The organism is Gemmatimonadota bacterium, from assembly GCA_016720805.1.
Lineage (GTDB): Bacteria > Gemmatimonadota > Gemmatimonadetes > Gemmatimonadales > GWC2-71-9 > Palsa-1233.
In genome coordinates, this window is sequence record JADKJZ010000014.1 from 1,038,090 (window position 1) to 1,095,760 (window position 57,671).

Below are 57,671 nucleotides of genomic sequence, written 5' to 3' on the forward strand. Positions count from 1 at the left end.
TATGACCACTCCGCAACGCCCGAACCAGACTTCGACCGATGCCCTCTGGCAGCGGTGGCGCAAAGACAACTGCGCTGATGCCCGGCGAGAGCTGCTGGGGCGCTACCTCGGCCTGGTCCATCATGCCGCGCGTGAGATGGCCCCGCGCGTCCGCGACGCCGTCTCCCTCGAAGAGCTGGTTTCGGCCGGTTCGGTCGGGCTGCTGCAGGCGATGGCCGGCTTCGAGCCGGAGCGCGGCCTCGCCTTCTCGACCTTTGCCATGCGTCGGATTCGCGGAGCCATTCTCGATGAGCTCCGTGCCCGCGATCCGCTCTCGCGCGTCGACCGCGCCCACGCCCGCCGGCTCGACAGCGCAGTGGCGGAATGTGAACAGCGACTTGGCCGTGCCCCGAGCACCGGCGAGATCGCCAGCCATCTGGGTGTCGACCACGAGACCATCCACCGGTGGCGCGAGCGGACGCTGACGATCGGTCCGGTGTCGCTCGAAGGGGAGCCGGGCGGCCACAGCCTCGCGGACCGCCTGGGCGACGCCGAGGGCGACCCGGTCCAGGACGCCATGGAGGAGTCGGACCGGAAGCGCGTGCTCCACGAGGCATTGGCCGAATTGCCGCAGCGGGAGCGACTGGTGCTGGCGCGCTCCTTCCTGGAGGAGAAGCCGCTCCGCGAGATCGCCACCGAGCTCGGCGTCACCGAGTCCCGGGTCTGCCAGTTGCGAGCCCAGGGGATCGCCCGACTCCGCCGGATTCCTCGACTCGCGTACGCCCGCGACTGAGCGCGTAAAGCGGTTCCGCGCTTCGCGTTGAACCTCGGTTGATCGTTCCGCTTACATTTGCGCATCGAAGTTCCGTCCCCCCGGAGGGATCGATGCGCGCTGCCTTCGCGTCACTCGTGGATTATGCCGGTCTCTTTCCTCCCGCCGCCCTCGGCATGGCCGACGCGGTGCGGGAGTATGACCGCGAGCGGCGCGGCCCCGATCGCTGGATGCTCGGGCGCTTCATCGTGGCCGCCAGTCGCCTCGAGGAGCTCGGCACCGCGATCGAGAGCGAGGGGCTCTTTACCCCACGGCACGATCCCTGGCGCGTCTCCGCGGTCATGGGCGTCCACCTTCCCGACGAACTCTCACGTGTCAACGCGTTTCGCGCCGCCTGGGAAGGTCGCGGGGTGACCGTCGACGCCCTCGAGTACAAGGTGAGTTCGGTCGGACAACTGCTCACGGTCGCCGAACAGATCCCGCCCGCCTATCAGCGCTTCTTCGAAGTGCCGCACGAAGGACCGTACGGTGCACTCGTCGCCGCGATCGGGCGCGCGGGTGCCTTTGCCAAGGTGCGCACCGGTGGCACCACCGCCGATCTCTTTCCCGCCCCCGACCAGCTGACCGCTTTCCTCATTGCGGCGACGGGGCAGGGCGTGCGCTTCAAGGCCACGGCAGGGCTGCATCATCCCTACCGCGGGGAGTATCGCCTGACGTATGCGGTCGAGGCAGAGCGCGGCTGGATGTATGGCTTCGTCAATCTGCTGCTCGCGACCGCGCTGCTGCTGCGAAGCGGCGACGGTGAGACGGCGCAGGCCATCCTCGAAGCCGTCGGTCCCGAGGCGTTCGCGCGCGACGACGACGGCATCCGTGCGCTCGGCCACCACTTCCCGTGGGATGAACTCGCCCGGGCGCGTGAGCGTGCCTTTACCTCGTTCGGCTCCTGTTCCTTCCGTGAGCCGGTCGACGAACTCGGACTTCCGGAGCAGGTGGCATGACCGATCTCGATCGCAGTCACGATCCGGCCCTCACCTCGTGGGTCACTTCCGCCAATGGGCACTCTGACTTTCCGATTCAGAACCTTCCCTTCGGCCTGATCGATGGCCAGGGGGAAGATCCGGAGATTGTCGTCGCGATCGGCGATCAGGTGCTGCACCTGCGCACGGCCGTGGAGGCAGGGTGGGGGAGTGAGCTCTCGATCGATGCCATCACGCGGATCATCTTCGGTCCGCTCAATCACTTCGCGGCTGCAGGTCCGAACGAGTGGACCGCGGTGCGCCTCGCGTTGAGTGATGCCCTCTCCGACCCGTCCTGGCAGGAGCGACTCTCGCCCGCGCTGCTGCCGCAGGATGCGGTCGAGATGTTGTTGCCGGTGCATATCGGCGATTACACCGACTTCTACGCCTCCGTGCACCACGCAACCAACGTCGGCTCGATGTTTCGGCCCGACAATCCGCTGCTGCCCAACTACAAGTGGGTCCCGATCGGCTACCATGGGCGCGCGTCGTCGATCGTGCTCGATGGTACGCCGATTCGCCGCCCGCAGGGTCAGACCAAGGCCGCAGACGCCGACACGCCGACCTTCGGCCCGTCGCGTTCGCTCGACTACGAGCTCGAGGTCGCCCTGGTGATCGGCGGGGAGAACGACCTCGGCACGCCGGTGACCAGCGCAACGGCCACCGACCGGATCTTCGGCGTGGTGTTGCTCAACGATTGGTCCGCGCGTGATCTGCAGGCGTGGGAGTACCAGCCCCTCGGTCCGTTCCTCGCCAAGAACTTTGCCAGCACCATTTCGCCGTGGGTCGTGACGACCGACGCGTTGCGGCCTTTCCGTGCCGCGATGCCGGCACGCGCCGCTGGCGACCCGGCTCCGCTGCCGTACCTGCAGGTGCCGGGGGACCGCACCTGGCACATCGGGCTCGAGGTGGCGCTCCGCACCGAAGCGATGGAGTCGCGCGGCGACTCGCCATTCGTGGTGTCGCGGGTCGACTTCGCCGACGCGATGTACTGGAGTCCGGCGCAGCTGGTGACGCACCACGGCAGCAACGGCTGCAATCTGACTCCCGGCGATCTGCTGGGCAGCGGGACCATCTCTGGTCCCGCGGCGGAGAGTCGTGGCTGCCTGCTGGAGCGGACGTGGCGGGGCGCGGAACCGCTCACGCTTCCGGACGGGACGTCGCGCAAGTTCCTCGAGGACGGCGACGAAGTGCTGATCACCGGGCGCTGCGAGTCGCCGGGGGCCGTGCCGATTGGCTTCGGCGCCTGTCGTGGGGTGGTGGCGCCGGCATGACGCGGTTGGTGCCCGTGGTCGTGACCTACCTCGAGATGCGCACACCGCCGGCGGCCCCGCCCCATGGAGACCCTCCTGGTGTCACGCTGGTGCGTGTCACCCCACCCGACGCGGCGGAGGCCGCGGCCCGACTCTATCGCGCCGTGGGCGGTGCGTGGCAGTGGCGGGATCGCCTGGCCTGGGCGCCGTCAGATTGGGCCGCAGCGATGGATGCACCCGCCGTCCAACTCTGGATTGCGCGCCGTGGTCCCGTCGAGCTCGGCTACGCGGAGTTGGCGCCATCCGGCTCGGCCATGGAGATTCGGTACTTCGGGCTGGTGCCCGAGGCGATCGGTCAGGGGCTGGGGCGCTGGTTGCTGCAGCGCACCATCGAGCTGGCCTGGGCGACGGCGCCGAGCCGCGTCATCCTGAACACCTGTACCCTCGACGGCCCGGCGGCATTGCCGAACTACCTGGCCCGAGGCTTCACGATCGTCCGCGAAGAGCATCAACTGCGGGAATTGCCCACATGAATCTCGCCGACCTGCGCCGTGACTACGCGCGCGCCGACCTGGACATCGTCGATACCGATCCCGATCCCTACGCCCAGTTTCGGCGCTGGTTCACCGAGGCCGAAGCGGCGAAGTTGCTCGAACCGAACGCCATGACGCTCGCCACGGCGAGTGCCGACGGTCGGCCGAGTGCGCGGATCGTGCTGCTCAAGGGAATCTCGGAGCAGGGCTTTGTCTTCTTCACCGACTATCGCTCGCGGAAGGCGCGCGAGCTCGATGCCAATCCGCATGCCGCCCTCGCCTTTCACTGGGGCGAGTTGGAGCGACAGGTGCGCGTGGTGGGCCGCGTCGAGCGCATCCCGGCGTCCGAGTCGATGGCCTATTTCCTCAGTCGACCGGTCGGCTCGCAGGTCGGCGCCTGGGCGTCGCTGCAGAGCGCCCTGCTCGAGGATCGTGCGCTCCTGATGGAAAAGGTCAGTGAACTGGTCAAGCATTTCCAGACGACCCCGATCACCTGGCCGACCCACTGGGGCGGCTATCGTGTGGTGCCGTCCGAGATCGAGTTCTGGCAGGGGCGCCCCAATCGCCTTCATGATCGCATCCTCTACACCTCGTCTCCGGAGTCTGGATGGCAGCGCGTCCGTCTTTCGCCCTGATCGCCCTCGTGGTGTCCGCTGCGCCGCTCTCGGCCCAGCAGTTCCAGCTCGACATCCCGTCGATCATGCGCGGGCCCGAGACGGTGGGGCGTGAGCCTGCCGGCATCCAGTGGACGCCGGATTCGCGATGGATCCACTTCTCCTGGTTGCCGCCCGGGAGCGACTGGCGGGCCACGAACGACAGCTACCGTATCCGCGCCGAAGCGGGGGCCATCCCCGAAAAGCTCACGCGGGCGCAGGTGGATTCATTCGCGCCGTTGTTCGCGACGGGTCCGCTCTCGCGTGACGGGAAGCGCCGCCTCCTCGCCATCCGCGGCGACCTCTGGATCGCGACGCTTGCCACCGGCGCGCGCCGTCAGCTGACCAGTACGACGCAGGCGGAGCAGGCCCTCGGTTGGTCCACCGATGATGCGCGGATCTTCTACCGCGTGGGCGACAACGCCTATGCGTTCCGACTCGCCGACGGCTACATCGAACAACTCACCGACATCCGCCTTGCCCCCGCGCCTACGTCCGGGGACAGCGCCGGGCGGCCGGCACCGCCCTCGGCGCAGCGCACGCAGCTCGAGCGCGATCAGCGCGACCTCTTTCAAGTCATCCGCGACCGCACCTTCGGCGACTCGACCAGTGGCCGTGGCGGCGCAGGGCGCGGTGGGGCGGGACGCGGCGGCGCAGGGCAAGCCGGGGCGACCGGCCTCCGACCCATCACCTTGGCGCGTGGTGAATCGTTGCGCGGCCTGTGGCTCTCGCCGCGGGGCAGCCACGCCCTGATCACCGTCGGGACCAGCGCCACGACTCAGGCGACAACGATGCCGGTGTGGATCACGCCGTCGGGCTATGTCGAGCAGCGCCCGGGCCGCAGCAAGGTCGGCGATGCCATCGGTCGGTCGCGGATGGCGATGCTCGACCTGGCGACGGGGCGTGCCACCTGGCTCCGGCCGATCGCCAGCGACAGCAGCGGGATGTACTCCACCCTGACGTCGTGGGGCTGGAACGACGCCGGCACATCGGCGCTGATCGTGGCCGGCACCGCCGACTACAACACGCGCATCATCTCACGGGTCGACGCCGATTCCGCGCGACTGACTCCGATCGAGACGCTGCGCGATTCCGCGTGGGTCGGTGGACCGTGCAGCGGCTGCGGCGGGTGGCTTCCCGGCACACTCGGCTTCTGGTGGGTCAGTGAGGCCGATGGCTGGGCGCACGTCTACACCCAGAAGGCCGACGGCACCGGCCGCACGCAGCTGACGCAGGGGCAGTGGGAAGTCTTCGACGTGGCCATCTCGCCCGACCGGTCGCGCTTCCAGATGCACACCTCCGAAGGCTCGCGCTATGAGCGGCACTTCTGGACCATGGCGCTGGACGGCTCGGCGCGGACGCGCTACACGGCTGCGAAGGGCGGGCATCAGGTGGTGGTCTCGCCGGACGGGAAGTGGTTGGCCGATGTCGCCTCGAGCAGTAACACGCCCCCCGAGCTCTTCCTGCAGCCCGCCAAGCCGATGGCGAATGCCGCGCGGCTGACCACGTCGCCGACGGCGGCGTGGCGCGCGGCGAAGTGGATCGCGCCGGAGATCATCGAGATCCCGGCGAGCGACGGCGCCAAGGTGCCGGCCCGCATCTACCGCCCGGAGCAGATGGGGGCAACGTCGAATGGCGCGGCGGTGATCTTCGTCCACGGCGCCGGCTATCTGCAGAATGTGCACGAGTACTGGTCCACGTATTCGCGCGAATACCAGTTCCACCACCTGCTCGCGTCGAAGGGGTACATCGTCCTCGACCTCGACTATCGCGGATCGGCGGGACAGGGTCGGGACTGGCGCACGGCGATCTACCGGCACATGGGCGGCCGCGATCTCGAGGATCAGGTCGACGCCTCGCGCTGGTTGCAGACGCAGGGGATCGAACCGGAGCGCGTTGGTCTCTACGGCGGCTCCTACGGCGGCTTCATCACGTTGATGGCGCTCTTCACGCGGGCCGACCACTTCGGCGCCGGTGCGGCGCTGCGGTCGGTCACCGATTGGGCGCACTACAACCACGGCTATACCGCGCAGATCCTCAACGAGCCGCAGGACGACACCACGGCCTATCGGCGTTCATCGCCGATCTACTTCGCCGATGGCCTCAAGGACCCGCTCCTGATGGCGCACGGCATGGTCGACGCCAACGTGCAGTTCCAGGACATCGTCCGCCTCTCGCAGCGGCTCATCGAACTCGGCAAGACGCGCTGGGAGCTGGCGGTCTATCCGGTGGAGGATCACGGCTTCGTGCGCCCCGATTCCTGGACCGACGAATATCGGCGCATTCTCGACCTCTTCGATCGCTGGCTGCCGAAGGGCAGCGCAGGCCAGCGTGACTGACGCCCGTCCGCCGCAGCGCGAGGGGATCGGGACCGCGCGGCTCGGCGTGCTCGTCAACCTGATGCTGGCGATCTTCAAGGGACTCGCCGGCATCCTCGGCAACTCCTACGCGCTCATCGCGGATGCGGTGGAGTCGGTGGCCGATATTGCCGGCGGCCTGGTGGTGTGGGGGAGTCTCTCGGTCGCGGCGCGCGACGCCGACCACGACCATCCCTATGGACATGGCAAGGCCGAACCGCTCGCCACCGCCGTCGTCGGCCTCATGCTCCTCGGCGCAGCACTCGGCATCATGCTCGAAGCAGTCCGCGAGATGATGGTACCGCATCAGCCGCCCGCACCGTTCACGCTCGCGGTGCTGGTCGGGGTCGTCCTGGTCAAGGAAACCCTCTTCCGCCGTGTGCTGCGCGCGGCGGCGGTCGACAACAGCGGCACGGTGCACGCCGATGCCTGGCATCACCGGAGCGACGCGATCACCTCGGGGGCGGCGTTCGTTGGCATCTCCGCCGCCCTGCTCGGCGGCTCGGGGTGGGAGTGGTGCGACGAGGCGGCCGCGATCGTCGCGGCCTTCGTGATTCTCGCGAATGGCATCCGGATCATTCGCCCCGCCATTCACGAGTTGATGGATGGCGCCCCGGAGGAGGAATTCCTCGACTCGGTGTCGAAGGCGGCGATGAGTACGCCCGGGGTGCGGCACATCGAAAAGTTGCGGGCGCGCCGGGTCGGGACGCAGTTCGATGTCGATCTCCACGTGCAGGGCGATCCCGCACTCACGCTGCACGAGGCCCACATCCTCAGCGGGATCGTGAAGGGCCGCATCCGGAGTTCGGTGCCGGCGGTGTGTCATGTGCTGGTTCACATGGAGCCCTACGAACCGCAATGAACCTCGTGGCGGAGGTCGCCGACCGCCTCATGGCGTTGACTGAGGATGGCGACCGCTGCCTCGTCGCTGTCTCCGGCGGTCCCGATTCGATGGCGCTGCTGGACCTGCTGCATCGCGGCACGGCACTCCATCGGCGCATCCTGCTGGTGGGCCACGTCGACCATGGCATCGCCGACGAGAGCACCGCGGTCGCCCAGATGGTGGCACGCGCGGCCAACGCGCTTGGGCTCCCCTGCCTCACGACGACGCTCCATCTCGGTGCCGGAACAACCGAGACGAAGGCGCGGCTGGCTCGACGGACGGCGCTTCGCGCGCTGGCAACCGACGCCGGCGCCACCGTGATCGTGTTGGCGCACCATGCCGACGACCAGGCGGAGACCGTCCTCCTCCGGCTCCTCCGCGGGAGTGGCCCCGCCGGGCTGGCAGGGATGGCGCCCCGGAATGGTCCATGGGTCAGGCCGCTGCTGGATCTTCCCCGGGAGCGGCTGGCCGCGCACGTGGTGGCGGAAGGGATCGTGGCGTGGCAGGACCCTGCCAATCGCGACATCCGCCATCTCCGCTCCTGGCTCCGGCAGGCGGTCATGCCGGGCGTGGCCGCGCGGCTCCCGGACCTGCGTGAGCGACTGCTCACGGCGGCAGGGCAGGCACGAGAGGCCCGGACGGGGTGGGACCAGCTGCTGGACCAGCTGCCGGAGTTGGCGTTGACCGCCGAGCCGGCGGGCTTTTCCGTTGCCGCCCCCCTCCTCCGGGGGTATCGTTCGGCGTTGCGACATGCGGTGGTGGCAGCCCTCGGCCGACGGTGCGGGGTGCCCCTCGGGGCCCGGCGCTTGGCGGCCGTGGATCGGCTGTTGGCGGGCCGTGACGCTCGGATTCAACTGGCGGCTGGCCTCGAGGCGGAACTCGCCTTTGGTCGGCTGGCGTTTCGTCACCCGGCGGGCCCTGCACCTGAGCCCGTAACACTGGGAGGCGGGGCGGGTATCACCTTCGGACCGCTCACCCTGCGGGCCGTGCTGGCACCGGCACCGGCGCTGGATCGGGAGGGGTGGTCGACCGCGATGGTCCCCGGCCAGTACCAGGTCCGGGCGTGGCAATCGGGGGACCGGATTCGTCCCCTCGGGGGACGGGGTCATCGACAGGTGTCGGTGCTGCTCCGAGAGGCACGGATCGCCCCCGGTCGCCGCAGTCATTGGCCGGTCGTCGTCGATGCGGACGCGACCATTGTCTGGGTGCCGGGCATCTGCCGATCGGATGCCCGCATCCCCACGGAAGGAACCGAGGCGCTCTGTGCCCACGCAGCTTTCGCCTGAGATGCAGCGCCGCGCTGGCGGTCACGCTCTCCGCGTCGTCTTCGACGAGGCGACGATCGCCGACCGGGTGCGCGAGCTCGGGCACGAGATCACGGCCGCCTATCCCGATGGCGAGCTGCTGGTGCTGGGCCTGCTCAAGGGAAGCTTCATCTTCCTGAGCGACCTCGTCCGGCAGATCGATCGGCCGCTGCATCTCGATTTCCTGGTGGCCTCGTCCTATGGCACGGGGACGGTCTCGAGCGGCAATGTCCGCCTGCTCTACGATCCGGAGACGCCGCTCGAAGGGAAGCACATCGTCATTGTCGAGGACATCATCGACAGCGGTCGCACGATGCTGAAGCTGCTCGGCCTGTTGCAGGCACGGAATCCGGCCTCCGTCGCGGTCTGTTCGTTGCTGGACAAGAAGCTGCTCCCGACCCCGATCCCCGAATTGCGGTGGGTCGGATTCACGGCACCCCCGGCGTTCCTCGTGGGCTACGGCCTCGACCACGCCGAAGATTTTCGCCACCTCCCGTTCATCGGTGACCTGACTGATGGCTGATCGCAACGTTCCCCGTCCCCCGTCCACTGGCTGGGGCAACCTGAGCAAGACCCTCGCGTTCTGGGCGCTCATCGCGGTGCTCTTCATCGCGCTCTTCCAGTACATGGGGAAGCAGCGCTCGCCGAGCGAGTTCACCTACAGCGAGTTCACGCGGCAGCTGGCCGGCGGGAACATCGCGAAGGCGGACGTCGTCGAGGGTGAGATGATCAAGGGCGAGTTCCGCACCGCGGTGACCCAGGACGGTCGCCCGGTGAAGGAATTCACGGTCCTCCTCCCGGTGAAGGACTCCGAGGCGCTGATCACGCGCCTCGAGGACGCCGGCGTCGCGGTCACCGCCTCGAAGACCAAGAATGGTCTCTCGGTGCTCCTCATCACGGCGCTGCCGTGGGTCGTCATCATCGGCCTCTGGTGGTTCCTCTTCCGGCAGATGCAGGCCGGCGGCAACAAGGCGTTCGCGTTCGGCAAGTCGAAGGCGAAGCTGCTCACCGGCGACACGCCGAAGCTGACGTTCGCCGACGTGGCCGGCGCCGACGAGGCGAAGGTCGAGCTGCAGGAAGTGATCGAGTTCCTCAAGGACCCGCAGAAGTTCACGCGGCTCGGCGGCAGGCTCCCCAAGGGCGCGCTGCTGGTCGGTCCGCCGGGCACCGGCAAGACGCTGCTCGCCAAGGCCGTGGCCGGCGAGGCGGGCCGTCCCTTCTTCTCGATGTCGGGATCCGACTTCGTCGAGATGTTCGTCGGCGTCGGCGCGAGCCGCGTCCGCGACCTCTTCGAGCAGGGGAAAGGCGCACGCGCCGTGCATCATCTTCATCGACGAGATCGACGCGGTCGGCCGTCATCGTGGTGCCGGCCTGGGTGGCGGGCACGATGAGCGCGAGCAGACGCTGAACCAGTTGCTGGTCGAGATGGACGGCTTCGAGTCGAACGACGGCGTGATCCTCATCGCCGCGACCAACCGTCCCGACGTCCTCGACCCAGCGCTGCTGCGCCCGGGCCGCTTCGACCGTCAGATCGTCGTCGATGCGCCGGACGTCAAGGGCCGCGAAGGGATCCTGATGGTGCACACGCGGAAGATCCCGCTCGCTCCGGGCGTGAACCTCGCGACGATCGCGAAGGGGACGCCGGGGATGGCGGGCGCCGACCTGGCGAACCTCGTCAACGAGGCCGCCCTGCTCGCCGCGCGCAACAACAAGCAGTCGGTCGAGATGTCGGACTTCGAGGACGCCAAGGACAAGGTGATGCTCGGCGTCGAGCGGCGCTCGCTGGTGCTCACCGAGAACGAGAAGAAGCTCACGGCCTATCACGAGGCCGGCCACGCCGTCGTCGCGATGAAGACGCCGGGCTCCGATCCGGTGCACAAGGTCACCATCATCCCGCGTGGCCGGGCGTTGGGGCTCACCGCCTCGCTCCCCGAGACCGATCGACACAACTACACCCTCGACTGGCTGATCGGCTCGCTGGCGATGTTCTTCGGCGGCCGTGCCGCTGAGGAGATCATTTTCGGCAAGGGGGCGGTGACCACCGGGGCAGGGAACGACATCGAGCGCGCGACCGCATTGGCACGGCGCATGGTGACGCAATTCGGCATGAGCGACGTCATCGGGCTCATGGCGGTCGGCGAGCGCGAGCAGGAGGTCTTCCTCGGTCGCGATTTCGGCGCGCGTCGCGAGATCTCCGAACAGACCGCCCGGATGGTCGACGGCGAAGTAAAGCGGCTGATCGACGAAGCGTATGCCAAGGCGTTGTTGCTCCTCAATCAGAATCGCGACCTGCTCGAGCGGATTGCGCAGGCGCTGCTGGAGCGCGAGACGATCGACCGCGATGATCTCGAGCTGCTGAACAACAACCAGCCGCTCCCGCCGCGGGTCACGCCGCCGCCACCGCTGCCGCCCGCCCCGCCGGTGTCGCCGGTGCGGTCGGAGGCGACCGGCATGCGGACGCCGATTCTCGGGGCGCCACCGGCCGAACCCGCCGGCGCGTGATCGTCACCCCGCTCTCGGATCGCGCTCCCGCCGCGATCCGTGACGCCCTCCTGTCCCACGGATGGGAGGGCGAGGTCTGTCGGCTCACCGCCTCCGGCCTCGAAAGCTCCGCCTTCCATGTCACCGGCATTGCCTCGACGATGATCGAGGCGATGCTCCCCGTCGCCAACAAGCTCGGCCTCGAGATGGTCACCGGTGAGGATTGGATCATCCTCACCGGCGCCCGGTCGCGACTCGGCGCCTTTGCGCGGCCGTGGGTGCAACCCGAGGCGGTGCGCGATCTGGCCCACGCCATCGGGATGGCGATGCCGGCGGACCGTCCCGTCGAATGGCGGCACGCCCGCGGCGCGCTCTCGCTGGAGTCCCCGGTCTTGATGGGGATCCTCAACGTCACCCCCGATTCGTTCAGCGATGGCGGGACGGCGACCGACGAGGCCGCGGTCCTGCGCCGTGTCGACGCATTGCTGGCCGGTGGGGCGGGGGTCATCGACCTGGGTGGCGAATCGACGGCGCCCTTCGCGCCACCGGTGCCGCTCGACGTGGAGATGGCCAGGGTCCTTCCGGCGGTCATGGCGATCGTCCGGGAGCACCCCGACGTGCTCATTTCGGTGGACACCGTCAAGCACGAGGTGGCCCAGGCGGCACTCGACGCCGGGGCGGCGATCGTCAACGACGTCACCGCCGGGCGGCACGACGTGCAACTCTTGGAGGTCGCGGCGCGTCACAAGGCGGGTGTCGTCCTGTCGCATTCGCGTGGGGAGGTTGGGCGCCTCGCGAGTTACGACGCCGCGGAGTACGACGGTGACGTGGCCGGCGGCGTCACGCGGGAACTCGACGTGTCACGCGCCACCGCGCTTGCGGCCGGCATTGCCATGGAGGCCATCGTGCTCGACCCCGGATTCGGCTTTGCGAAGCATCCCGAGCAGAACATCGCCCTCCTCGATCAGGTGGCCGCCGTGGTCGCGCTCGGGTCGCCGGTGCTGATCGGCGCCTCGCGGAAGCGCTTCCTCGGCGAAGTGACCGGCCGTCCGCTCGACGATCGTGACCGTGCGACCGCCGCCGCCTGTGCCCTCTCGCTCGACCGTGGTGCCCGACTCTTCCGCGTGCACGACCCCGAGGCGACGCGTGATGCCCTGGCGGTTGCGGAGGCGCTATGGCGGAGCCGGCAGTGAATCGCCCACCGTATCGCTGGGCCGCGGCCGCATCGCTGGTCGTGCTGCTCGGCTACCTGGTTACGCTGGCGCCGTCGGTCACCTTCTGGGATGCCGGCGAATTCATTGCCGCCGCGAAGACCTTGGGTGTTCCGCATCCGCCTGGCACCCCGCTCTTCGTGATGGTGGCCCACGTCTGGGCGATGCTCTTGCCGGTTGGCGAGTACGCCTGGCGCCTCAACCTCCTCTCCGCCATCTGCAGTGCGATCGCCGCCGGCTGCTGGTTCCTCGTGGCGTACACGTCGGTCGCACGCGGAGAGGCGACGGATGCGAGCGGTTCGCCGATCGCCGCTCGCCGTTCGCCGCTGGCCCTCGGTGCCGGCTGGTCCGCGGCCCTCGTCACCGCCTTCTCCTTCACGATGTGGCAGAACTCCATCGAGACCGAGGTCTATGCCGTCGCGATGATGATCATCGCGCTCGCGGCGTGGACGGTGACGCGGTGGCGCGAGGCGCGCAGCAGTGGCCACGGTGCGCGGCTGTTGCTGGTGATCCTCTACCTCGGCGGCATCTCCATCGGCAACCACCTGCTCGGCCTGCTGGTCGGGCCGGCGTTGGTGGCGGCGTTGATGAGTGCGTCGTGGCTGGGGCCGCTGGCCGACCCGACCGCGCGCCGAGCGGAGCAGGCTCGCATCGCGGTGGTTGGCACGGTCTGGCTGCTCTTGATTGCGCTCGGCCTCGGCAGCACCACGCTCACGCTCGGCACCGCGGCACTGGTGGCGGTGGCCGGCGTCTGGGCCATCGGCCGAAAGCAGCTCGGCTTCGTGGCCATGGCGCTGCTGATCGTGGCGATCGGCGTGACGCCCTATCTCTTCATCTACTTCCGCGCCAAGCAGGGTCCGTGGATCAACGAGGCCGATGCCTCGACCTGGGACGCGCTTCTCGCCGTGATCCGGCGGGCGCAGTACCCCGTGCGGACTCCGCTCGACGATCCGACTGCCTATCATGGCCCCGAAAACACCGGACGCACGTTGACGATGCTGGGGTACCAGCTCGCCAACTACGCCCAGTACTTCGACTGGCAGTGGGCCCGGTCCCTCGGGGACATCGCCTTCGCGCCGTTCCGCCTGCTGATGACGCTCGTCTTTGCGTCGCTTGGAATGCGCGGTGCCGTGGCGCAGCGTCGGGACGATCGGACCGGTTTCCACATGATGCTGATCCTCTTCCTGGTGACGGGATTGGGACTGCTGCTGTACATGAACTTCAAGCCGGGGCCGAGCATCGGGTGGGAGCAGTGGCCCGGGCTGGACGATCATGAGGTCCGTGACCGCGACTATTTCTTCGTGGCGAGCTTCGTGGCGTGGGCCTTCTGGGCGGCGCTCGGCATTGCCGACCTGGTGCGGGCCACGGCGGTGCGGTTGCCGCTGGCGCGCCGATCGATGGCCGTGGCGGTCTTCGGCCTCGCACTGCTGCCGGCGGTGCTCAACGCGCGGATGGCGACTCGGAAGCAGACGCCCGAGGCGACGCTGGCGCGCGACTTCTCCCATGCGTTGTTGCAGTCCGTGCCACCGGGAGGGATCCTCTTCACCTGGGGCGACAACGACACCTTCCCGCTCTGGTATGCGCAGGCGGTGGAGGGGGTGCGGCGTGATGTCACGATCGTCTGTCTCGCGCTGGCGGAGACGGAGTGGTACCAGCGGCAGTTGCGGAACTGGAAGGCAGGTCCACTCGACCGGGCCAACCTCGCCGCGGTGTGGCAGTCCGCGCCGGTGCCGGACCTCAACGGACCGATCCACACCATCTCCGACTCGACGATCAACGCCTTCTCGCCGTTCCTGGTGGACAAATCGCAGGCCATTCAGCTTCGCAACGGCCTGAGCATCGAACTGACCAAGGGCGATGCGGTCTATGCCAAGGACATGCTGCTGTTGCAGGTGCTGATCACCAACGCCGGGGTGCGGCCGATCGCGTGGTCGGTCACCACGGCGAACAAGCTTTACGGACTCGGGCCGCAGTTGGTGCAGCAGGGGTTGGCGATCGTGATGCCAACGGTACCGGTGACCGGCGCGGTGGGTGGCGATGCGGTCGGGCCTGGGAAGACGCCGATCGATCTGGCGACCACGACACGGCTCATCAACGAGACGTGGAAGTACGGCAAGCTGCTCGACGGCGGCACCGATCGTCTCGACGCCAACATCCGGGCGATGTCGGGGACGTGGGCGATTCCGTTCGTGCAGGCGGCGGTCGCGTCGGTGATGGTGGGTGATACCGCCGCGGCGATTCCGTTCCTGGAGACATCGCTGAAGATGGCCGACCAGCCTGGCGTGGCCGGCTTCCTGGCGCAGCTGAAGGGGCGGGGTGGGGCAGGGGTGGTGCCGAAGAAGTAGGCCGAGCCAGGGGACTGTGCACGCCACGTTCCGCGTGTCGTCACCCCCGGCTATCCTCCAGCATCCCCCCTCCGTCGAGCCCCGCATGCCTGGCCATGCCCTGTTCGCCCGCGCGGCTGTCCTCCCGTTCCTGCTCGCCAGCTCGGCGCTCCACGCCCAGTCTCCCGCCGATCGCCCTCGCATCGACTCGCTCTTCACCTATCTCGGCTCCGCCACCAGCGCCGCACCACCAGCGGCGTTCGACTGCCCCGGTGACGGCGCGTTGCAGCGGCTCTGCGATGCACTGATTTCCACCCGCCGCGCGGAACTCCTGACCGACAAGGGCGAGGCCACCAAGGCGCGCGACCTGCTGGAGCGCGTGGTCGGGGAGCGCCCCCAGTGGCCGGTGGCCTGGTACGGCCTCGGCGTGGCACGGCTGCAGGTAGCGCGCACCGGCGGCCTCTCGCGAAGCGGGGCGCTGCATCCGGTGGGCGTGAGCAACGAGGCCGGGGCAGGGTATGCGCTCGTTCGGGCACTGGAACTGGACTCGACGTTCGTGCTGGCGGCCGAAGCGCTCGCGATGGCGTCGGTACCGCGGGAAGGGGCGTCAAGGGTCGGCGAACGGCTCGCGATGCTCGAACGCGTGGAACGCCTGCTGAGTCCCGCGGGCCGATACCAGGCTGGTATCGTGGCGGTCACGGCCAAGAACGGCCCGGCGGCGGTGCGCTTCCTCACGCCGATCCAGGGGACCGCCGGCCAACCCAATGGCCTCGCTGCAATCGTGCTGGCACGTGCCCACTACCAGGCTGGTAACCCGCAAGCCGGGCGCGCGGCGCTGCTGGCCGGGGCAGCCGATCCGAGTCCCGCAGCGCGTGCCGCCTACCGAAAGGAGCTCGCGTGGGTCGCCGAGCCGAGCGAGCTGGCGGCGTGGGATTCACTGCCACCTGCGCAGGCCTCGGCGTGGCTCGGCGACTTCTGGGCACGGCGTGACGTGCGCGATGCCCGCCCCGACGGTGCTCGACTGATTGAACACTATGCGCGGATGGAATACGCCTTCGAGGTCTTCCAGCGCGTCGTGCCGCAAGTCGGCGTGCAGAAGAACGCCGGGATGGCGTTCGCGATGGACTACGAGGTGGATGATCAGATGATGCGTGCGGCGGTCATGGCAGTCGGGCTGAGGGAGGAGGCCGATATCGGGGTGCAGCGCCTTGCCACGGACGCGCTTGGGATGGGGCCGAATTCCCCGTTCCATGCGTTTCGAACCACCCAGACGCTCATCGATGATCGCGGCGTGATCTGGATTCGGCATGGCAAGCCGACCAAGATCGCGCGAACCGCGGACGGGGTCGCCCTCGAAGCGTGGCGCTACGACCGCCCTGAGGGGTCGCTCGTCCTGCAGTTTCGGGAGGAGAACTTCGACGGGCAGGCGGGGGCATCAGTCCTCGTCCCGTCACTGGTGACGGCGAACCCCTTGCAGCGGGATCAACTGTGCGCCATCGATCAATCGCTGTGCACGGTCAACGCCGACCCTCGGAGCGGCATGGCGCTCATGTGCGGGGGCGCGCCGTGTGATCCGACGCAGAACCCGTCGCTGGAACGCTTCCGCAGTGACGCCAAGCTCAATTCCACCGCTCGAATCCAGCGTCTCAATCGCAACGGCCTCGACGCGATCACCGAAGCGACGACCACGGACGACAACGCGCGGCCATTTGCCCGCGCGTTCGCTCCCACCGTGCAGGTCTACGGCCTCGACCGCGCCAGCGGCGGGGCGGGGCGTGCGGTTGTTGCCTTCGCCGTTCCCGGGACCCAGCTCGAATACACCACGCCGCCCGAGGCCGGTGGCCGCGCCGTCTATCCGCTGCGCGTCGAGGTGATGCTCTCGCGCCGGAGCGACGGCACGCGCTTCGATCTCGACACGCTGCGCCGATTTGCCACGGCGGCCCCGCTCGCCGGCGAGCAGTACCTCACCGGCCTGGTCGAGCTGCCGGTCGCGCCGGGGCGCTACGTCGCCACGGTGGTGCTGAGTCAGGGCGATCTCGGCTCGATCGCACGCCTCGGCGAAGTCGTCATCCCGGCCGCTCGCGCCGGATTGAGCGTCTCCGACATCGTCCTTGGCCGCGAGGGGAGCGGGGTGCGCTGGCAGTCGGGGGCGACGGCGGTGCCGCTGCATCCGTTGAACGCCTACCCGAAGGGTGGGACGGCCGAGGTGTACTACCAGTTGGCGGGGCTGAAGAGTGGCGCACGCTACGCCACCCGACTGGAACTCTTCGGCGCCGAGGACGATGCCAAGAAGCCGGCACGGCTCTCGATCGACTTCGAGAGCACAGCCACCGACACGCGGGCGGAGGTGTCCAGGTCCCTTGGGCTCCAGAACCTGGCGCCGGGGCGCTATCGGGTGCGGCTGACGGTGCGGGGTGGTGAGCAGTCGGCATCGGCACTCGCGTGGCTCACGGTGACAAAGTGAGCCGGGGCAGTCCTGCTACCTGGTGCCCCTGACCCGCTCCCACCGTTCCTTCGCCTGCTTCACGCGCACATGCGTCGAGTCGAGCTCGCGCGCCATCCCCTCGTAGCCTGAGCGCAGCAGCCTCTCCGCCTCCGCATGGAAGGCGGGGCCGCGCCGCGCGAGGATGTCACCGACCATGCTCTCCCCTTGGGCGATGGCCCAGTGCGTCGGCGGGAACGCGGCGCGCCGGAGTCGCAGCCCCTCGCGAGCGGTGCGCGTCCCGCGTGCCGGATCGCCGAGTTCGGCCTGGCACCATCCCAGAAAAAGGAGCGCGGTGTTGAGCGAGGCATCGCGCTCGCTCAGCCCCTTCCCGCGCAGCGCCACGATCCCCTCGGCCGGCGCAATTGCTTCGGCGCACCGTCCCGCATCGGCGAGGATGTTGATTCGCATCCGCACCGCTGCCAGTGTCCCCGGATTGTCCGCCCCGAGCGTCGCCGTGTAGATCGCGATTGCCCGCTGCACCACGCTGTCGGCCTCGGCGTATTTGCCCTGGAAGAGCAGCGCCCCGGCGAGCGGCTGCAAGGCGTTGCCGACCCGCACATCGCCCGGCCCACGCGTCCGCGTGAAGATCGCCGCCGCCTCACGCAGTCGCGGCTCGGCCTCCACATACCGACCGAGCGTCGCGAGCGCCGTGGCGTAGTTGGTCAGCGCCACGGCCGAGCCGACGTCGGGCCGGAGCGCGGCGATCCGGTCGGCAACCTTGGCGTACACCTCCGCCGCCTCGGCGACACGGCCCTGCTCCGAGATCGAGTTCGCGAGGTTGTTCATCCCGCGGTAGATCTCGATCGAGTCGATCCCGGGCACCTTCCCGTACATCACCAGCGAACGCCGATAGAGCGACTCGGCGCGCTCCGGCGATCCGACCTCCGTCTCCAGCCCAGCGAGGTTGTAGAGCCCGTCGGCCCGCTCGCGCAGCGACACCTGCTCGCCGAGCGAATCCTGCAGCCTGACCGCGTCAAGCATCAGCGGGCGTGCGCGCTCGTACAGCCCCATGTCGATCAGCGTCGACGCCAGCGTGTTCTTGATCGCGGCCCGCAGGTCGGGTGCGCTCGCGAACGACGAGTCGATCCGCGGAATCACCAGGTCGATCGCCTCGACCACCGTCGTCCCCTTGCCCGACTCCTGCGGCTTCGCGGCCGAGAGGACGTCGCGGAAGAACTGCGTCACCTGCGCGGTGCGCTGCTGCTCGAAGACGGCGCGGTCCCGCTCGGCGCGCGCCACCTGCGCCTGCCGCAGCGAGACTACGGTGCCGCCAATGAGCGCCACCACAGCCAGCGCAGCGGCGGCCACCGCCATCCGGTTGCGCCGCGCGAACTTCCCCAGCCTGTAGCCGATCGTGTCCGGCTGTGCGAGCACCGGCAGGCCGCCGAGATAGCGCTGCAGGTCGTCGCCGAGTTGCTGCGCCGTCCGGTACCGGCGCTCCGCCTCGGGACGCAACGCCATGAGGACGATCGAGTCGACGTCGCCGGCGAGTGACCGACGGAGCCGGGCGGCCGTGTCCTGCTCGCTGACCGCCGACTCCGCCGTCACCGCGCGGCTCGGTGCCGTTGGCACGCCGCGCTCGACCAGGGCACCGCGCGCCGTGGGCGCGAAGGGCCGCACGCCGGTCACCAGTTCGTAGAGCACCACGCCGAGCGAGTAGATGTCGCTGGCCGTGGTGACTTCGCCGCCGAGGAGCTGCTCTGGCGAGGCATACGCCACCGTCATCGGCGTGACGCCGGTGTGCGTCAGGTCGTCCCCACCCAGCTGGGTCGGATCGGCGAGCTTGGCAATGCCGAAGTCGAGCAGCTTGACGGTGCCATCCTCGGCGACGAGGATGTTGCCCGGCTTGAGGTCGCGATGGATGACGAGGTGCTCGTGGGCGTACTGCACCGCGGCGCAGACCTGGCGAAAGAGCGCCAGCCGGTCGCGGAGCCCGAGATGACGGGCCGTGCACCACTGGTCGATCGGCTGCCCCTCGACGTACTCCATGATGAAGTACGGCTCGCCCTCCGCCGTGACGCCGCCGTCGAGCAGCGCGGCGATGTTCCGGTGTTCGAGGCGTGCCAACAGCTGCCGCTCGCGCTGGAAGCGGGCGAGCGCCTGCGTCCGGTCGCCGAGCAGGGAGACCATCTTGATCGCGACGCGCTTGCGGTACTGGTCGTCGGCGCGGTGCGCCTCGTACACCGTTCCCATCCCGCCCTGACCGATCTCCCGCAGCAACTCGTACTGCCCGACCCGTCGGCCCATCGTCGGCACCGTGTCACGGGCGTCAGTCAGTGGCATCGAGGCCGCCTGCTCGAATCGTTCGCCGACGTCGTCGGCCGATGCGAGCAGGGAGGAGATCTCAGCGTGGAGCGGAGCGTCGTGCGCCAGCGCCGCCAGACGCGTGGCGCGCTCGGCGGCCGGGAGGTCGATCAATTCTGCAAAGAGTGCGGAAATCTCGCCCCAGCGATCCGCCGGCAGCGCCACCCTCAGGCCGCCTGCAGTTCGCGGTGCAGCCAGGCGCGGGCCAAGGTCCAGTCACGCTTCACGGTGGCGGGAGAGATGCCGAGGACGTCCGCGCTCTCCTCGATCGAGAGCCCCACGAAGTAGCGGAGCTCGACGATTTTCGCCTGGCGCGCGTCGAGGGCGGCGAGGCGGTTGAGGGCCTCGTCGACGGCCACCACTTCTTCACTCGGCGCGCCATCGGCCAGATCGACCTGCGAGTCGAGGGTCACCTGATGCTTGGCACCGCGCTTCTGCGCATTCCGGCGGCGGGCGTGTTCCACCAGGATCCGGCGCATCGCCTGGGCGGCGATGCCGAAGAAGTGGGCGCGGTTCTCCCAGGTCGGCGTGGTGCCGCCGGTCAGCCGGAGGAACGCCTCATGGACGAGCGCGGTGGCCCCCAGGGTGTGGTCGTCCCGTTCCAGCCGGAGCTGTCCGGCGGCCATCCGCTTCAGCTCGTCGTACACCACGGGGAGCAGTGCCGACAGGGCGTCGGGACTGCCGCTCGAGGCGGCGGCGAGGAGGGTGGTCACGTCGGAACGGGCAGCGTCCATCGGTCCGTGGGGTTGGGAGGGATACCGGATACTCCCCCGGCACGGGGGTGGCGTCAAGGTGGGGGGCGGGACGGGCTTGGCCACCCCCCTCCGGCTATATTTCCCAGTTATGCCAGAACCGGGCCTCACGGGCCGAATCGCCGCCATACGGGGCGTGATCGCCGAGCAGCAGCAGGCCGCCGGCTGGACCCACCCGGTGCGGATAGTGGCGGTGACCAAGACGCACGGTCCGGAGACCATCCGGGCCGCCGCGGCCGCCGGATTGGACGCCGTCGGCGAGAACCGGGTCCAGGAGGCCCTCCCCAAGATGGAGGCGACCGCCGACCTCACCGTCGAGTGGCACCTGATCGGGGGACTCCAGCGGAACAAGGCGCGGCAGGCGGTCGGGAAGTTCGCGCTGATCCACTCCGTGGACCGCGCCGACCTGGCCGCCGAGCTCGACCGCCGCGCCGAGTCAGGCGCCGTGCAGCCGGTCCTGGTGCAGGTGAACTGTTCCGCCGAGCCGCAGAAGGGCGGGGTGGAACCGGCCGACCTCGCAGCGCTGCTCGACGCGATGCGCGCAATGCCGCGCCTCCGGGTCGATGGCCTGATGACGATGGCCGAGTTCACCGACGACGAAACCGTGCAGCGACGGACCTTTGCCCTGCTGCGCACGCTGCGAGACCAGATGCAGGCCGAGGGTCACCGGCTCCCCGAGTTGTCGATGGGGATGTCGGGGGACTACCCGGCCGCCGTGGCAGAGGGAGCAACGATGCTTCGCCTCGGATCGATTCTTTTCGGGCCTCGGCCCCAACCCTGACCGACGACCACGTGAGCGCTGACGAAACACCCTCGACCAATCCCACCGCCGCCCGCCACCCTGCGTGGCCGGACGGTGGCGCCGACGCGCTCGAGCGCGATCTCCTCGCGCGCTGGGAATCGGAGGGGCTCTTCCAGCAGGTGCAGGCCGCGACCGCCGATGGCGAAGGCTTCGTATTCTTCGAGGGTCCGCCGACCGCCAATGGTCGCCCCGGCATTCACCACGTCTTCTCGCGCACGATCAAGGACCTGATCTGCCGCTACCAGGCGATGCAGGGGAAGCGCGTCACGCGGATCGCCGGCTGGGACACGCACGGCCTCCCGGTCGAGCTCGAGGTCGAGAAGCAACTCGGCTTTGCCGGCAAGAAGGACATCGAAGCGTATGGCGTCGCCGAGTTCTCGAAGAAGTGCCTCGAGAGCGTCTTCACCTATCGTGACGAATGGGTGCAGCTCTCGAACCGCACCGGTTACTGGCTCGATTACGACAACGCCTACGTGACCTGCACGAAGGAGTATGTCGAGTCGGTCTGGTGGTTGCTGCAGCGGCTCTTCCAGAAGGAGCTGCTCTACCGCGGCCATCGCGTCTCGCCGTACTGCCCGCGCTGCGGCACGGTGCTGTCGTCGCACGAACTCGCGCTGGGCTACGCCGAGGTGAAGGACAAGTCGGTGTACGTCACCTTCCCGCTGAGCGATGGCTCGGGGCGCGAGCTCGTCGTCTGGACCACCACGCCGTGGACGTTGCCGAGCAACGTGGCGGTCGCGGTGAATCCGGAGCTGGAGTACGCGGAGTTCACGTCGCCGGCGCATCCGGGGCGGACCTTCGTGCTCGCGGCGTCGCGTGCGGCCAAGGCAGCAGAGCTGCTGGGCGAGGGCACCACGATGGGCGCCAGTGTGCCGGGGGCGCAACTCGCCGGGCTCCGCTACGCGCGGCCGTTCGACATCGTGACGATGCCGGCCGACGGGGCGCATTCCATTGTGGTGACGGGCGCGTTCGTCACCGCCGATGACGGCTCGGGCCTGGTGCACATGGCGCCCGCCTTCGGCGCGGACGACTACGCCGCGGGCCGCGAGCATGGCCTCGCCCTGGTGCGGCCCGTTGCGGGCGACGGCACCTTCGTCGGCACGTCGTGGCCGGAGCTGAATGGCAAGCTCGTGACGGCCGACGACACCAACGAGATGCTGATCCGGAAGCTCAAGGAGCTCGGCCGGCATCTCAAGACTGAGCAGTACATCCACAGCTATCCGCACTGCTGGCGCTGCCACAGCAAGCTGATCTACTACGCCCGCGAGTCGTGGTTCGTGCGGACGTCGTCGGTCAAGGCGCGGATGCAGGAGCTGAACGCCGGGATCGCGTGGCACCCGCCCGAAGTCGGCACCGGACGGTTCGGCGAATGGCTCGGCAACAACGTCGACTGGGCGCTGTCACGCAAGCGCTACTGGGGCACGCCGCTGCCGATCTGGGTCAGCGACCGCGACCCGGAGTATGTCGAGGTGATCGGCTCCTATGCGGAGCTCAAGGAGAAGGCCGGCTTCACGCCGACCGGCGACCTCGACGTGCACAAGCCGTGGGTTGACGAGATCACCTGGCCCGCGCCGGGCGGTGGCACCATGCGCCGCGTGCCGGAAGTGATCGACACCTGGTTCGACTCGGGGTCGATGCCGTACGCGCAGTGGCACTATCCGTTCGAGAACGTCGACCAGTTCGAGCGGCACTTCCCGGCCGACTACATCTGCGAGGGGATCGACCAGACGCGCGGCTGGTTCTACTCGCTGCTGGCGATCGGCACGGCGGCGTTCGATGCCGCACCGTATCGCAATGTCATCGTGAACGAGCTGGTGCTCGACGCCAGCGGCCAGAAGATGTCGAAGAGCAAGGGCAACGTCGTCGATCCGTGGAAGCTGGTCGAGAAGCACGGCGCCGATGCGGCGCGTCTCTACATGGTGCTCTCGAGTCAGGTCTGGCAGCCGAAGCGCTTCGACGAGCGGCAACTCGTCGAGACCGCAGGTGGCTTCCTCAACACGCTGCGCGCGTCGTACCACTTCTTCTCGCTGTACGCCGGCCCCGATGGCGCGGCGGCCCCGGCCGCGGCGGACCGTCCCCTCGCCGATCGCTGGCTGCTGGGGCGTCTCGACGCCACGGTGGCGGCGGTGCGGGCGGCGTTCGATGGCTACGACGTGACCACTGGTGTGCGCGCGCTGACCGAGTTCGTCGTCGACGATCTGTCGAACTGGTGGGTGCGGCTCAATCGTGGTCGCTTCTGGGCGCCCGGCCGCGAGGCCGATCCGTCGGCGGTGGCCACCATGCGCGAGGCGCTCGTCTCGGTGTCGCGCCTGCTCGCCCCGGCGGCGCCGTTCGCCAGCGACTGGCTCCACCGGGCGATGACGGGAACCTCGGTGCACCTGGCGCCGTTCCCGGTGGATGCTGGCCGCCTGGACCCGGCGCTCGATCGGGCCATGGACGGCATCCGGCGCCTGGCCTCGCTCGGCCGTGCGGCGCGCGAGACGGCATCGCTTCGGGTCCGGCAGCCGCTCGCCACGATCCGCGTGGCCGTCCCGGTCGAGGTGCGCGGCGCCGACTTCGACGCGTTGATTCCGCTGCTGCAGGGCGAGACCAACGTCAAGCGTGTCGAGATCGTGACGTCGGACGCCGATCTTGTCCGTCTGCGCGGCAAGCCGAACTTCCGGACCCTCGGCAAGCGCTTCGGCGCCGAGGTGAAGGGGGTCGCCGCGTCGGTGGCGTTGCTCACGGCCGAGCAGCTCCGCGCACTGGAGCAGGGCGAGAGCGTGACTGCCGATTACCTGCTCCTCCCCGAGGACGTGACCATCGAACGGGAAGTGGTCACCGATTGGCCCGTGGCGAGCGCGGGGCCGTTCGTGGTCGCGCTCGATCCGGTGGTGACGCCGGCGCTGGCCCAGGAAGGGCTCGCGCGCGAGTTGGTGAGCCGTGTCCAGCGGCTCCGGAAGGATGCCGGCTTTGCGGTGAGCGCGCGCATTGCGCTCTCGTTGACGGGAGATGCCGCATTGCTTGACGCGGCGCGGGTGCATCAGGAATACATCGCCGGCGAGACGCTGGCGCGCGAGTTCACGATCGGGGAGGCCGCGACGGAGCCTGATCGGCAGGAGGCATTCGAAGTCGAAGGACACGCTGGCGCACTCGCGGTACGCCAGCTCGGGAACGGTCGGACCCCTTCCGGCCCTGCACAGGTGAACGCATCGTGACCAAGACCCAGCTCAAGCATCTCGAGGGGCGGCTCCTGGAGGAGCGCGCGCGCGTCATGAAGGAACTCGGCTACTACGACGAGCAGTTCAACAACACGCTGCAGGGCGCCGACGGCGACCTCTCGTCGTATTCGCTCCACATGGCCGATCAGGGCACCGATGCCATGGAACGCGAGAAGCAGTTCCTGATGGCCTCCAAGGAAGGCCGCTACCTGTGGCACCTCAACGAGGCGCTCCGCCGGCTGTACAACAGCCCCGCGAATTTCGGCAAGTGCCATCAGTGCGGCGCGCTGATCGACTTCGAGCGGCTCGACGCGCTGCCCCACGCCCGGCTCTGCATCTCCTGCAAGGAGAAGGAAGAGGATGCCAAGAAGCGCTGATCGCCGGGTCCCGTTCTGGGGCGTGCTCGCCGTCACCGTGCTGCTCGACCGGATCACCAAGATGATCGCGGAGAGCCGTCTGGTGTGGGGCGACGCGCCCATCCCGGTCATCGGGGACTTCACCCGGTGGCGGCTGGTGTACAACACCGGCGCCGCCTTCGGCCTCCACCTCGGCAGTTACTCGCGCTGGGCCTTCATGCTGATCGCCTGCGTGGCCGTCGTCGTGCTGTACAAAATGTGGCGGGAGGCCGACGTGGCCGACCGCTTTCGTCAGCTCGCCCTCGCCTTCGTGGCGGGCGGCGCCGTCGGCAACCTCATCGACCGGGTCCTCTCGGCACGCGGGGTCGTCGACTTCATCGACATGGGGATCGGCGAAGGCTTGCGCTGGCCGACCTACAATGTCGCCGACATCGCTGTCACCTGCGGGGCGCTCGCCCTCGCGATTTCTCTCTGGCGCGAGGATGCGCGGCGCGCTCCCGCGCCGACCGCCTAGGCGGTCAGGCCCGGTCGTGGAATTCTCCGTCGTCCCAGTGCAGGCAGAGCGGCTCGACCGCTATCTCGCCGATCAGTTGCAACTCTCGCGCACCGTGGCAGCGCGCATAGTCGCCGCCGGCCACATTCGCTGCGGCGCCAAGGTGCTCCGCGCATCGCACCTCCTGGCGCGCGGCGACGTCGTCACCGTCGACATTCCCGAGACCGAGGAACCGCGGCGGATCACGCCGAATCCGATCGAGCTGACGGTCATCCACGAAGACGAGGACCTCGCCGTCATCGACAAGCCGGCGGGCCTCGTCGTGCATCCTGCCCCCGGGCACTGGGATGACACGCTGGTGAACGCCCTTGTGGCCCGGGGCACCACGCTCGCCGGTGGTGCCGAGGGGCGGCCCGGCATCGTGCACCGGCTCGACCGCGACACCAGTGGACTGCTGATTGTTTCCAAGACGGACCTGGCACACCGTCGACTCGGGCAGATGATTGCCGCTCGGCGCGTCTCGCGGGTGTACGCCGCCATGGTCTGGGGCCACCTCGACGAGGAGAAGGTGATCATCGAGGCGCCGCTGGCACGGCACCCGAAGGACCGGAAGCGGATGTCGATCCAGGCCGATGGGCGGGCCGCGCGGACCGACGCCTTCCCGATCGTCCGGCTCGGGCCGGTCTCGATTGTCCGGCTCGAGCTGCACACCGGCCGAACTCACCAGATCCGCGTCCACCTCGAGTCGATCGGGCACCCCATCGTGGGCGACCCGGTCTACCCCGGCGGTGGCGCCAAGCGAATCACCGGGGTGGGGAAGGCCAAGGCGAAGGAACTCGAAGCCCTGGCCCCCCGGCAGGCACTTCACGCCGCCCTTCTCGCGTTCCGCCACCCGAGCAGCGGGGTGCCGCTGGAGCTGCGTTCGGCCTGGCCCGCTGACCTCTGGCCCCTGCTGCAGGCCGCCGGCGCCGGGGACCTGACGATGCCGCGGGAAGAGGTCCTGGACGCGATTGGCTTCTTCGGGTCGGATGGCTGAGCGGGCGGGGGTAGGCGGGCTGGTTGTCCGGGTCGCCGGCACCCGCTGGTTCATCCCGGTCACCGGCGTGATCGAGGTCCTCCGCGAGGCGGTCGTGGCGCGGGTCCCGGGCACCCCGCCGGCCGTCCGGGGGATGGTCAATCACCGCGGCCGGGTGCTGACCGTGGCCGACCCTATCCGGGCATTGGGGCTGTCGGGCGATACTGGGGGAGAGGTCGACGTGGTCGTCGTGGACGCCGGGGGACACCGCTTTGCGGTGGCCGTCGACGGGGTCGTGGAGCTGGCCGCCGAGCCGCGCACGGGCCTTGCAACGTTGGACCTCGACCAGGTCGCGACCGCGATCTTTGCCTGACCCTTCAGCCGGAGGCCAGCGTGGCCCATCGGGTGCTCATCTGCGACGACGCGATCTTCATGCGAACCATGATCGCCGACATTCTCACCGGGGCCGGCTATGACGTCGTCGGCGAGGCCGAAAGCGGCTTGCAGGCCGTCGAGCGGTACAAGGCGCTCCTCCCCGACATCGTGACCATGGACATCGTCATGCCGGACATGGGCGGAATCGACGCCGTCCGGGCGATCGTCACGGCCCACCCCGACGCCAAGATCCTGATGTGCTCCGCCATGGGGCAGCAGGCGCTCGTGGTCGAGGCGATTCAGGCCGGCGCCAAGGACTTCGTCGTCAAGCCGTTCCAGCCGGCCCGCGTCCTCGAGGCCGTCCAGCGCGTTATGGCGGGATGACCGAGGCGCGGCGGGCGCGGTACGTCGCGCTCTTCGCGGCGGAGTCGCGCTCGCTGCTGGCCGGCGCGCGCCGCGCCCTCGCGGCCTGGCTCGACGCCCCCGCCGAGCGCGCCCCGGCCGACGAAGTCTTCCGCACGCTTCACACCATCAAAGGAATGGCCGCCTCGCTCGAATACGAGGCGATCGCCGAACTGGCGCACACCACGGAGAGCGCGCTGGTCGCCGTGCGCGACAGCGGGGACCCGGCGGACCGGACCTGGCTTCGTGACCTCGAGGCGACCCTCGACCAGATCGCCCTCGGCTGCGAAGCCGCCGCCGCGGCCGAAGGGGAGGCTGCACCGGGCGAACAGGCCGCCGCACCGGCCCGCATCGTCCGCGTCGACCTCGATCGCCTCGACGCGCTGTTCGAGGACCTCGGCGGGTTGGTGACCGCTCGGCAGGAACTCGAACGCCACGCCGAGCGGGACACCCTCTCGCCGGTGGCTCGTGCGGCGCAGGTGATGGCGCGCCGCCTCGACACGCTCCAGGACCGGATTCTCCATGTTCGCCTCGCCCCCTTGAGCGAGGTGTTCGAGCGAATTCCGCCGATCGTGCGCGACCTTGCCCGGCAGCTTGGCAAGGAGGTGACGGTGCAGGTGCAGGGCGAGGCGCTGGAGGTGGACCGGGCCGTGCTCGATCAACTGGCCGAACCGCTGATCCACCTGCTGCGAAACGCCGTGGACCACGGCCTCGAGTCGCCGGACGTGCGCCGCGCGCTCGGCAAGCGCCCCGCCGGGTCGGTGACGCTCAAGGCACGCCGTGACCGGGATTCGGTGGTGCTCGAACTGAGCGATGATGGCCGCGGTATCGATCGAGCGGCCGTCGCCGCGCGGGCGGTGGCGCAGGGGATTCTCGAATCCGATGCTTCGCTCAATGACGACGGCTTGCTCGCCGTGCTGGCGCGCCCCGGCTTCAGCACCGCCGCCTCGGTGACGGATGTCTCCGGCCGCGGCGTCGGGCTCGATGTCGTGGCGTCTCGATTGCATGACCTCGGCGCATCGCTATCGCTCACCACGGTGCCCGGGCGGGGAACGACCTTCGTGGTGCGGTTGCCGACCCGGCTCGGCATTGTCCGTGCGCTGGTCGCCTCGATCGGTGAGGAGCGGTACGTGATGCCGCTGACGCACGTCGCCGAGTTCCTGCCATGGGAGCCGGAGGCGGTGCAACACGTTGATGGCCGGGCGGTCATCGAGTTGCGCGGCGAGCTGATCCCGGTGCTCGACCTGCGGCGCTTGCTGCTCTATCGCGGCGAGGCGCCGCCGGCTCGACGTCCGGCGCTGGTGTTCGAAGCCAACGGGCAGCGGGTCGCCCTCCTGGCCGATGCGATTCACGGCCAGGTCGATGCCGTGGTGCAGCCGCTGGATCGACCGCGCGGGATGCCACGGTGGATCACCGGCGCCACGGTCCTCGACAACGGGCGACCGGCGTTGCTGCTCGACCTGGCCAGCGTAGTGTAGGAATCGATGATCGATGATCGATGATCGATCATCGATTTGTCCGACTCTCCTTGGAGCGCAGATGACGAATCCCAATGACCTCGACACTCTCCGGCGCGATGGGCTGCGCGAGGTGGCCACGATCGGCGCGGGGCATGCCGCGACGGCGTTGTCGCAGCTCACCGATCGGCGGATCATGATCTCGGTGCCGCAAGTGCGGCGCGTGAACTTCGGCGAAGTGCCGGCGATGGTGTCGCTCTTTGGCGACCATGTCGCCGTGGTGGCGATGCGGATGCTGGGCGACCTCACCGGGCGCTCGCTGCTGGTCTTCGGCGAGGCCGATGCGACGCGACTCTGCGACTTGATCCTCCGCCGTCCGATCGGTCCGCAACGCGCCCTCGGCGAACTCGAGCAGTCCGGGCTCAAGGAGGTCGGCAACATCGTCTGCTCGGCCTACCTGACCGCGCTGTCGAACTTCATGGGGATGATGCTGCTCCCCTCCGTGCCCTCGTTGACGATCGGTCGGACTGCCGACGCCATCGCGGCGACCGTCGATCCGAACGAGTCGCGATCGGACCTGGTCTTCTGTGTCGACACAGCCTTCCGCGCGGAAGGCGCGGAGGCGCCGCTGACCGGTGCGTTTCTGTTGATGCCTGACCAGGCCTCGATCCAGGCGATCCTCGAGGCGATCCGGCTCGACTGAGATGGCCACCCCCGAGGGTCCGGAAGCGGCGCGCATCGCGGCGCTGCGCCGACGCCTCGGCGCGGCCTCTCCCGCGACGCTCACCAACTTCGCCTGGTTTGCGGCCCGTCGCGGCAGCCACGCGGCGGCGATCGAGGCCGTGCGGGAGGCCGTGGCGCAACCCGGCGCACCACGTGCGGCGTGGCAGACGCTCGAACGGCTGGTCACGGGCCGGAACGATGGGCTCCTCCTCGCCCCGGCCAGCGCGACCCGGCACCCGCCGGTCGACATCTCCGGCGGGGCATCGGCATTGGCGGCCGCCGTCGCGGCGCACCGCGAAGGCGCCCTCGCCGTCGCGGAGACCTGCTACCTCGCCGCCGTCTCCGTCTCGCATCTCGCGGCGGCCGCGTCCGACGGGCTGGCGGTGCTCCACGAACAACGCCACGAGCAGGACGCCGCGACCAGTGCGTGGCACCGTGCCATCGCGGGCGGTGCCCCGTGGGCCACGCACAATCATGCGCTTGCCCTCTTGCGGCGCGGCGACGTGCCAGCCGCGCGTCGCGCGATCGCGCAGGCGTTGACGGCAAGTGCACCCACGGCGGCGCTGTATGCCCTCGCGGGCTACGCGGCACTCCTCGACGGTGCGGCCGCCGATGCCCTGCAGTCGCTTGAAGTCGCCGTGGAACTCGAGCACGATCTGGCCCGCGCGCACTTCACCCTCGGCCTCGCGCATGACAGGCTCGGTCACCCCGCGGCCGCGCTCGCCGCGACGCGTCGTGGGCTGCTGCTCTCGCCGTGGTACCTGCCGCAGGTATGGCTGTTGACGCCGGTGCCCGGCAGTCTCCCGGTCGAGCTCCCGGCGGGGAGCGAGCGTCCCGGCGCGTCCGACGGCACCGACGAGGTGCTGCTGGCGCTTGGTCGTTCACTGCTCGAGACCGGACATCTGGGCGAATCGCTCGCCGTCTTCGATCAAGTGCTGGTGCGCGATCCGGCACAACCCGCGGCCCTCTTCCACCGCGGCGTCGTGCTGGCCAAGCTGCGCCGATACGATGAAGCGCTGGCGGACTGGGAGGCGGTGGACCGCACCGATCCGGAGAGCCCGCTCGGCGCGATGTCTCGCCGCCACGCCCGTTCCGCACGTCAACTCGCCGCGCTCTTTGCCGCGCGGGCGGGCTGACCGATGCACGGGCCACTGCACGAGATCGGGTTGGTCGAGGTGCTGCAACTGCTGGGACGCGGCGCGCGGCACGGGACCTTGCAGGTGGTCGGACTGGATCCGGCGGCACCGCGCACGGTCAGGTTGTGCGCCGGCAGGGTCGTCTCGGTCGAACCCGACGCGGGCGAGGCGGCCGTCGAACGAGCCCTGGTGGCACGCCACCTCTCGATCACCGATGCGATCCGACCCGACCTCGCAGCCGAGTCGCGCGACGCGATGCGGCAAGAACTCGCGATGCGGACCCTTGCGGCGATGCTGCACTGGACGCGGGGGCGATTCGACTTCGCCGAGGAGCCGGTCCGCGACGGACCGCTCGACATCGCGGTCGACACCATCCTGCTGGAATTGGTCGGGCGGGAGTCGCAGCGGGTGGAATTGGCGGCCCTTCTCGACGACTTCCACGCCATTCCGGTCTTTGTGGCGGATGATCGGCTCGCGCTGGGAACGCCACCGGAGCTCGATCCGCTTGATTGGCGGATCCTCGATGCGGTGGATGGACGCCGGGACGTCAGTGCCATCGCCGGAACCCTCGACGAGCCGCTGGAAACCGTTGGTGATCGCGTCCGGGCACTGCAGGGGGCCACTATACTTGAACTGGCGGCGGCACCGGCCAACGACGCCTTGGCGGCGCGCGCCGCCATCGAGGCGGGCCGCTACGACGACGCGGTCGCGCTGTTGGAACAGCGGGTCGGCAGTGTCCGCTCCGATCGCGAGGCGTGGCGGTTGCTAGGCCTCGCTGAAGTCGGGGCAGGGCGGTTCGACCGCGCCATCCGCGCGTGGGAAGCTTGGCAACAGGCCGACCCGACATTGGCGCAGGAAGCCGGGGCCCTGATCGCCGCCGCACGCACCATGCTGGAGGCATTGCACGACCATCGTGAGTGATTCGTTCTCCCCTTCGTCGACGCCTGTGGGCGCGCCGTCGTTCCTCGACCTCGGGGAACGGTTGCGGCAGCATGGGCAACTCGACGCGGCCGCGACCGTCACGATGAACGGGCTGCGTCAATGGCCGACCCTCGCCGCCGGCCATGACTTGCTCGGTCGCATCGAGGCCGATCGGGGCGATGACCGCGCCGCCGCCGAGGCGTGGGGCGCCGCACTCGCCTGCGAGCCCGGTCACCTGGGCGCGCTCAAGGGGCTCGCCTTCCTCGCCTTCCGCGGCCACGACTTCGCGGCTGCCGAGCGGCATCTCGAATTGGCCGTGGCCCGCGCGCCGCACGATGCCGCGTTGCTCGGCGCGCTCGACCGGGTGCGCAGTCGTCGCCCGTCTGGGCCCGCGGATGAACCAGTTCGACTCGATGATCCGGCCAGTGGACTGCTTCTCTGCGACGCCGACGGGATGCGACTGAGTGGAGGCGTTGGTCCCGAGCGCAATGACGACGCCGCGGATGCGGCGGCGGCGGAGACGGCCGGGTTGCTCCGTGAAGCGACCCGCAGCGCGCGGCTTCTCGGCCTCGGCGGCGTCAAGCATCTGGTCGTCGAGTGTGCCGACGCTCGCCTCGCGGTGGTCCCGGTCGCCGCTGGCGCCGCACTCCTCGCCGTGCGGAGCGCCGCAACGCCGATCGGCCGACTGCTGGCCATCGCACAGCGCGCCGCTGGCGTGGCAACGCAGTGGATCGGTGGATTGGAATGAGTCTCGAGCGGTGGGAACGGCTGCTGTGCGAGGTGATCGCGATCCCCGGCGTGCGGGGCGCCGCGCTCGTGGCGAGCGATGACGGTCTCGTCGTGGCCGAGGCGGCGATGGATCAACTGGACGGCGCCGATGTGGCCGCACTCGTTGCGGCGCTGGTCTCGCGCGCCACGCGCGTGGCGCGCAGCATTCCGACCGCTCCACCGCGGTTGATCCATCTCGCGGGTGACCGCGGCACCTTGCTCGCCGTCGACGCCGGCTCTCCGCTCTGGCTGGTGGCGGTCGCGGAGCCTGGTGCCGAGGTGGGTCGCCTGCGGGTGTTGTTGGGCGATCTCGCCGGGGCGGTGGACTGATGCGCGTCCTCGAACCCTGGGTGGAGGCGCCGCTCGCCGAGTTCCTGCGTGAGTCCGCGGCTCGACTCGCCTTGATCACCACGGCCTCCGGCCAGGTCATCGCCCAACATGGCTTCGCCCGGTCGCTCGATGTCATGGCCGCGGCCTCGCTCGGCGCCGGCATCCTGGCCACAACCGGCGAACTTGCGCGGATGGTGGATGCCACCGGCGGCTACCGGGTGGTGGTGCACCAAGGCGTGCAACGCGGCCTCTGGCTCGCCGGCTTCGACACGCCGCGCGGACGCTGGATCGCATTGGTCGCGTTCGGGGAGCAATCCACGGTTGGCCTCGTCCGGCTCTTCTTCCAGCGCTTCGTCGAGCGGCTCGCGGCCGCCGCCCCGCGCAGCGTGCCGGTGCGAGAGGTGCTGGCCGAAGGATTCGAGCGCGAACTCGACGCGTCATTGCGCGCCCTCTTCGGGGGGAGCTGAGCATGGCGCGCCTCGACCAGGATGCCAGGACGCTCTCGCTCACGTTGGTGGTGTATGGCGCCGCGCGCGCCGGGAAGAGTGCCTTGCTGCGGGCCATTCACGAACGGATCGCGGTGGCGCACCGCGGCGACGAGGAACCGCTCGGCGAGCCATCCGATGTCGGCCTGCCCCTCAACTGGGTGCCGCTCGACCTGGGTGACGTCGCGGGGTGGCGCACGCGCGTCCACCTCTACGCCGTGCCGGCGCAAGAGCAGGCCGACGCCACGCGGCGACTGGTGCTGGCCCAAGCCGATGGCGTCCTCTTCGTGGTCGATGCGCAGGCCAGCCGGCTCGAGGCCAACGTCGCGGCGCTTGCCGCGCTCCACGCGCAATGGCCCGAAGGGAACGGGACGACGCGCGTGCTGCCGGTGGTCTTCGTGGTGACCAAGCAGGACCTGCCCGAGGAATTGCTGTTGGAAGAGCCCGTGCTCGCCGCGATCCTCAACCCGGAGCACGCGCCGCTCTTCCGTTGCGATCTCGCGCGGGGCGAAGGCGTCTTCCGCGCACTGCAGTCGCTCATCGGAACCGTGATGCGCCAGGTGGTTGCCTTGCCTGAGACGGCGACGTGAGGGGCGCATGCTGAATCCTCACGCACGGTTCGCGAGCTTCGTCGTCGGCTCGGCCAACCGACTCGCCTTCACTGCCTCGAAGGCCGTCGCCGAGTCGCCCGGGGCGGTGTACAACCCGCTCTTCATCTATGCCCGCCCGGGCCTCGGGAAGACACACCTGCTGATGGCCATCGGGAATGAGGCACTGGCGATCGATGCCTCGCGCGTGGTGGAGTACGTCACGGTCGATGATTTCGTCGAGGCCTACCAGGCGGCGATTGCGGCAGGGCAGGCGGAGGCCTATCGGCGCCGCTTTACCGAGGCAAACGTCGTCCTGCTGGATGACGCACAGCTGCTCTCCGACCGCCGCGAGCTGCAGGCTGAGCTGCTCCGCCTGATGGATCTGCTGATGGCCGCGGACCGGCAAATCGTCCTCGCCGGTGACCGTCCTCCCGAGGAGATCCAGTCGCTGGATGAGCGGTTGATTCGCCGCTTTGCCGGCGGTCTGGTGATCGACATTGGCGCACCGGACTACGAGACCCGCCTCGCGATCCTCACCCGTCGCAGCAACGACCGACAGGTGCATTTCGCGCCGGAAGTGCTTGACGTCGTCGCCCAGCTCCCGATCACCACCGTGCGCGAGCTCCTGGGTGCGCACAACCGCCTCGTGGCGCAGCAGGCCGTACAGACCGCACCGCTCGCGAGCGACCAGGTGCGCCAACTGATGCTGAGCCTGGGGCACGGTGCCGTCGTGGTCGAGCCGGTGGTCGCGGAGTCGACAGTGGTGGCGGCGGACGAGTCCCCGGCGCTTGACGAGTTCTCGGACTTCCTCTCCGATCTCTCGGCGACGGTCGCGGTCCAGGTTGATCGGTGGCGGCAGCGGATCACCGAGGCAATGCTGCGCTTCGGCGCCGAAGGGATGCGGACCTCGCGCCTCGAGGCACTCCTCGCCGAAGAGGTCGCCGTCGATCCCGCCGAAATCCTCGCCCAGTACGAGGCCGACGTTGAACGGCTGCGCGTCCTCCGGCAGGAGATCGAGACGCTCGCCCCCGCGCTGCTCTCCGAACAATCGCTGCACGACCCGGACCTCCTGGCCGAGGCGGAAGCACTCGTCGAGGAGGCGCGCGAGAGCGGTGCGCCGCTGCCCGGCCCGGTCCCACGCTACACGCTCGCCGCCTTTGCCGTCGGGCAGACGTCGCGACATGTCGTCGAGGCGATCCACACCGCCGCGACCGCCCCCGGGCAGCGCTACAACCCGATGGTGATCGTCGGGCGTTCGGGCACCGGCAAGAGTCATCTACTCCATGCCTTTGGCCACGAATTGCGCGCCGCCGGCCTCAAGCGTGTGGCCGTCTTCGATGCCAAGCAGTTCGTCGACGACCTGGTGGCCGCCCTCGCCGATGGCTCGATCACGCGCTGGCGGCATCGGCTCCGACGCGTCGACGCGCTGCTGCTCGACAACGTCGCGGTCCTTGCCGGCAAGGAGCGTTCGCAGGAGGAGCTGTACCTGCTGTACAACCTGCTGCTCGAGTCGGGACGGCAGATGGCCTTCACCACCACGGTCACGCCGTCGCAACTGGAGGGGTTCGAGCCGCGACTCGCGACGCGGCTCGCCGGCGGACTCGTGCTCGAGCTTGGGGCCCCGGATCGGGAGGCGCGCGTGCAGGAGGTGGTTCGCCTCCTCGGCGCCCTGGCGAACGACGCCGATCTGGTCGACTATCTCGCCGCTCGCCCCGCCGTCACCCTCCGCGATACGCAGCAGCTGGTGCAACGACTGCTCGCGGCTGCGGAGGAGCGCCAGGCGCCGCTGACGTTGATCACCGCGCGCAGCATCCTCGATGGCACTGCCGCTCCGGCGCCCCGACCGCCCCGGCGAGGCAGCGGACTCCTCGCCCCGGGTGGTGGTGCCATTCGGTCCCGTGAGAAGATGATCGAGACGTGGCCCGACATCGCCGAACGGTTGATGGAGGAGTGGAGCTGATGGCGATCAAGGGCTCACTCCGCGAAGCGTCGCTGGCCGACGTCGTGCAACTGCTCTTCCTGGGGCGCCGCACCGGCTGCCTCTCCGTGGCCAACGAGCGGAACTTCGGTTCGATCTGGTTTGACGACGGCTGGATCACCTTCGCCGGCATGGTCTCGCGCCCCGATCGCCTCGGCGAGCGCCTTCTCGCGGCCGGGCGTCTGCGTCCCGAGCAGTTGGCGCAGGCCATCGCGGTGCAGCAGGCCATGCCGGGGCAGCGTCTTGGGGCCGTCCTGCGTCAGTTGGGCTACCTCACCCCCGAGGACGTCGAGGGCGAAGTCCGCCGACAGGTCGAGGAGACGATCTACACCCTCTTCACCTGGACCAGCGGGACCTTCTCGTTCGAGGCCGGCGTACGCCCCGAGGATCCCGAGGCGGCGCTGCGGCTGAATCCCGACGGACTGCTGCTCGAGGGCGCTCGACGCGTCGACGAGTGGAGTGTCATCGCCAAGAAGATCCCTTCGCTCGATGCGGTCTTCGCGCTCGAGGGCGATGTCCGCGGCGGTGCCGAGGGTGATGAGGCACTGGTGGAGACGGAGCGGCGCCTGCTGCCGTTGCTCGATGGCATTCGCACGGCCCGCGACCTGATGGACTCCACCGGGCTGACCGACTTCGAGGTGTGCCGCGTCCTGTATGGACTGCTGAGCGCTGGCCGCCTCCGGCGGGTCGCCACGGCGCCCGCCGCGCCCGCACGCGAGAGTGGCTCGCGCCTCGACGAGCATCGCAACCTCGGCATTGCCTTCTATCGCACCGGCATGCTGGCGGAAGCGGACCGCGAGTTCCGCCGCGTGTCGGAGTTGCGGCCGGAGAATGGTGAGGGACCGTTCCACCTCGGGCTGATCGCGCTGCGCGAGGCGCGCTGGGAAGACGCGATCACCCAACTGAAGCTCGCGGCCGAGCGCAGCGGTCCGCGCCCCGCCGTGCTCCACAACCTTGCCCTCGCGTTCGAGGCGCTTGGTCGACTCGACGAGGCCGACGCCGCCCTCTCCGAGGCGATCCAGCGCGAGAAGGACGACCCGCGACTCTGGATCGGCTGGGGCCTGCTTGCGCTGCGCCGTGCCCAGGGGCCGTCGGCGCTGGAGCGCTTCGCGCGGGCACGCGACCTGATTGGTACCGCGATCCCGCCGGCCCGCTGGTACTGGGGCTGCGGCTGCGCCCAGGCGCTTTCCGAGGCGTGGCAGGATTCCCTCGCCACCGTGCGTGAGGGCGTCACCCAGTACCCGGATCATCCGGTGCTGCGCACGTCGCTGGGGGTCCTGCTCGAGGCGTCCGGTGAAGTGGGTGAGGCCGAGGCGCATTTGCGCCACGCGCTTGGCGAAGATCCGACCATTCCGCAGATCTCCAAGAACCTCGGCGACCTGCTTTATCGGGCGGGACGATGGGACGAGGCGGAGGAGGCCTACCTGCGCGCCGCGAAGCTCGAACCGGCCCTGGGCGACGACCTCTTCTTCAAGCTCGGCAATCTGGCCTGCCGGCGGGCCGACATGGCCACGGCCCGGCAGCATTGGGAGGAAGCGGTGCGTCTCAACCCTGAGCACGCGCTGGCGCGGGCCAACCTCAGTGGTTCCCGGGCGGGTCAATGAGCGACGAGACCCTGCCGGCACTGCAGGCAGAATACGCGCGACTCGCGTCGGCACTGGCGACCGCACCCTCGGCCGAACAGCGCGCACTGATCAAGGCCGACATCGTCACCCTGTTCCGGCGCGCCGAGACGTTGATCGCGGAGCTTGCCACGTTCAAGGAGTCGATCCGCGAGTTGGTCGATCGCTTCAAGACGTTGCCCGGTGAGGCGGCCGCGTCGGTGCGCCATGACCATATCGGCGCGTCGAGCTACATCGAACGTGGCTGGAGTGCGTTGGCCGCAGCGGATTGGACGGCGGCCGCGGCCGCACTCCGCGAGGCGATTGCGCGGGACGCCACCAGTACGACGGCGCGGGCGCTCTTGGCGTGGGCGCTGGTGCGCACCGGCGAGGTCGATGCGGCGGTCGCGCTCTGCCGGCCGATGCTCGAGGCCGACCCGGCGAACGGGCTCGCCCGGGTCGCGGTCGGCGTGGCCCTGCTGCAGCGCGATCAGCTCGACGAGGCCGCCGTCCACCTGAGCCACGTCACCTCGGGCGCGAGTGCCGATCCTCGCGCGGTCCTCTATGCCCACTACTGGTTGGGCGTGGTCGCGCTGCGTCGCGAGGACTTCGGCGCCGCCGTGGAGTCGCTCCGCCGCGCCGTGACCCTGGGGCCGAACCTCGGGGAGGGGTGGGCCGAGCTCGGGATCGCCCTCTGGCATGCCGGCGCGCCGGCGGACGCGCGCGAGGCGTGGCGAGTCGGGGCCGGCATCCGGCACTCGCCGCACCAGACGCGGTGTCGCGATCTGGAGACCGTCACGGCTGCCGGAGGGACGCCGCCACGCTGGTCCCCGTCCTGACCCTGCTGCTCGCCCTCCAGGGCGGGCCGGCCCCCCGCGCGGTCGAGTTCACGGTCGGGAATGTCACCGTGGTGACCGTCCCCCGGCTGGAGCCCCTCGGCCGGCGGTTGGGTGCGGTCGCAGCCGCGCCGCAGCAGTGGCTCGGCCTCGGTCGGATCGCGCTGGGGCCGATCACCCTGGCGATCGTCCCCGATCGCACGACCTTCCAGCGGTGGTCCCGGGGCCGACTCCCCTCCTGGGGCGCCGGCATGGCCCTTCCCAACAGCGGCATGGTGCTGCTCCGCGCCGATGGCGGTGACGTCGATGTCACCCTTCGGCACGAGCTCGCCCACGTGGCACTCCACCGCAAGGTGAAGGTCCGCGTCCCACTCTGGTTCGACGAAGGGTATGCCGTGTTGGCGTCCCGCGAGTACGGCGGATTGGCGGCGCTGCAGCTCAACCTGGCGGTGGCTGCTGGTCGGGTGCCGACGCTCGCAGCGCTCGATGCCTCGCTGCGGGGCAGTGAAGGGGATGCCACGGCGGCCTACGCGTTGGCCGCGTCGGCGGTGGCCGAGCTCGGGCGACGGCACCCGACGGGCACGCTCGATCCGCTCCTCCAGCGGCTGGCGGGGGGCACCCCCTTCGAGGAGGCGGTGCTGGCCACGACCGGCCTCAGCGCGGACCGATTTGCCGACACATGGCACTTGGCGACCCGTCGGCGGTACAACTGGGGAATCTGGCTGGCGACGGGTGGGGTCTGGGTGGTGCTGGCACTGCTCCTGGCCTGGGCCAAGGCGTATCGTCGGCACCTCGATGCACCGCGGCGGGAGGCGCTCAACGTGGGCTGGAGCCTGCCGCCGGATGACGAACCGATTACAACTGACGAATTTCTGCCGATTCCGCTTGACCCACCCGAGTTGAACCGCTAGGCTCCTGAGCTATGCCAAACTCAGAAACGCAGTCCGGGCGTCCGACGACGCTCTTCACGCGCCGCAATCTGCTCCTGCTCGGGGTCGCCTTGCTGACGCTGGTGGCAGGTTACGCGGTCCTGGTCAGCGGCTCGGCCAGCGCGGCCGCCGTGCTGCTGGTCCTCGGCTACTGCGTCCTCTTCCCGCTGGCTCTGCTGGCCTGATCGGCAGGACTGCGGGCGAATAGCTCAGCTGGTTAGAGCGCCTGCCTTACACGCAGGATGTCGGGGGTTCGAATCCCTCTTCGCCCATACCGGCGTGTCTGTGCACGCCACTTCGACCGTCTTTTAGGGCGTACCTCACGGAGGTCTACGGGATGTTGCAGCACGTCATGTCGATCACGCTCATCGCGACAGTGGCCTCGGCTTCGCCGGCCCCCTCGCAGATCCGCGCCAATACTTCGATCGGTGGGCGCACTGCTGCGCCGCCGCCGCGCATCATGGTGGCCAATCCGGCCCTCGCGACCTCGACCGACTCGGCCGCCTCGGTGGCGATCGGCGATGGGATGCGCGACAAGATCACGAAGTCCGTGACCGGGACGTTCACGGTGCTGACCAAGCGCGACATGAACACGGCGCTCGCTGCCTATGGCTTCGCCGAGAATGAAGTCCTGAACGCGACGTCCGCGATGCGGTTGGCGAACCAGATCGACGCGCGGACCGTGGTGACCTCGACGCTGAGCAAGGGCGCCGACGGCCGCTTCTCGCTCATCGTCCGCGTCTCCGGCTCGAGCGCTTCGCTCGATGTCGGGCATGTGGTGACCATTGCGCAGGCGCCCGGTCAGCCGCTGGCCGACTTCGGCAGCAAGGCTGGCGAGGCGATCGTCCCGGCGCTCAAGGGATGGAATGACGCCAAGGCCTGCCTCGATCAGAGCACGACCAAGCTGGACAAGGCCAACGAGGCGGCCCAGAAGGCGTTCCGCGCGCAGCCCGGCCACGGTCTCGCGAGCTACTGCCTCGCCGAAATCGCCAGCAAGCGTGACTCGGCTGGTGCCGCCACCATGCAGGCGTGGCAGGATGTCACCAAGGCCGACCAGTACTCGCTGACGGCGTGGCAGCACATTGCGTCCATTCACGCGAACAAGGGCGATTCGGCCAAGGTCGTCGAGACGTACCAGCAGATGTTGCGCGTCGCGCCGACGAACCAGCTCCTGCGCGACCAGTCGTACAAGGTCTTCCAGGGCTACGGCCGTCCCGACGCCGCGATGCAGGTCGTCGACGAAGGGATCAAGATGGATCCGGCCAACACCGACTGGTACGACCTGAAGAGCAACGTCTGCATCGGCAAGGGCGATCTCGGCTGCGCCGTGGCCTCGCTCGAGGAGCTCTTCTCGATCGACTCGACCAAGGCCGACACCAACTTCTACGCCAAGATCCTCTACGCCGCGAAGGAGAAGCCGGACACCGCCAAGTACCTGATGTGGGCCAAGCGCGGTGCCGCCAAGTACGACAGCCGCGCCGACATCCTCGAGGAGCTGGCGATCGCGTACGGGTGGACCGGCCAGTCCGACTCGTCGGTGGCCACCGCCCGCAAGATGATCATGGTCGACGATACCAAGACCGACGCGCTGATGCGGGTGGTAAAGTCGTTGCTCGACGGGAAGAAGTACCGCGAGGCGACCTCGCTGGCGTCGACCGTCAACGGGCTGTCCGATGTCGAGACCAAGAACACATACGGAGCAATGCTCGTGCGCTCCGCTGACGAGGTTCGCTCGGCGACTCCGCCGGACAACGCGCTCCTGATCCAGATGAGCGATGCCATCCTTTCCTCGGGAACAACGAACAATCAGGTGATCGTCCTCGCCAACTTCTTCATCTCGGCGGCCTTGGCCGGCGACGTGCAGGAGATGTCCAAGACGGTGCGCACTCCGCAGGCGACCTGCGAGTCGACGAAGACGTACGAGGCCGTGCTGGCGAAGATCGAGCCGGCACTTGTTTCTGCCGCCACGAGTCCGACGGCGCAGATCGCGGACTTTGCCAAGCGGTTCCTGCCTTCCGTGCAGAGCGAAAAGGTCGAAGTCGTCAAGATGCTCGCCCAGCGCTGCAAGTAGCCCTTCCCACGACGGGGCGGGTCGCCTATATTGGCGACCTGCCCAATCGGGGGCTGTAGCTCAGTTGGTTAGAGTGCCGCACTGTCACTGCGGAGGTCGCGGGTTCGAGCCCCGTCAGCCCCGTTTACATCATCCCGTCCCGGCATGCCGGGCGGGGTGTTTTGTTTCCAGGACCCCATGACCGACGCCCTGCACGTTCCCGTTCTCCTCGCTCCGATCCTCGCCCGCGCCGAGGGCGCGACGCGTGTCGTGGACGGGACGCTCGGGCACGGGGGGCATGCGGCCGCCTTCCTCGCTGCCGGTGCGGAGGTGCTCGGCATCGACCGTGACCCCGACGCCATCGCCACGGCACGGGCCCGACTGGGCGACGAGCGGATGCACTACGTCAATGCCCCCTACGCCTCCCCCGAGGCCGTGGCTGCGGTGCGTGCCTTCCACCCCGACTTCCTCCTCCTCGACCTCGGCGTGTCTTCTCGGCAGCTCGATGATGAGCGCCGCGGCTTCACCTTCCGCCCTGGCGCCCCGCTGGACATGCGGATGGGGCCGGACGTCCCGACCGCCGCCGAGTGGCTCGCCTCGGTCGACGAGGCGGAGCTCAAGCAGGTGCTGCGCGACTACGGCGACGAGCCGAAGGCGGGGCGGATGGCGGCCGAGATCGTCCGTCGGCGGGAGACGAGCGACTTGGTCACCAGCGACGACCTGGTCAATGCCATCCGGGCCTCCCTGGGCCCCCGGAGCGGGCCTGGGGACTTCGCCCGGATCTTCCAGGCGGTCCGGATCGCCGTGAACGAGGAGCTGACCGGACTGGAGGAGGTGCTCCCCCTTTTTCGGGAGGCGGTCGGACCGGGTGGGACCCTTGCGGTGATCAGTTATCATTCGGGCGAGGACCGGTTGGTGAAGGGGGCGTTCCGGTTGTGGAGCGCCGGCTGCACCTGTCCACCGGGCCTTCCCCAGTGCATTTGCGGGCAAGTGCCCCTTGGACGCTCGGTGCCGCGGAAGGCAGTGATTGCCGACGACGCGGAGACTCGTGCCAACTCACGCGCCCGGAGTGCCCGGCTCCGCTTCTTCCGGAACAGCGATGCCAGCGACCAATCGCCAACGCGTGCAGGTTAGGGGACGCCACTTCGTGCTGGCGTGGACCATCGTCTTCCTGGCCGCCACCGGGGCGATCGTCGTGCGCAGTCGCACCGCGTTCGAGGCCACCAATCGGATCGGGAAGTTGCAGGAGGAGCGCGATCGGCTGCGCGAGGCCCAGGCGGACTTGCAGTCGCGCATCGCGGCGCTGAAGAGTCGTCCGGTCCTCGGCCCGAAAGCCGCTGCCCTCGGCCTGCACACCCCGTCCGATTCCGAGAGTGTCTCCCTCCGCGTCGAGCGGGCGCGCTAGATGGCGACTCCAGCGGCACGGCTCGTCGCGGTGCAGACGCTGCTTGTGCTCGGCGGCGCCGTCGTGCTGGGGCGCTCGTTCCAGTTGCAGGTCGTGCAGCATGCCCGGTGGGAGGCACGTGCCAAGGCGCTGCGCACCGAGAGCGACACCATCGATGCACGCCGCGGGACGATTTTCGATCGCAATGGCGTGCCGCTCGCCGAAACGCAGGAAGCCTACCGCATCACCCTCGCGAAGAACGAGTTCACCGACAGCGCCCGGATCGTCAAGCAGTTGTTGAAGCTGCCGGGCTTCAGCGCCGAGCGGGTCGCCAAGGCGATGGCGAAACGCTACCCCAACTTCTATGATGAACTGAGCGCCGAGGAGATTGCCCCGCTACGCGACCTGAAGGGGGTGCACTTCGACGTCGTGCGGCGCCGTGTCTACCCGCTGGAGCAACTGGCCCGGCCGCTGCTCGGGCGGCTCGACGACAAGGGTCGGGCCTCGGGCGGCGTCGAACGCATGCTCGACACGGTCCTGACGGGCACGCCGGGGTTGGCGATCTACCTTCGTGACGCCAGCAGCAAGGTGGTCAAGATTCCCAGCTCGATCATCCGTGCGCCGGTGGCGGGCAAGGATGTCTACCTCACCATCGACAACGCCCTCCAGGGCATCGTCGAGGGCGAACTTCGGCGCGCGGTCGCCGAGTATCAGGCCAAGGGCGGTGACGTCGTCGTGCTCGACGTGAAGAGCGGCGAGTTGCTCGCGTCGGCCTCGCTGCGGACGGACACCGCCACCGGGCGGCTGGTGCCGAACCTGGGAGCACTCGTGGAGGCGAATGAGCCCGGATCGACGGCCAAGCTCTTCACCGCCGCCGCCGTGCTGCGCGAGCGCGCAGACACGACACCCGTCTCCGGCGAGGGCGGCATCTGGCGGATCCCGCTGCCGGGCGGAAAGAGTCGTTCAATCGAAGATGTGCACGCCGAGTCGGGGATGCTGTCGCTCGGAGAGACGATCAAGGTGTCGAGCAACATCGGCATCTCGAAGTTCGGGTTGCGCATCACGCGGGAGCAGCAATTCCTGGCGCTGCGGGATTTCGGATTCGGGACGCCGGTGCTGCTCGGCATCCCCGGCGAGACGACGGGCTCGCTGCGCAATCCGGCGAACTGGGACATTCCCGTCCTCTCGCAACCTTCGATTTCGCAGGGCTACTTCTTCGAGGCCTCGGCGCTGCAGGTCGCGGCAGCGTACGCCGCGATCGCGAACGGCGGCCGCCTGATGGCGCCGTCGATCGTGCGCGAGGTGCGTGACGGCCGAGACAAGACGGTGCGCTGGCGCCACACGCCGACCCAGGTTCGTGAGGCGGTGACGCCCGACGTGGCCCATCAACTGATGGCATACCTCCGCCTCGCGACGGATACCGGCGGTTCGGGGGCGAAGGCCCAGCTGGACCGCGCCACCGTCGTTGGCAAGACGGGTACCGCAAAGGTGCTGGTGCAGGGGCGATACGTTACTGGCGTCTATCGCGGCTCGTTCGCCGGACTGTACCCGGGCGAAGCACCGGAGGTCGTCGTCTACGTCATGATCGACCGTCCGAGCGGGATGGCGTTCTACGGTGGTCTGGTGGCGGCCCCGATGGTGCGGAACATCCTGCTGCAATCGCTCGCATCGCGGACGTCGCCGCTCAACCGCCCGAGTATCGAGACGCCGCTCGCCGCGCGGCGCGAGGCCCCGCTCGTTGTGGCGACCGGTGATCCGACGCGGCAGGTCGGCTTCCCGCTCCCCAAAGCCACGACGACGCCCGCTGGGTCGACCGCCGTGCCGATGGTCCAGGGACTTCCGGTGCGCGAGGCGATCGTGGCGCTGCATCGGGCCGGCTACCAGGTGCAACTCGCCGGCCGCGCCACGGGATTGGCCCGCCGTACCCTTCCCGTGGGCGGCGACACGCTGGCGCGCGCCCGCATCGTGACCCTTTACGCCGACTCGATCCCATGACGCTGCAGGCGCTGGTGGCGGTTCTCCGACAGTTCGATCTCCTTGTCTCCGCTCCACTCGACGATCCCGCCGTGAGCGGGGTGGCGGTAGACTCGCGCCGCGTCACGCCAGGGACGCTGTTCATCGCGGAGCGAGGCAGTGACGCGGACGGTCATGCCTACGTCGCCGCTGCCGTCGCCGCGGGGGCAAGCGCAGTGGTGGTCGAGCACTCGATGGGGATCACGGCCCCGGAAATCGTCGTCACGGACGGTCGCGCCGCGGCCCGTCGTCTGGCGGAGGCGTGGTACCACCATCCGGCGGAGTCCCTTCGCATCGTTGCCGTCACCGGTACCAACGGGAAGACGACGACCACCGCGTTGGTGCGACACCTCCTCAACGCCGAGGGCACCGCTGGAAGCATCGGCACGTTGGGGGCATTCGACGGTAGCGGGCGGGCGGTCAGCTCGACGGCGGGCACGCTGACGACTCCTGGTAGTGTCGACATGCAGGCCACGCTGCGGGCGATGGTTGACGCCGGGGTGCGCCATGTCGCGATGGAGGCGTCCTCCCACGCCCTCGACCAGGGACGGCTCGATGCCATCACCTTCGCCGGCGCGATCTTCACCAACCTGACGCGCGAGCACCTCGACTACCACCACACGATGGAGGCCTACCTCGCGGCAAAGCTGCGGCTCGCCGACCTCGTCGCCCCCGATGGTGTCCTCGCCATCAACGCCGATGATCCGGCGTGGTCGTCGTTGCACGGCGATCGACGGGCAGTGCGCTGGGGCCACGCTGCCGATGCCGACGTCCGCATCGAGGAGTTGGTGGCCCTCACCGCCGGGAGCCGATTCACCCTGACCGGCCGCTTCGGCACCGCAGAGGTGGCGATTCCGCTTCCGGGCGAATTCAATGTCGCCAACGCGGTCGGTGCCGCGGCGGTCATGCTCGGCCTCGGCATGCCGATGGCCGAGGTCGTGGCGCGGCTTGGCGAGTCGCCGCAGATTCCCGGCCGGATGGAGCGGATCATCGACGCGCCCTTCCACGTGATCCGCGACTATGCCCATACCCCCGACGCCTACGAGCGCGTCCTGGCGACCATCCGTCCGCTGACCCCGGGACGGATCATCGTGGTCTTCGGCTGTGGCGGCGATCGTGACGGCGGCAAGCGACCCATCATGGGCGAGATCGCGGCGCGTCTGGCCGATCATGTCATCCTCACCAGCGACAATCCGCGGACGGAAGATCCCGATCGGATCATCGACGACATCGCGGCAGGGATGCCGAAGGGCTCCTATGAGCGGGAGCTCGACCGCTACATCGCCATCGCGATGGCCACCGGCCAGGCCCGTCCGGGCGACGTGGTGCTGCTGCTCGGCAAGGGGCACGAGACCTATCAGGTGATCGGCCACGAGAAGGAGCCGTTCGATGAGCGCGCCATCGTGCTGGGGTTGGTCGGCCGATGAGCATCGCGTGGACGGCCGCGCAGGTGTGCGAGGCACTAGGGCTCCCCACTCCCGGATTCGAAGCGCACTACGCCCAGGTCGGGACCGACACCCGCGCGCTCGTCCCCGGCTCGCTCTTCGTCGCCCTGGTGGGTGAACGATTCGATGCCCATGACTACCTCGAGGCAGCGCGTGACGCAGGCGCCACAGGCGCCGTCGTGCGGCGGGGCGCGCCGGCGGTCGAGGGGCTGACCCTCTATCCGGTGGACGACACGCTGCATGCCCTCGGCGAGTTGGCCCATGCCCGCCGCGAGCGGTTCACTGGTCCGGTGATTGCCATCACGGGGCAGAACGGCAAGACGTCGACGAAGGAGATGGTGGCCGCGGTGCTCGCCACGCGCTGGAAGACCCACCGCACCCGGGCCAACGACAACAACCTCGTCGGCGTGCCGCTCACCGTGCTGCAGGCGCCTGAGGAGACCGAGGCGATGGTGGTCGAGGCCGGCGCCAATGTGCCGGGCGAGATTCCGCGGTACCGCGAGATCCTCCGGCCCGACATCGCCCTGGTCACCAACGCCGGCGCTGGCCATCTCGAGGGCTTCGGCTCCGTAGCCGGGGTGGTGAAGGAGAAGCTCTCCCTCACGCGCGACGTGCCGCTGGCGATTGTCGGGCTCGAGCCAGCCGATCTGGTGCCTGGCGCTCGTGCCCTCGCGAAGCGGGTGATCACGGCCGGGCTCGACGATGCCGACGTCACGCCGACCAGCGTCACGCTCGGTGCCGACGGGCGGCCGATCGTGTCGATCGACGGCCGCACCTTCCATCTCGCGGCGCGTGGACGGCACCAGGCAGGGAATGCCATGTTCGCCTGGGGCGTGGCCCGCGAGCTTGGGCTGGACCTGGACGCCGTCGCGAAGGCGCTGGAAGCGTTCACGATTCCCGGCGGCCGCGGCGAATTGAAGCATCACGGGGCGCTGACGGTGCTCAATGACGGCTACAATGCCAACCCGCAGTCGTTCGCGAGTGTGATCGCCCTCGCGCAGGAGATGCGGGCGGGCAAGACGCTGGTCTTCGTGGCGGGGACGATGCGGGAGTTGGGTGACCACGCCCCGGCACTCCACGCCGAAGTGGCGGCGCAGTTGGCCGAGCTGCAACCGGAGTTGCTGGCCCTGGTCGGAGAATTTGTGCCGGCCTTCGCGCCCTACCGGGCTGCCTTCGCCGGTCGGCTGCTCGAGGCCCCCGACGCCGACACGATGGGGCCGCTGCTGGCGGCGCGGTTGAAGGGAGATGAACTCGTGGTGTTGAAGGGTTCTCGCGGGGTCACCCTTGAGCGTATCCTTCCCGCCATCCTGCCACGCGCCGCCACCACCGCCTGAGGGCCGATGCTCTACCACCTGCTCGCCGGCAAGTCGGGGCTGCTGTCCAACCTCCTCACCTACATATCGTTCCGCGCCGCGGCCGCCATGGTCACCGCGCTCGGCATCGCGTTTCTGCTTGGTCCGGTGATCATCCGGAAGCTGCACGCGTTGAAGGTGGGGCAGGTGATCCGCGCCGAGGGACCGGCCAGCCACCAGGCCAAGCGCGGCACGCCGACGATGGGCGGCATCATCATCATCCTGGCGACGGTGATTCCGACGCTGCTCTTCGCACCGCTCACCAATCGCTTCGTCATCGTGAGTGTGGTGGCGATGCTCTGGTGCGGGGCGATCGGCTTTCTCGACGACTACCTCAAGGTGGTTCAGGGGCAGTCCCGCGGGCTCGTCGCCAAGTGGAAGTTGACCGGACAGGTCACCTTCGGCGTCTCACTCGGCATCTTGCTCATTGTCTGGCCGGTGGTCAATCCGGCGATGATTCCCGCCGAGGGAACGACCGTTCCGTTCTTCAAGTATCTGGTGGTCACCTTCGCGCCGTGGTTGTACGTCGTCTTCGTCACGGGCGTGGTGACGGGCTTCTCGAACGCCGTGAACCTCACCGACGGGCTGGATGGTCTCGCGACCGGTCTCTCGACCATCGCCGCTGGCGCCTTCGCCTCCTTCGCCTATGTGCTCGGGCGCGTCGACACCACGGCGTACCTGAACCTCTTCTACCTCCCCGGTTCGGGCGAACTCTCGGTCTTCTGCGCCGCCCTGATGGGGGCCTGCCTGGGCTTCCTCTGGTTCAACGCGCATCCGGCCAAGGTCTTCATGGGCGACACCGGCTCGCTTGCCCTCGGGGGCGCGTTCGGCACGGTGGCGATCCTGCTCAAGAGTGAATTCCTGCTGGTCATCATCGGCGGCGTCTTCGTCGCGGAAGCGGTCTCGGTGATGCTGCAGACGTCGGTGTACAAGTGGAACAAGCGGACCCGCGGCCGGGAGTATGCCGACTCGCACCGCGTCTTCCGGATGGCGCCGCTGCACCACCACTTCGAGAAGTTGGGCTGGGCCGAGACGACCGTGGTCGTGCGCTTCTGGATTCTCGGGATCTTCTGTGCGCTGGTGGCACTGGCCACCCTGAAGCTGCGATGAATCGCTTCGCCGGGTGGCAAGCGGACGGTCGCGAAGTCGCCGTCGCGGGGCTCGCCAGGAGCGGCGCGGCCGCGGCGCAGCTGCTGCGAGCGCGCGGGATTCCCGTGTATGTCTCGGATGGCGGGGCAGGGGAGAAGGTAGTCGCGGTCGCCGCAGAGTTGCGCGCGCTGCAGGACCCGCAGCTCGACGTGCAGCTTGGCGCCCATGATCTGGCACGGATTGGCCGTTGCGCCGCGCTGATCCTCTCGCCTGGCATCCCGCCGACGGCGGCGGTGGTGCGCGCCGCGGTCGATGCGGGCGTTCCGGTATTGGCCGAGGCACAACTCGGGCTCGACGCGCTCGCCGGCGTCCCCTACATCGCGGTGACCGGCACCAACGGAAAGACCACCACCACCGCCCTCCTCGAGCACCTGATGCAGGCGGCTGGTCGGCATGCCGTCGCGGCGGGCAACATCGGCCTGCCGCTCTCGGACGTCGCGCGGAGCGCCACGCCGCCCGAATGGCTGGCCGTGGAACTGTCGTCGTTTCAGTTGCACGATTGTCCCGACCTCATGCCGACGGTGGGGATTCTCACCAACCTCGCGCCCGACCATCTCGATCGCTACCCCGACCTGGCATCGTATTACGCCGACAAGGCGCGCCTCTTCGCCCGGGCCTCGGGGATGTCCTGCTGGGTGACCAACCTTGATGATCCCGAGTCGCGCCGGATGATCGCCGCCGTCCCCGGTCGGCATCTGGCCTTTTCGGTGGCGCCTGGTGTCCGCGCCGACGCCTGGTACGACCGTGCCGGCGACCAGTTGATGCTCGCCGGTGCGCCGTTGTTGCCGCGCGAGGCGTTGCCGCTCCTCGGCGACCACAACGTCGCCAACGTTCTCGCAGCGGCGTTGGCGCTCCACGCCACCGGAATCGGCCATGCCGCACTCGCCGACGGCATCCGCACCTTCCGCCCGATGGCGCATCGCCTCGAGCCGGTGCGCGAGGTGGACGGCGTCCTCTGGGTGAACGATTCCAAGGCGACCAACGTCGCCTCGACCGTCGTCGCGGTGGAGGCGATGCAGCGTCCATTCGTCCTGTTGCTCGGCGGCCGTCACAAGGGAGAGCCCTACACCGCGCTGCTCAAGCCGTTGGCGGCGCACGGCGTTGCCGTGGTGGCGTATGGTGAGGCGGCGGGACTCATCCAGGCGGACCTCGGCGCCGGCATCCGCGTAGTGCCCGCCGGAGATTTTGCCGAAGTCATGGCGACGGCACGGGCGCTTGCGCCACGGGGCGGGGCCGTGCTCCTGTCGCCGGCCTGCTCCAGCTACGACATGTTTGACCATTACGAACACCGTGGCGGCACCTTCCGCCAGATCGTGGAGTCCTGGTGAGTCCGAACGCGGTACGCCACCCTGGAGAACTGCGCTGGGAGACCAACCTCCTCGCGTGCGTGACGCTGACGCTCACCGGCTTCGGCGTCATGAACTGCTACAGCACTGGCAGCTATGTCACACAGTGGCATACCGAGGCGTCACAGCAACTCTCCGGGGCGCTGATTGGGGGCGTGGCGTTCCTGGTGGCGGCGTACGTCGACTATGGCGTCTGGCGAAAGCTCGCCAAGCCGATGTTCTACGCCACGCTCGGCGGTCTGGTCCTGCTGGCGATCGTGTCGCTGATCTGGAAGGGGAAGCAGGCGCCGTCGATCCTCGGCACGCTGTTCCCGTACCGCCTTGGTGCGCATCGGTGGATCTATGTCGGCGTGCAGGTGCAGGTTTCCGAAATCGCCCGCTTCACCTTGGCCGCATACGTGGCGATGCTGGCGGCTGGGGCCGGGCAGAAGTTGCGGCATTGGACCACCGGGTTCATGCCGCTCATGGGCGTCGTGATCGGGACCGTCTTGCTGGTCGCGGCCGAGCCGTCGCTGTCGATGTCCGTGGTACTGGCGGTCGTGGGTACCATGATCATCTTCACCGCCGGTGCGCGGATCACGCATTTCCTCCCCTTGGTGGCCATCGCCGCCCTGGCGCTCTTTGTCGTCCTCAAGTTCGACCCGGTGCGTTCCGAACGCATGCAGACCGCGGCCGTCTCGTCGCTGGAATGCAATGCCCGGGATGACCAGTCGTGCAAGTCGCTCATCGGCTTCGGCAGTGGCGGCATGCTCGGCGTCGGCTTCGGACAGGGAACGCAGCTGCTCGGACACGTCCCACTTGGCTACTCCGACTTCCTGTTGTCGGGCATCGGCGAGGAGTGGGGTTTTCTGGGGATCGTCTTCATCGTTCTGGGCTTCGGGCTCTTCTGCTGGCTGGGATTCCGAATCTCGCGGACCGCGCGAGATCCGTTCGGGACGTACCTCGCGGCGGGTCTCACCATTCCCGTCGGCGTGACCGCGCTCGCGCATGCGGCGGTTGTCACGCGCATGGGACCGGTGACCGGCTTGACACTGCCGTTCATGTCCGCGGGGCGGGTGTCGCTGATTCTGTACCTCTTCTCCGCCGGAGTCCTCGTCAACATCGGACGGCGACGCGGGCGGCCCGCGCGGCAAACGTGACCACCGTCTTGCTGGCAGGCGGTGGCACCGGCGGTCACCTGATGCCGGCACTCGCCATCGCCCAGCAGTTGCAGGCGCGCCACCCCGACTGGCGGATCGTGTTCGCGGGTGCTGAACGCGGGATCGAGGCGACCGTCCTCCCCGAACGGGGCCTCCCGCACCGCCTCTTTCCGTTCGAACCAATCCATCGACGGCAGTGGTGGCGCAACGTCAAGTGGCCGCTGCTCGCGTGGCGCGTGGCGCGGGCCGTCGACCGCATGCTGGATGACGAACGCCCGGCCCTGGTGATCGGGACCGGCGGCTATGTGAGCGGCCCCGTCGTGTGGCGTGCTGCGCGGCGCGGGATCCCCACGGCGATCCTCGAGCTCGATGTCCTCCCGGGGTTTGCCACCCGGCGCGCCGCGCCGATGGTGCAGGAGATCTGGACCGCCTCGCCGGAAGGACTCGCGGCGCTGGGGCCTGGCGCAGCCGCGCGCGGCCGGGTGACTGGCGCGCCGATCACGCCGCCCGACCCGACGCGCCGCGATGCGGCCCGCCAGAAGTTCGGCCTGACGGACGACCGACCGGTGCTGGTGATGACTGGTGGCAGCCAGGGCTCTCTCGCGATGAACCGGTTGATCGCCGATTGGCTGCGTGATGGCGGCGTGGCCAACGCGCACCTGATCTGGGCCACTGGGCGCGGCACGTACCAAGAGTTTGCACACCACCATCTGCCACCCGACGTGACCGTCGTGCCGTTCCTCGACCCGATGGCCGATGCCTGGGCGGTGGCTGACCTCTGCGTGGCGCGTGCCGGGATGATGACCCTTGCCGAGCTCTGCGCGTGGGGTATTCCGTCGGTGCTGGTGCCGCTGCCCACCGCCGCTGCCGATCACCAGCGTCACAACGCCGAGGCGATGGCCGCCGCAGGGGCAAGCGTGGTGCTTGAGCAGGCGGGACTCACCGCGCAGCATCTCGGTGACACGCTCACGGCCCTCCTGGCTGACGCCCCGCGACGCGCGGCCATGGCGGCCGACGCACGGCGACGCGGCAAGCCGGACGCTGCACGGCAGATCGCCGAGCGGTGCGAGCTCCTCATTGCCTCGGGAGCCTCGTCATGACCAGCCGTCGAGATTTTCTGCACGCGGTCACGGTGGGCGGCGTGGCGCATGGCGCACTGGCGGGCCGCGTCGCCGGCAACGCTCCGCCGGCGCCGGCGTCCGGAGCCGATGATCGTGGGCGGTGGGTCGCTGTGGCGACACGGATGGCCGATCCACTCCTCGGAGCGTTGGCACGCGGCGAACTCAAGCTCCGCATGCCGGTCGAGGCAGTGGCCGGTGCCGAGGCCGATCGACGCAAGGTGACCCACCTCGAAGGATTCGGCCGCCTGCTCGCCGGATTGTCGCCCTGGCTCGAGCAACGGCTGCCGAGTGGCGACGAGGAGCGCAGCCGTGCGCGCCTGGCTGCGCTGGCGCAGCAGGGAATGGACGCCGCCACCAACCCGGCGTCCCCCGATCGGATGAACTTCTCCGACGGCGCGCAGCCGCTCGTCGACGCCGCATTCCTCGCGCATGCGATGCTGCGCGCCCCGCGCACGCTGTGGCAGGAGTTGCCGTCCGCGACCCAGGGCAACGTCCTGGCCTCGCTCCGCGCCACGCGCGTGATCCGGCCGGGCTACAACAACTGGCTCCTCTTCAGTGCCATGATCGAGGCCGCGCTCGCCTCCGTCGGTGAGTCGTGGGACCAGATGCGGGTGGACTACGCCCTGCGGCAGCATGAGCTCTGGTACAAGGGCGACGGCATGTACGGCGACGGCCCGACCTTTCACTGGGACTACTACAACAGCTTCGTGATCCAACCGATGTTGCTCGACATTCTCGTCACCGTTGGCCCCAAGGTCTCAGCGTGGAAGGAGATCGCGGCGCGGGTGACCACGCGGGCGCAGCGCTACGCCGTGATTCAGGAACGGCTCATCTCGCCCGAGGGGACGCTGCCGCCGATCGGCCGATCGATCGCCTATCGCTGCGGAGCGCTGCAGCTGCTCGGTCAGGTGGCGCTGCGGCATGAGCTCCCCTCGGGCGTGTCGCCGGCCCAGGTGCGTGGCGGGATGACGGCGGTGATCGGCCGCATGATGGAGGCCCCGGGCACCTTCACGCGGGACGGCTGGCTGACGATCGGTCTGGCTGGGCACCAGCCGTCGCTCGGCGAGAGCTACATCTCGACCGGCTCCTGTTACCTCGCCGCAACCGGGCTCCTTCCGCTCGGGCTCCCTCCGGGGGATCCATTCTGGAGCGCCCCCCCAGCCCCCTGGACGGCGAAGAAGCTCTACGACGGCGCGGACGCCCCCGCGGACCACGCCGACGGATAGTCACCGCTTTGCCCCCCTTCCGCCCGCTCTTATCTTGCGCGGGTGGCCGCCCTGTTTGACCCCTCCGATCCCCGTCCCGTGCACTTCCTCGGCCTCAGTGGCGCGGGGATGAGCGCCCTCGCGCTCGCCGCGCGCCGCCGTGGCGTGGCGGTGAGCGGCTGCGATACCGAGACCGCGGCCTTTGCCGATTTGCGCGCGGCCGGCGCCGAGGCGTTTGACCACCCTGATCCGGCCCACCTTGCCGGCATCCGTGCGCTGGTCGTGACCGCCGCCGCCTCGCAGCAGCATCCCGAGATCGTCGCCGCGCGTGCGGCGGGCATTCCGGTCGTGCAGCGGAAGGAGGCGTTGGCCGATCTCGTGAACGGGACCACCCTGGTGGCGCTTGCCGGGACGCACGGGAAGACGACCACCACCGTGATGACCACCGAGGCGCTTCGTGGCGGCGGGAAGCATCCCTCCGGCCTGGCCGGTGGGCGTGTCTCCACCTGGGGCGGCAACGCGCTGCTCGACGGCAACGATCTCTTCGTGGTCGAGGCCGACGAATACGACCAGGCCTTCCTGACCTTGCAGCCGACCATCGCCGTGGTGAACAACGTCGAGGCCGATCACCTCGAATGCTACGGCAGCGTCGAGGCGATGGAAGCCGCGTACGCCACCTTCGCCGGTCGCGCCGAGCGCGTGCTGGTCGGCACCGGCGACGTGGGGAGCGATCGCCTGGCGCAGACGCTCGGCGACAATGTGTGGCGCTTCGGGCTCGAAGAGGGCGCCGACCTGCGGCTCGTGCCGCGGAACGCCGGCCCCGATGGCACCGTCGCCGATGTGACGTTCCCCGATGGCCGTCAGCAGGTGCTCACGCTGCATGTCCCGGGGCTCCACAACCTGCGCAACGCCGGGGCCGCGCTCGGCGTCGCGTTCGCGCTCGGCGCCGACCTCGATGGGGCGATCGCCGCGCTGGGCCGCTTCACCGGCGTCGGACGTCGCTTTGATCGGCACGGCGAGTCGCACGGCGTCACCTACGTCGACGACTACGCGCACCATCCGACCGAACTCGTTGCGACGCTCGCCGCCGCGCGGCAGGCCTTCCCGCACCACCGGCTCGTCGCCGCGTTCCAACCGCATCTGTATTCGCGGACGGCATCGCACGGCGCGGCCATGGGCGAGGCGCTGGCCGCCGCCGACCTCGTGGTGGTGACCGACGTGTATGGGGCGCGCGAGGCCCCGGTCGAGGGCGTGAGCGGGCATATCGTCGCCGACGCGGCCATCGCCGCGGGCGCCGTCGTCTGCTACGCGCCGGTGCGGGCAGACCTGGCCCAGGAGATCGCGTCGATGCTCCGTGAGGGCGATGTCCTCCTCACGCTCGGGGCCGGCGATATCACCCTGGTCGGCGCGGACGTGCGCCGCCTGCGCGAGGGTGCGTGACGACGCGGCAACGGGCACTGATCGTCGCTCTGGGCGCCGTGGCTGCAGTGGCCCTCTGGATTGGCGTGCCGCGCGCCATGCGTCGCCTCGAGTACTTCCGCGTCCGGCACATCGAGGTCACCGGGGTGCGGTTCCTCGACGAGCGTGACGTGGTCGCCCGCCTCGCCTTGCCGAAGACGGCCAGTATCGTCGATCCGCTGGCGCCCGTGCGTCGGAACGCCTCCGCGATTCCCGGTGTCGCGGCGGCCTCGATTGAGCGTCGCTTGCCGGGGACACTCTCCCTGTTGGTGTTGGAGGAATTGCCGGTGGCGCTCGTGATGCAGGAGGAGAAGCTGGTGCTGATGGATCGCCGTGGGCGCATCCTGCCGTTTGACCCGACGCGGGCACCGACATCGCTCCCCGTGGCCGAGCGGGATTCGGCAACCGCCGCCCTGCTGTCGGCGGTGCTCCGAGCCGATCCTGAATGGTATGGGCAGATCGAATCGGCCCGCCGCGATGGTGGCGATGTCCTGCTCGAGGATGGCCCGCATCGGGTGCGCATTCGTCCCGGTGCCTCGCTCGAAACGATCCGCGGCGTGACCGCGGTGCGCGCCTGGTTGACCACCGCCAATCGCCCGTGGCAGGAGCTCGATGCCCGCTTTGCCGATCGCGCCTTCGTGAAGTGGGCAACGTCGTGAGCACCGTCGCCGTGCAGCGGCTCGTCGCCGCCCTCGACCTCGGGAGCACCAAGATCACCGCCATCATTGGCGAGGTGACCGGCGACTCCCGCTCGTGGGGGCTCCGCATCCTCGGCGTCGGCAGCGAACGGTCCACTGGCGTGCGTCGCGGGGTCATTCGCGACTTCGAAGAGACGGTCCGCGCGGTGACCAAGGCGATGACGGATGCCGAACGGATCGCCGGGCTCGAGGTCGGGACGGTCTATGTCGGGGCGGGCGGGGAGCAGATCGCCCAGCGGATCTCCCACGGCGTCGCCAGCATCACGGGCAGCGAAGTCCGCACCTCCGATCTGGCCCGTGTGAACGACGTCGCCTCGTCGGTCTCGTTCGGCCACGACCAGGAACTGCTCCACGCCATCCCGCACGACTATCTCGTGGACGGCCAGGCTGGCTACGCCGACCCGATCGGAATGGCCGGCGAGCGTGTCGAGGCGGAGGTCTACATCCTCACGGCCCGCTCCAGCGCCTTGGCGCACCAGCGGAAAGCCATCGAAAAGGCGGGGTGGAACGTCGGGGAAGTGGTGGTGGAACCGCTCGCGGCCTCGTTGGCGGTCCTGACCCCCGAGGAGCGGGAAATGGGGTCAGTTCTCGTGGACCTTGGCGGAGGGAGTACCTCTGTCGCCATCTTTCAGGGTGGGAAGCTCCGCCATACCGCCTCCCTCCGCTTTGCGGGGGGGCACCTGACTTCCGATCTGGTCCATGGCCTTGGGGTGACCCAGGCCGAGGCGGAGCGGATCAAGGAAAAGTGGGGCGCGGCCTACGAGCCGTTGATCCCGGAGAACGAAGTCGTGGAAGTCGTCCTGACGGGGGGGCAGGGGCCCCGGCAGGTGAAGCGCCAGTTGATTGCTCACATCATGCACGCCCGGCTCCAGGAGGTTCTGGAGCTGGCCTACGACGAAGTGACCCGCGCCGGCTGGGCGATGGCCGGGTTGCCGTGCGGCGTGGTGGTGACGGGTGGCGGGGCGGCGGCCCCAGGCATCGTCGAGCTGACGAGAGACGTCTTCGCGGCACCGGTACGGATCGGGGTGCCTGCGGACCAGTTGCGAGGTTTGGTGGACAGAGTGGCATCGCCGGGCCTCGCGGTTCCGGTCGGACTGGCCCTCTGGGGTGCACGACAGGTGGCGATGGGTGGGGGCTTCGGCGCCGGGGGCAAGTCATCGCCCGCCGTTGGCCGGGTGCTCGAACCAGTGCGACGCTGGTTGCAGGATTTCTTCTGACCGACCCTCGGGGGGGTGCGGCATGGCGGACGGGATGATCTTCGAGCTCGAAGAGCAGTCAGCGCAGAATGCACGGATGAAGGTCGTTGGCGTCGGCGGGGGTGGCGGAAATGCCGTCAACCGCATGATTGCCGAGGCCCTCAGCGGCGTGCAGTTCATTTCGGTCAACACCGATGCCCAGGCCCTCGCGGCCTCGCGGTCCGACATCAAGGTGCAGATCGGCAAGAAGCTGACGCGCGGCCTCGGCGCCGGCGCCCGTCCCGAAATCGGCCGTCAGGCGATCGAGGAGAATCGGGACGAGGTGCTTGAGCATCTCCAAGGGGCGGACCTGGTCTTCGTCACCTGCGGCATGGGTGGTGGCACCGGCACGGGCGCTGCACCGATTATTGCACAGATCGCCAAGGACATCGGCGCCCTCACCGTCGGCATCGTCACCAAGCCGTTCCTCTTCGAGGGGCGGAAGCGGATGAAGCAGGCCGAAATGGGGATCACCGAGCTTCGGCGAAACGTTGACACGATGATTGTCGTACCGAACGAACGGCTGCTCGCGGTGGTTGGGAAGGGCATTCCCTTCCAGGACGCCCTCAAGAAGGCCGACGAAGTGTTGCTGAATGCAACGCGCGGGATTGCCTCCTTGATCACCAGTACCGGCATCATCAACGTAGATTTCGCGGATGTACGGACGGTGATGCAGAACGGCGGCGCGGCACTGATGGGCACCGGCGTGGCCACCGGCGAGAATCGGGCGCTCGAGGCGGCGCAGCAGGCGATCTCGTCGCCACTGCTCGACAACGTCTCGATCAACGGCGCCAGCGGCGTGCTGATCAACATCATCGGCGGCGACGACCTCACCCTCGGCGAGGCGACGCAGATCAGCGGCATCATTCACGACGCCGTGGGCGACGACGCCCAGATCATCTTCGGTGCCGGGAACGACTCGCGCTGCAATGGCGAGATCCGCGTGACGGTGATCGCGACGGGCTTCGATCGGGCCGTGACGGGTGAGCCGGTGGTCGAGCGGAACGTGAACCCGCAGGTGCTGCCGTTCTCACCGCGGCGCCAGGCCGGCGTCACGCCGCCGGCCGCACCGAGCCAGCAGTCAACGCCGGCAGCCCAGCAGCCCACGGTGACGCCACCGCGGACCGCGCCGGTGCAGCAGCCGTTCGTTCGTCCGGTGCAACCGCCGAAGCCGGCGACGCCCGATGTGTCCGACATGGAAATTCCGACCTTTATCAGGCGGCAAATGGATTGATGCGTTTCCAGATTCCCCGATTTCCTCTCGCCGCCGCCGTGCTCGCGGTGGCCGCGCTGATCGTGTCGCGCGGCGACTATCCGTGGCAGCGTCTCTCCGACGTGCCGACGACTGGCGCGATCGTCGTGTCCGATCCGT

50 protein-coding genes, 2 tRNA genes and 1 pseudogene (1 of these 53 only partly in view) are annotated in these 57,671 nt (G+C 69.2%); 51 read left to right on the plus strand and 2 right to left on the minus strand.

Annotated features, from left to right (window positions below; all coding sequences use genetic code 11):
• Position 1 precedes the first annotated feature (1 nt).
• The 13 genes and pseudogenes from IPP98_15055 (at position 2) to IPP98_15115 (ending at position 17,230) form a co-directional block, all read left to right on the plus strand.
• Positions 2-772 (plus strand): sigma-70 family RNA polymerase sigma factor, encoded by a 771-nt coding sequence (locus tag IPP98_15055; protein MBL0180414.1) that lies wholly within the window; start codon positions 2-4, stop codon positions 770-772.
• A gap of 92 nt (positions 773-864) precedes the next feature.
• Positions 865-1,749: a hypothetical protein gene (locus IPP98_15060; GenBank protein MBL0180415.1), complete on the plus strand. Its 885-nt coding sequence runs from the start codon at positions 865-867 to the stop codon at positions 1,747-1,749.
• Complete coding sequence (gene fahA / locus IPP98_15065; GenBank protein ID MBL0180416.1) at positions 1,746-3,041, plus strand: fumarylacetoacetase; 1,296 nt, start codon at positions 1,746-1,748, stop codon at positions 3,039-3,041. The genes IPP98_15060 and fahA overlap by 4 nt, the downstream gene beginning before the upstream one ends.
• A complete protein-coding gene (locus tag IPP98_15070) occupies positions 3,038-3,553 on the plus strand; it encodes a GNAT family N-acetyltransferase (protein MBL0180417.1) in 516 nt (171 codons plus the stop codon). The genes fahA and IPP98_15070 overlap by 4 nt, the downstream gene beginning before the upstream one ends.
• Complete coding sequence (gene pdxH, locus IPP98_15075; GenBank protein ID MBL0180418.1) at positions 3,550-4,188, plus strand: pyridoxamine 5'-phosphate oxidase; 639 nt, start codon at positions 3,550-3,552, stop codon at positions 4,186-4,188. Before IPP98_15070 ends, pdxH begins: the two co-directional genes overlap by 4 nt.
• Positions 4,161-6,545, plus strand: a complete 2,385-nt coding sequence (locus IPP98_15080) for a prolyl oligopeptidase family serine peptidase (protein ID MBL0180419.1) — start codon at positions 4,161-4,163, stop codon at positions 6,543-6,545. The genes pdxH and IPP98_15080 overlap by 28 nt, the downstream gene beginning before the upstream one ends.
• A gap of 61 nt (positions 6,546-6,606) precedes the next feature.
• Entirely contained in the window at positions 6,607-7,425 is an 819-nt protein-coding gene (locus tag IPP98_15085) for a cation transporter (GenBank protein MBL0180420.1), read from the plus strand.
• The gene (tilS, locus tag IPP98_15090) at positions 7,422-8,732 is read left to right on the plus strand and encodes a tRNA lysidine(34) synthetase TilS (GenBank protein MBL0180421.1); all 1,311 of its coding nucleotides are present in this window, start codon (positions 7,422-7,424) and stop codon (positions 8,730-8,732) included. The genes IPP98_15085 and tilS overlap by 4 nt, the downstream gene beginning before the upstream one ends.
• Before the next feature lies 1 nt (position 8,733).
• Entirely contained in the window at positions 8,734-9,273 is a 540-nt protein-coding gene (gene hpt, locus IPP98_15095; GenBank protein MBL0180422.1) for a hypoxanthine phosphoribosyltransferase, read from the plus strand.
• 103 nt (positions 9,274-9,376) lie between these two features.
• A pseudogene (ftsH, locus tag IPP98_15100) lies at positions 9,377-11,252 on the plus strand (ATP-dependent zinc metalloprotease FtsH).
• On the plus strand, positions 11,249-12,424 hold the full coding sequence (gene folP / locus IPP98_15105) for a dihydropteroate synthase (GenBank protein ID MBL0180423.1): 1,176 nt from the start codon (positions 11,249-11,251) through the stop codon (positions 12,422-12,424). Before ftsH ends, folP begins: the two are co-directional and overlap by 4 nt.
• Positions 12,421-14,787 carry a DUF2723 domain-containing protein gene (locus IPP98_15110; GenBank protein ID MBL0180424.1) on the plus strand — a complete coding sequence of 789 codons (2,367 nt, stop codon included), beginning with the start codon at positions 12,421-12,423 and terminating at the stop codon, positions 14,785-14,787. Before folP ends, IPP98_15110 begins: the two co-directional genes overlap by 4 nt.
• An 85-nt stretch (positions 14,788-14,872) precedes the next feature.
• Positions 14,873-17,230, plus strand: a complete 2,358-nt coding sequence (locus IPP98_15115; GenBank protein MBL0180425.1) for a hypothetical protein — start codon at positions 14,873-14,875, stop codon at positions 17,228-17,230.
• Between the two features lie 15 nt (positions 17,231-17,245).
• Here the strand turns inward: IPP98_15115 and IPP98_15120 are convergent, their stop codons facing one another.
• A complete protein-coding gene (locus tag IPP98_15120) occupies positions 17,246-19,720 on the minus strand; it encodes a serine/threonine protein kinase (GenBank protein ID MBL0180426.1) in 2,475 nt (824 codons plus the stop codon).
• A 2-nt stretch (positions 19,721-19,722) separates the two neighbouring features.
• On the minus strand, positions 19,723-20,289 hold the full coding sequence (locus IPP98_15125) for a sigma-70 family RNA polymerase sigma factor (protein ID MBL0180427.1): 567 nt from the start codon (positions 20,287-20,289) through the stop codon (positions 19,723-19,725).
• Between the two features lie 109 nt (positions 20,290-20,398).
• On the opposite strand from IPP98_15125, the gene IPP98_15130 reads away from it, so the two are divergent.
• The 38 genes from IPP98_15130 to IPP98_15315 all read left to right on the plus strand — a co-directional run.
• Entirely contained in the window at positions 20,399-21,088 is a 690-nt protein-coding gene (locus IPP98_15130) for a YggS family pyridoxal phosphate-dependent enzyme (protein ID MBL0180428.1), read from the plus strand.
• Positions 21,089-21,099: 11 nt separating this feature from the next.
• Positions 21,100-24,306: an isoleucine--tRNA ligase gene (locus IPP98_15135; GenBank protein MBL0180429.1), complete on the plus strand. Its 3,207-nt coding sequence runs from the start codon at positions 21,100-21,102 to the stop codon at positions 24,304-24,306.
• Positions 24,303-24,686 carry a TraR/DksA C4-type zinc finger protein gene (locus IPP98_15140; GenBank protein MBL0180430.1) on the plus strand — a complete coding sequence of 128 codons (384 nt, stop codon included), beginning with the start codon at positions 24,303-24,305 and terminating at the stop codon, positions 24,684-24,686. The genes IPP98_15135 and IPP98_15140 overlap by 4 nt, the downstream gene beginning before the upstream one ends.
• A complete protein-coding gene (gene lspA, locus IPP98_15145) occupies positions 24,670-25,179 on the plus strand; it encodes a signal peptidase II (GenBank protein MBL0180431.1) in 510 nt (169 codons plus the stop codon). Before IPP98_15140 ends, lspA begins: the two co-directional genes overlap by 17 nt.
• Before the next feature lie 16 nt (positions 25,180-25,195).
• Positions 25,196-26,194 (plus strand): RluA family pseudouridine synthase, encoded by a 999-nt coding sequence (locus IPP98_15150; protein MBL0180432.1) that lies wholly within the window; start codon positions 25,196-25,198, stop codon positions 26,192-26,194.
• Positions 26,187-26,546: a chemotaxis protein CheW gene (locus tag IPP98_15155; protein MBL0180433.1), complete on the plus strand. Its 360-nt coding sequence runs from the start codon at positions 26,187-26,189 to the stop codon at positions 26,544-26,546. Before IPP98_15150 ends, IPP98_15155 begins: the two co-directional genes overlap by 8 nt.
• A gap of 20 nt (positions 26,547-26,566) precedes the next feature.
• Positions 26,567-26,932: a response regulator gene (locus IPP98_15160; GenBank protein MBL0180434.1), complete on the plus strand. Its 366-nt coding sequence runs from the start codon at positions 26,567-26,569 to the stop codon at positions 26,930-26,932.
• The gene (locus tag IPP98_15165) at positions 26,929-28,428 is read left to right on the plus strand and encodes a chemotaxis protein CheW (GenBank protein MBL0180435.1); all 1,500 of its coding nucleotides are present in this window, start codon (positions 26,929-26,931) and stop codon (positions 28,426-28,428) included. Before IPP98_15160 ends, IPP98_15165 begins: the two co-directional genes overlap by 4 nt.
• 61 nt (positions 28,429-28,489) lie before the next feature.
• The gene (locus IPP98_15170; protein MBL0180436.1) at positions 28,490-29,110 is read left to right on the plus strand and encodes a chemotaxis protein CheC; all 621 of its coding nucleotides are present in this window, start codon (positions 28,490-28,492) and stop codon (positions 29,108-29,110) included.
• Between the two features lies 1 nt (position 29,111).
• Positions 29,112-30,266 carry a tetratricopeptide repeat protein gene (locus IPP98_15175; GenBank protein ID MBL0180437.1) on the plus strand — a complete coding sequence of 385 codons (1,155 nt, stop codon included), beginning with the start codon at positions 29,112-29,114 and terminating at the stop codon, positions 30,264-30,266.
• Between the two features lie 3 nt (positions 30,267-30,269).
• Positions 30,270-31,187: a DUF4388 domain-containing protein gene (locus IPP98_15180; GenBank protein MBL0180438.1), complete on the plus strand. Its 918-nt coding sequence runs from the start codon at positions 30,270-30,272 to the stop codon at positions 31,185-31,187.
• Positions 31,180-31,935, plus strand: a complete 756-nt coding sequence (locus IPP98_15185; GenBank protein ID MBL0180439.1) for a roadblock/LC7 domain-containing protein — start codon at positions 31,180-31,182, stop codon at positions 31,933-31,935. Before IPP98_15180 ends, IPP98_15185 begins: the two co-directional genes overlap by 8 nt.
• Complete coding sequence (locus IPP98_15190; protein MBL0180440.1) at positions 31,932-32,285, plus strand: roadblock/LC7 domain-containing protein; 354 nt, start codon at positions 31,932-31,934, stop codon at positions 32,283-32,285. The genes IPP98_15185 and IPP98_15190 overlap by 4 nt, the downstream gene beginning before the upstream one ends.
• Positions 32,285-32,752: a hypothetical protein gene (locus IPP98_15195; GenBank protein MBL0180441.1), complete on the plus strand. Its 468-nt coding sequence runs from the start codon at positions 32,285-32,287 to the stop codon at positions 32,750-32,752. The genes IPP98_15190 and IPP98_15195 overlap by 1 nt, the downstream gene beginning before the upstream one ends.
• 2 nt (positions 32,753-32,754) lie before the next feature.
• Positions 32,755-33,360: a GTPase domain-containing protein gene (locus IPP98_15200; GenBank protein MBL0180442.1), complete on the plus strand. Its 606-nt coding sequence runs from the start codon at positions 32,755-32,757 to the stop codon at positions 33,358-33,360.
• Positions 33,361-33,367: 7 nt separating this feature from the next.
• On the plus strand, positions 33,368-35,320 hold the full coding sequence (locus IPP98_15205; protein ID MBL0180443.1) for an ATP-binding protein: 1,953 nt from the start codon (positions 33,368-33,370) through the stop codon (positions 35,318-35,320).
• Positions 35,320-36,942, plus strand: coding sequence for a DUF4388 domain-containing protein (locus IPP98_15210; GenBank protein ID MBL0180444.1), 1,623 nt, complete (start codon positions 35,320-35,322; stop codon positions 36,940-36,942). The genes IPP98_15205 and IPP98_15210 overlap by 1 nt, the downstream gene beginning before the upstream one ends.
• The gene (locus IPP98_15215; GenBank protein ID MBL0180445.1) at positions 36,939-37,778 is read left to right on the plus strand and encodes a tetratricopeptide repeat protein; all 840 of its coding nucleotides are present in this window, start codon (positions 36,939-36,941) and stop codon (positions 37,776-37,778) included. Before IPP98_15210 ends, IPP98_15215 begins: the two co-directional genes overlap by 4 nt.
• Complete coding sequence (locus IPP98_15220) at positions 37,715-38,686, plus strand: hypothetical protein (GenBank protein MBL0180446.1); 972 nt, start codon at positions 37,715-37,717, stop codon at positions 38,684-38,686. The genes IPP98_15215 and IPP98_15220 overlap by 64 nt, the downstream gene beginning before the upstream one ends.
• Before the next feature lie 11 nt (positions 38,687-38,697).
• Positions 38,698-38,889 carry a hypothetical protein gene (locus IPP98_15225; protein ID MBL0180447.1) on the plus strand — a complete coding sequence of 64 codons (192 nt, stop codon included), beginning with the start codon at positions 38,698-38,700 and terminating at the stop codon, positions 38,887-38,889.
• 13 nt (positions 38,890-38,902) lie between these two features.
• Positions 38,903-38,976 (plus strand) — tRNA-Val (locus IPP98_15230).
• A gap of 65 nt (positions 38,977-39,041) precedes the next feature.
• The gene (locus tag IPP98_15235; protein ID MBL0180448.1) at positions 39,042-40,775 is read left to right on the plus strand and encodes a hypothetical protein; all 1,734 of its coding nucleotides are present in this window, start codon (positions 39,042-39,044) and stop codon (positions 40,773-40,775) included.
• A 49-nt stretch (positions 40,776-40,824) separates the two neighbouring features.
• Positions 40,825-40,898, plus strand: a tRNA-Asp gene (locus IPP98_15240).
• 54 nt (positions 40,899-40,952) lie between these two features.
• A complete protein-coding gene (rsmH, locus tag IPP98_15245) occupies positions 40,953-41,888 on the plus strand; it encodes a 16S rRNA (cytosine(1402)-N(4))-methyltransferase RsmH (GenBank protein ID MBL0180449.1) in 936 nt (311 codons plus the stop codon).
• Between the two features lie 13 nt (positions 41,889-41,901).
• Complete coding sequence (locus IPP98_15250) at positions 41,902-42,159, plus strand: hypothetical protein (GenBank protein MBL0180450.1); 258 nt, start codon at positions 41,902-41,904, stop codon at positions 42,157-42,159.
• Positions 42,160-44,133 (plus strand): penicillin-binding protein 2, encoded by a 1,974-nt coding sequence (locus tag IPP98_15255; GenBank protein MBL0180451.1) that lies wholly within the window; start codon positions 42,160-42,162, stop codon positions 44,131-44,133.
• Positions 44,130-45,578: a UDP-N-acetylmuramoyl-L-alanyl-D-glutamate--2,6-diaminopimelate ligase gene (locus tag IPP98_15260; GenBank protein ID MBL0180452.1), complete on the plus strand. Its 1,449-nt coding sequence runs from the start codon at positions 44,130-44,132 to the stop codon at positions 45,576-45,578. Before IPP98_15255 ends, IPP98_15260 begins: the two co-directional genes overlap by 4 nt.
• The gene (gene murF, locus IPP98_15265) at positions 45,575-46,930 is read left to right on the plus strand and encodes a UDP-N-acetylmuramoyl-tripeptide--D-alanyl-D-alanine ligase (GenBank protein ID MBL0180453.1); all 1,356 of its coding nucleotides are present in this window, start codon (positions 45,575-45,577) and stop codon (positions 46,928-46,930) included. Before IPP98_15260 ends, murF begins: the two co-directional genes overlap by 4 nt.
• Before the next feature lie 6 nt (positions 46,931-46,936).
• Positions 46,937-48,058 carry a phospho-N-acetylmuramoyl-pentapeptide-transferase gene (locus IPP98_15270; GenBank protein ID MBL0180454.1) on the plus strand — a complete coding sequence of 374 codons (1,122 nt, stop codon included), beginning with the start codon at positions 46,937-46,939 and terminating at the stop codon, positions 48,056-48,058.
• Positions 48,055-49,425, plus strand: a complete 1,371-nt coding sequence (gene murD / locus IPP98_15275) for a UDP-N-acetylmuramoyl-L-alanine--D-glutamate ligase (GenBank protein ID MBL0180455.1) — start codon at positions 48,055-48,057, stop codon at positions 49,423-49,425. Before IPP98_15270 ends, murD begins: the two co-directional genes overlap by 4 nt.
• A complete protein-coding gene (locus IPP98_15280; GenBank protein MBL0180456.1) occupies positions 49,422-50,582 on the plus strand; it encodes an FtsW/RodA/SpoVE family cell cycle protein in 1,161 nt (386 codons plus the stop codon). The genes murD and IPP98_15280 overlap by 4 nt, the downstream gene beginning before the upstream one ends.
• Complete coding sequence (locus IPP98_15285) at positions 50,579-51,682, plus strand: UDP-N-acetylglucosamine--N-acetylmuramyl-(pentapeptide) pyrophosphoryl-undecaprenol N-acetylglucosamine transferase (protein ID MBL0180457.1); 1,104 nt, start codon at positions 50,579-50,581, stop codon at positions 51,680-51,682. The genes IPP98_15280 and IPP98_15285 overlap by 4 nt, the downstream gene beginning before the upstream one ends.
• On the plus strand, positions 51,679-52,929 hold the full coding sequence (locus tag IPP98_15290) for a DUF2264 domain-containing protein (GenBank protein MBL0180458.1): 1,251 nt from the start codon (positions 51,679-51,681) through the stop codon (positions 52,927-52,929). Before IPP98_15285 ends, IPP98_15290 begins: the two co-directional genes overlap by 4 nt.
• Before the next feature lie 42 nt (positions 52,930-52,971).
• Positions 52,972-54,348, plus strand: a complete 1,377-nt coding sequence (murC, locus tag IPP98_15295) for a UDP-N-acetylmuramate--L-alanine ligase (protein ID MBL0180459.1) — start codon at positions 52,972-52,974, stop codon at positions 54,346-54,348.
• Entirely contained in the window at positions 54,345-55,025 is a 681-nt protein-coding gene (locus IPP98_15300) for an FtsQ-type POTRA domain-containing protein (GenBank protein ID MBL0180460.1), read from the plus strand. The genes murC and IPP98_15300 overlap by 4 nt, the downstream gene beginning before the upstream one ends.
• On the plus strand, positions 55,022-56,281 hold the full coding sequence (gene ftsA, locus IPP98_15305) for a cell division protein FtsA (GenBank protein MBL0180461.1): 1,260 nt from the start codon (positions 55,022-55,024) through the stop codon (positions 56,279-56,281). The genes IPP98_15300 and ftsA overlap by 4 nt, the downstream gene beginning before the upstream one ends.
• A gap of 34 nt (positions 56,282-56,315) precedes the next feature.
• Positions 56,316-57,533, plus strand: coding sequence for a cell division protein FtsZ (ftsZ, locus tag IPP98_15310; GenBank protein MBL0180462.1), 1,218 nt, complete (start codon positions 56,316-56,318; stop codon positions 57,531-57,533).
• Positions 57,533-57,671: the 5' portion of a M23 family metallopeptidase gene (locus IPP98_15315; GenBank protein ID MBL0180463.1), read on the plus strand. The gene runs 1,130 nt beyond the window's last position; the window shows 139 of its 1,269 coding nt (coding positions 1-139); it begins with the start codon at positions 57,533-57,535; its stop codon lies beyond the right edge, outside the window. The genes ftsZ and IPP98_15315 overlap by 1 nt, the downstream gene beginning before the upstream one ends.

What these genes read in the sequence shown, in the direction of transcription:
- IPP98_15070 (MBL0180417.1), top strand. Translation starts at nt 3,038, where the DNA reads ATGACGCGGTTGGTGCCCGTGGTCGTGACCTACCTCGAGATGCGCACA.
- IPP98_15235 (MBL0180448.1), top strand. Translation starts at nt 39,042, where the DNA reads ATGTTGCAGCACGTCATGTCGATCACGCTCATCGCGACAGTGGCCTCG.
- IPP98_15080 (MBL0180419.1), top strand. Translation starts at nt 4,161, where the DNA reads ATGGCAGCGCGTCCGTCTTTCGCCCTGATCGCCCTCGTGGTGTCCGCT.
- fahA (MBL0180416.1), top strand. Translation starts at nt 1,746, where the DNA reads ATGACCGATCTCGATCGCAGTCACGATCCGGCCCTCACCTCGTGGGTC.
- IPP98_15155 (MBL0180433.1), top strand. Translation starts at nt 26,187, where the DNA reads ATGGCTGAGCGGGCGGGGGTAGGCGGGCTGGTTGTCCGGGTCGCCGGC.
- hpt (MBL0180422.1), top strand. Translation starts at nt 8,734, where the DNA reads ATGCAGCGCCGCGCTGGCGGTCACGCTCTCCGCGTCGTCTTCGACGAG.
- pdxH (MBL0180418.1), top strand. Translation starts at nt 3,550, where the DNA reads ATGAATCTCGCCGACCTGCGCCGTGACTACGCGCGCGCCGACCTGGAC.
- IPP98_15195 (MBL0180441.1), top strand. Translation starts at nt 32,285, where the DNA reads ATGCGCGTCCTCGAACCCTGGGTGGAGGCGCCGCTCGCCGAGTTCCTG.
- IPP98_15210 (MBL0180444.1), top strand. Translation starts at nt 35,320, where the DNA reads ATGGCGATCAAGGGCTCACTCCGCGAAGCGTCGCTGGCCGACGTCGTG.
- IPP98_15205 (MBL0180443.1), top strand. Translation starts at nt 33,368, where the DNA reads ATGCTGAATCCTCACGCACGGTTCGCGAGCTTCGTCGTCGGCTCGGCC.
- IPP98_15215 (MBL0180445.1), top strand. Translation starts at nt 36,939, where the DNA reads ATGAGCGACGAGACCCTGCCGGCACTGCAGGCAGAATACGCGCGACTC.
- IPP98_15115 (MBL0180425.1), top strand. Translation starts at nt 14,873, where the DNA reads ATGCCTGGCCATGCCCTGTTCGCCCGCGCGGCTGTCCTCCCGTTCCTG.
- IPP98_15180 (MBL0180438.1), top strand. Translation starts at nt 30,270, where the DNA reads ATGCACGGGCCACTGCACGAGATCGGGTTGGTCGAGGTGCTGCAACTG.
- lspA (MBL0180431.1), top strand. Translation starts at nt 24,670, where the DNA reads ATGCCAAGAAGCGCTGATCGCCGGGTCCCGTTCTGGGGCGTGCTCGCC.
- IPP98_15085 (MBL0180420.1), top strand. Translation starts at nt 6,607, where the DNA reads ATGCTGGCGATCTTCAAGGGACTCGCCGGCATCCTCGGCAACTCCTAC.
- IPP98_15130 (MBL0180428.1), top strand. Translation starts at nt 20,399, where the DNA reads ATGCCAGAACCGGGCCTCACGGGCCGAATCGCCGCCATACGGGGCGTG.
- rsmH (MBL0180449.1), top strand. Translation starts at nt 40,953, where the DNA reads ATGACCGACGCCCTGCACGTTCCCGTTCTCCTCGCTCCGATCCTCGCC.
- IPP98_15200 (MBL0180442.1), top strand. Translation starts at nt 32,755, where the DNA reads ATGGCGCGCCTCGACCAGGATGCCAGGACGCTCTCGCTCACGTTGGTG.
- IPP98_15125 (MBL0180427.1), bottom strand. Translation starts at nt 20,289, where the DNA reads ATGGACGCTGCCCGTTCCGACGTGACCACCCTCCTCGCCGCCGCCTCG.
- IPP98_15225 (MBL0180447.1), top strand. Translation starts at nt 38,698, where the DNA reads ATGCCAAACTCAGAAACGCAGTCCGGGCGTCCGACGACGCTCTTCACG.
- IPP98_15060 (MBL0180415.1), top strand. Translation starts at nt 865, where the DNA reads ATGCGCGCTGCCTTCGCGTCACTCGTGGATTATGCCGGTCTCTTTCCT.
- IPP98_15260 (MBL0180452.1), top strand. Translation starts at nt 44,130, where the DNA reads ATGACGCTGCAGGCGCTGGTGGCGGTTCTCCGACAGTTCGATCTCCTT.
- IPP98_15175 (MBL0180437.1), top strand. Translation starts at nt 29,112, where the DNA reads ATGGCCACCCCCGAGGGTCCGGAAGCGGCGCGCATCGCGGCGCTGCGC.
- IPP98_15165 (MBL0180435.1), top strand. Translation starts at nt 26,929, where the DNA reads ATGACCGAGGCGCGGCGGGCGCGGTACGTCGCGCTCTTCGCGGCGGAG.
- IPP98_15290 (MBL0180458.1), top strand. Translation starts at nt 51,679, where the DNA reads ATGACCAGCCGTCGAGATTTTCTGCACGCGGTCACGGTGGGCGGCGTG.
- IPP98_15190 (MBL0180440.1), top strand. Translation starts at nt 31,932, where the DNA reads ATGAGTCTCGAGCGGTGGGAACGGCTGCTGTGCGAGGTGATCGCGATC.
- tilS (MBL0180421.1), top strand. Translation starts at nt 7,422, where the DNA reads ATGAACCTCGTGGCGGAGGTCGCCGACCGCCTCATGGCGTTGACTGAG.
- IPP98_15270 (MBL0180454.1), top strand. Translation starts at nt 46,937, where the DNA reads ATGCTCTACCACCTGCTCGCCGGCAAGTCGGGGCTGCTGTCCAACCTC.
- murF (MBL0180453.1), top strand. Translation starts at nt 45,575, where the DNA reads ATGAGCATCGCGTGGACGGCCGCGCAGGTGTGCGAGGCACTAGGGCTC.
- IPP98_15055 (MBL0180414.1), top strand. Translation starts at nt 2, where the DNA reads ATGACCACTCCGCAACGCCCGAACCAGACTTCGACCGATGCCCTCTGG.
- ftsZ (MBL0180462.1), top strand. Translation starts at nt 56,316, where the DNA reads ATGATCTTCGAGCTCGAAGAGCAGTCAGCGCAGAATGCACGGATGAAG.
- IPP98_15255 (MBL0180451.1), top strand. Translation starts at nt 42,160, where the DNA reads ATGGCGACTCCAGCGGCACGGCTCGTCGCGGTGCAGACGCTGCTTGTG.
- IPP98_15170 (MBL0180436.1), top strand. Translation starts at nt 28,490, where the DNA reads ATGACGAATCCCAATGACCTCGACACTCTCCGGCGCGATGGGCTGCGC.
- murD (MBL0180455.1), top strand. Translation starts at nt 48,055, where the DNA reads ATGAATCGCTTCGCCGGGTGGCAAGCGGACGGTCGCGAAGTCGCCGTC.